The sequence below is a fragment of the Pseudomonas oplopanacis genome (assembly GCF_057128725.1).
On record NZ_JBSKHV010000014.1, the window covers coordinates 113,740 to 163,773 of the forward strand.

Annotated in this window: 48 protein-coding genes and 2 pseudogenes (1 of these 50 only partly in view); 30 read left to right on the top strand and 20 right to left on the bottom strand. The window is 59.7% G+C overall.

The features are described 5' to 3' along the window. Both ACWKV5_RS24000 and ACWKV5_RS24005 read right to left on the bottom strand, forming a co-directional pair. A protein-coding gene (locus ACWKV5_RS24000) for a sigma-54-dependent transcriptional regulator (protein WP_483843276.1) crosses the window boundary here: on the bottom strand, positions 1-498 show its 5' portion. Its footprint begins 1,011 nt before the window's first position; 498 of the gene's 1,509 nt are visible here — the first part of the coding sequence; its start codon is at positions 496-498; its stop codon lies beyond the left edge, outside the window. A gap of 79 nt (positions 499-577) precedes the next feature. Then, the gene (locus ACWKV5_RS24005; RefSeq protein ID WP_140669086.1) at positions 578-1,492 is read right to left on the bottom strand and encodes a LysR family transcriptional regulator; all 915 of its coding nucleotides are present in this window, start codon (positions 1,490-1,492) and stop codon (positions 578-580) included. 151 nt (positions 1,493-1,643) lie between these two features. On the opposite strand from ACWKV5_RS24005, the gene speB reads away from it, so the two are divergent. The 8 genes from speB (at position 1,644) to ACWKV5_RS24045 (ending at position 9,646) form a co-directional block, all read left to right on the top strand. Next, positions 1,644-2,648 carry an agmatinase gene (gene speB / locus ACWKV5_RS24010; RefSeq protein WP_027924755.1) on the top strand — a complete coding sequence of 335 codons (1,005 nt, stop codon included), beginning with the start codon at positions 1,644-1,646 and terminating at the stop codon, positions 2,646-2,648. Positions 2,649-2,676: 28 nt separating this feature from the next. Next, complete coding sequence (locus ACWKV5_RS24015) at positions 2,677-4,185, top strand: aldehyde dehydrogenase family protein (RefSeq protein WP_483843277.1); 1,509 nt, start codon at positions 2,677-2,679, stop codon at positions 4,183-4,185. Positions 4,186-4,285: 100 nt separating this feature from the next. Next, positions 4,286-5,854 (top strand): purine-cytosine permease family protein, encoded by a 1,569-nt coding sequence (locus ACWKV5_RS24020; protein ID WP_483843278.1) that lies wholly within the window; start codon positions 4,286-4,288, stop codon positions 5,852-5,854. A 2-nt stretch (positions 5,855-5,856) separates the two neighbouring features. After that, positions 5,857-7,545, top strand: a complete 1,689-nt coding sequence (gene betA / locus ACWKV5_RS24025) for a choline dehydrogenase (RefSeq protein ID WP_483843279.1) — start codon at positions 5,857-5,859, stop codon at positions 7,543-7,545. A 215-nt stretch (positions 7,546-7,760) separates the two neighbouring features. After that, on the top strand, positions 7,761-8,414 hold the full coding sequence (locus tag ACWKV5_RS24030; protein WP_483843280.1) for a peroxiredoxin: 654 nt from the start codon (positions 7,761-7,763) through the stop codon (positions 8,412-8,414). A 24-nt stretch (positions 8,415-8,438) separates the two neighbouring features. Then, entirely contained in the window at positions 8,439-8,900 is a 462-nt protein-coding gene (locus ACWKV5_RS24035) for a GNAT family N-acetyltransferase (protein WP_483843281.1), read from the top strand. Positions 8,901-9,195: 295 nt separating this feature from the next. Continuing rightward, positions 9,196-9,387 carry a type II toxin-antitoxin system RelB family antitoxin gene (gene relB, locus ACWKV5_RS24040; protein WP_483843282.1) on the top strand — a complete coding sequence of 64 codons (192 nt, stop codon included), beginning with the start codon at positions 9,196-9,198 and terminating at the stop codon, positions 9,385-9,387. Continuing rightward, positions 9,377-9,646, top strand: coding sequence for a type II toxin-antitoxin system RelE/ParE family toxin (locus ACWKV5_RS24045; RefSeq protein WP_483843283.1), 270 nt, complete (start codon positions 9,377-9,379; stop codon positions 9,644-9,646). The genes relB and ACWKV5_RS24045 overlap by 11 nt, the downstream gene beginning before the upstream one ends. Before the next feature lie 115 nt (positions 9,647-9,761). On the opposite strand, the gene ACWKV5_RS24050 is transcribed toward ACWKV5_RS24045, so the two are convergent. Further along, complete coding sequence (locus ACWKV5_RS24050) at positions 9,762-11,183, bottom strand: M15 family metallopeptidase (RefSeq protein ID WP_483843284.1); 1,422 nt, start codon at positions 11,181-11,183, stop codon at positions 9,762-9,764. Between the two features lie 145 nt (positions 11,184-11,328). Here ACWKV5_RS24050 and ACWKV5_RS24055 point away from each other — a divergent pair, with 145 nt between their 5' ends. The 4 genes from ACWKV5_RS24055 to ACWKV5_RS24070 are packed head-to-tail and all read left to right on the top strand — an operon-like array spanning position 11,329 to position 14,910. Then, a complete protein-coding gene (locus tag ACWKV5_RS24055; protein ID WP_483843285.1) occupies positions 11,329-12,321 on the top strand; it encodes an NAD-dependent epimerase in 993 nt (330 codons plus the stop codon). A gap of 28 nt (positions 12,322-12,349) precedes the next feature. Then, positions 12,350-13,090, top strand: coding sequence for a glycosyltransferase (locus tag ACWKV5_RS24060; RefSeq protein ID WP_483843286.1), 741 nt, complete (start codon positions 12,350-12,352; stop codon positions 13,088-13,090). Further along, positions 13,087-13,365, top strand: coding sequence for a lipid-A-disaccharide synthase N-terminal domain-containing protein (locus tag ACWKV5_RS24065; RefSeq protein ID WP_483843287.1), 279 nt, complete (start codon positions 13,087-13,089; stop codon positions 13,363-13,365). Before ACWKV5_RS24060 ends, ACWKV5_RS24065 begins: the two co-directional genes overlap by 4 nt. Before the next feature lie 3 nt (positions 13,366-13,368). Beyond that, positions 13,369-14,910: an ArnT family glycosyltransferase gene (locus tag ACWKV5_RS24070; protein ID WP_483843288.1), complete on the top strand. Its 1,542-nt coding sequence runs from the start codon at positions 13,369-13,371 to the stop codon at positions 14,908-14,910. On the opposite strand, the gene ACWKV5_RS24075 is transcribed toward ACWKV5_RS24070, so the two are convergent. The 3 genes and pseudogenes from ACWKV5_RS24075 to ACWKV5_RS24085 form a co-directional block, all read right to left on the bottom strand. Next, positions 14,882-15,499, bottom strand: coding sequence for an LOG family protein (locus tag ACWKV5_RS24075; protein WP_483843289.1), 618 nt, complete (start codon positions 15,497-15,499; stop codon positions 14,882-14,884). The genes ACWKV5_RS24070 and ACWKV5_RS24075 overlap by 29 nt on opposite strands. Before the next feature lie 104 nt (positions 15,500-15,603). Then, positions 15,604-17,023 (bottom strand): annotated as a pseudogene (pdxR, locus tag ACWKV5_RS24080) (MocR-like pyridoxine biosynthesis transcription factor PdxR). A 75-nt stretch (positions 17,024-17,098) separates the two neighbouring features. After that, positions 17,099-17,707, bottom strand: a complete 609-nt coding sequence (locus ACWKV5_RS24085; RefSeq protein ID WP_483843290.1) for an FMN-dependent NADH-azoreductase — start codon at positions 17,705-17,707, stop codon at positions 17,099-17,101. A gap of 202 nt (positions 17,708-17,909) precedes the next feature. Here ACWKV5_RS24085 and ACWKV5_RS24090 point away from each other — a divergent pair, with 202 nt between their 5' ends. The 3 genes from ACWKV5_RS24090 to ACWKV5_RS24100 all read left to right on the top strand — a co-directional run bounded on the left by ACWKV5_RS24090 (position 17,910) and on the right by ACWKV5_RS24100 (position 19,183). Beyond that, positions 17,910-18,362, top strand: coding sequence for a carboxymuconolactone decarboxylase family protein (locus ACWKV5_RS24090; RefSeq protein WP_483843291.1), 453 nt, complete (start codon positions 17,910-17,912; stop codon positions 18,360-18,362). 66 nt (positions 18,363-18,428) lie between these two features. Beyond that, a complete protein-coding gene (locus ACWKV5_RS24095) occupies positions 18,429-18,749 on the top strand; it encodes a DMT family transporter (RefSeq protein WP_483843292.1) in 321 nt (106 codons plus the stop codon). A gap of 104 nt (positions 18,750-18,853) precedes the next feature. Continuing rightward, the gene (locus tag ACWKV5_RS24100) at positions 18,854-19,183 is read left to right on the top strand and encodes a hypothetical protein (protein WP_483843320.1); all 330 of its coding nucleotides are present in this window, start codon (positions 18,854-18,856) and stop codon (positions 19,181-19,183) included. A 162-nt stretch (positions 19,184-19,345) separates the two neighbouring features. Here ACWKV5_RS24100 and ACWKV5_RS24105 read toward each other — a convergent pair whose 3' ends face one another. The 5 genes from ACWKV5_RS24105 to ACWKV5_RS24125 all read right to left on the bottom strand — a co-directional run bounded on the left by ACWKV5_RS24105 (position 19,346) and on the right by ACWKV5_RS24125 (position 24,058). Continuing rightward, positions 19,346-19,747 carry a heme-binding protein gene (locus ACWKV5_RS24105; RefSeq protein WP_483843293.1) on the bottom strand — a complete coding sequence of 134 codons (402 nt, stop codon included), beginning with the start codon at positions 19,745-19,747 and terminating at the stop codon, positions 19,346-19,348. 21 nt (positions 19,748-19,768) lie between these two features. Continuing rightward, complete coding sequence (glcF, locus tag ACWKV5_RS24110; protein ID WP_483843294.1) at positions 19,769-20,986, bottom strand: glycolate oxidase subunit GlcF; 1,218 nt, start codon at positions 20,984-20,986, stop codon at positions 19,769-19,771. Between the two features lie 3 nt (positions 20,987-20,989). Further along, positions 20,990-22,054, bottom strand: a complete 1,065-nt coding sequence (gene glcE / locus ACWKV5_RS24115; RefSeq protein ID WP_483843295.1) for a glycolate oxidase subunit GlcE — start codon at positions 22,052-22,054, stop codon at positions 20,990-20,992. Then, positions 22,054-23,553, bottom strand: coding sequence for a glycolate oxidase subunit GlcD (glcD, locus tag ACWKV5_RS24120; RefSeq protein ID WP_483843296.1), 1,500 nt, complete (start codon positions 23,551-23,553; stop codon positions 22,054-22,056). Before glcD ends, glcE begins: the two co-directional genes overlap by 1 nt. A gap of 175 nt (positions 23,554-23,728) precedes the next feature. Beyond that, positions 23,729-24,058, bottom strand: a complete 330-nt coding sequence (locus ACWKV5_RS24125) for a C40 family peptidase (protein WP_483843297.1) — start codon at positions 24,056-24,058, stop codon at positions 23,729-23,731. Between the two features lie 498 nt (positions 24,059-24,556). Here ACWKV5_RS24125 and ACWKV5_RS24130 point away from each other — a divergent pair, with 498 nt between their 5' ends. From ACWKV5_RS24130 to ACWKV5_RS24150, 5 genes are all read left to right on the top strand, one after another. Continuing rightward, positions 24,557-26,572: an aminotransferase class I/II-fold pyridoxal phosphate-dependent enzyme gene (locus ACWKV5_RS24130; protein WP_483843298.1), complete on the top strand. Its 2,016-nt coding sequence runs from the start codon at positions 24,557-24,559 to the stop codon at positions 26,570-26,572. Between the two features lie 28 nt (positions 26,573-26,600). After that, positions 26,601-27,383, top strand: coding sequence for a transporter substrate-binding domain-containing protein (locus ACWKV5_RS24135; protein ID WP_310265121.1), 783 nt, complete (start codon positions 26,601-26,603; stop codon positions 27,381-27,383). Between the two features lie 155 nt (positions 27,384-27,538). Further along, on the top strand, positions 27,539-28,252 hold the full coding sequence (locus tag ACWKV5_RS24140) for an ABC transporter permease (protein WP_483843299.1): 714 nt from the start codon (positions 27,539-27,541) through the stop codon (positions 28,250-28,252). Between the two features lie 5 nt (positions 28,253-28,257). After that, entirely contained in the window at positions 28,258-28,956 is a 699-nt protein-coding gene (locus tag ACWKV5_RS24145; protein WP_483843321.1) for an ABC transporter permease subunit, read from the top strand. Further along, the gene (locus tag ACWKV5_RS24150) at positions 28,956-29,963 is read left to right on the top strand and encodes a DMT family transporter (protein ID WP_483843300.1); all 1,008 of its coding nucleotides are present in this window, start codon (positions 28,956-28,958) and stop codon (positions 29,961-29,963) included. The genes ACWKV5_RS24145 and ACWKV5_RS24150 overlap by 1 nt, the downstream gene beginning before the upstream one ends. Here the strand turns inward: ACWKV5_RS24150 and ACWKV5_RS24155 are convergent. Continuing rightward, positions 29,919-30,404: pseudogene (locus ACWKV5_RS24155) on the bottom strand (TetR family transcriptional regulator C-terminal domain-containing protein); the annotation flags it as partial. The gene ACWKV5_RS24150 and the pseudogene ACWKV5_RS24155 overlap by 45 nt on opposite strands. 170 nt (positions 30,405-30,574) lie before the next feature. On the opposite strand from ACWKV5_RS24155, the gene ACWKV5_RS24160 reads away from it, so the two are divergent. Next, positions 30,575-31,591 (top strand): M14 family metallopeptidase, encoded by a 1,017-nt coding sequence (locus ACWKV5_RS24160; RefSeq protein WP_483843301.1) that lies wholly within the window; start codon positions 30,575-30,577, stop codon positions 31,589-31,591. Here the strand turns inward: ACWKV5_RS24160 and ACWKV5_RS24165 are convergent. Beyond that, entirely contained in the window at positions 31,536-31,922 is a 387-nt protein-coding gene (locus ACWKV5_RS24165; RefSeq protein ID WP_483843302.1) for a type 2 periplasmic-binding domain-containing protein, read from the bottom strand. The genes ACWKV5_RS24160 and ACWKV5_RS24165 overlap by 56 nt on opposite strands. 42 nt (positions 31,923-31,964) lie before the next feature. Between ACWKV5_RS24165 and ACWKV5_RS24170 the strand changes: the two genes are divergently transcribed. The 3 genes from ACWKV5_RS24170 (at position 31,965) to ACWKV5_RS24180 (ending at position 32,695) form a co-directional block, all read left to right on the top strand. After that, positions 31,965-32,096, top strand: coding sequence for a hypothetical protein (locus ACWKV5_RS24170; RefSeq protein WP_483843303.1), 132 nt, complete (start codon positions 31,965-31,967; stop codon positions 32,094-32,096). After that, positions 32,059-32,247 (top strand): carbonic anhydrase, encoded by a 189-nt coding sequence (locus ACWKV5_RS24175; RefSeq protein WP_483843304.1) that lies wholly within the window; start codon positions 32,059-32,061, stop codon positions 32,245-32,247. Before ACWKV5_RS24170 ends, ACWKV5_RS24175 begins: the two co-directional genes overlap by 38 nt. Before the next feature lie 67 nt (positions 32,248-32,314). Further along, positions 32,315-32,695: a RidA family protein gene (locus ACWKV5_RS24180; RefSeq protein WP_483843305.1), complete on the top strand. Its 381-nt coding sequence runs from the start codon at positions 32,315-32,317 to the stop codon at positions 32,693-32,695. Positions 32,696-32,743: 48 nt separating this feature from the next. Here ACWKV5_RS24180 and ACWKV5_RS24185 read toward each other — a convergent pair whose 3' ends face one another. Then, positions 32,744-34,456: an amidase gene (locus ACWKV5_RS24185; RefSeq protein ID WP_483843306.1), complete on the bottom strand. Its 1,713-nt coding sequence runs from the start codon at positions 34,454-34,456 to the stop codon at positions 32,744-32,746. Between the two features lie 303 nt (positions 34,457-34,759). Here ACWKV5_RS24185 and ACWKV5_RS24190 point away from each other — a divergent pair, with 303 nt between their 5' ends. Together ACWKV5_RS24190 and solA are read left to right on the top strand one after the other, a co-directional pair. Beyond that, positions 34,760-35,095: a hypothetical protein gene (locus ACWKV5_RS24190; protein ID WP_483843307.1), complete on the top strand. Its 336-nt coding sequence runs from the start codon at positions 34,760-34,762 to the stop codon at positions 35,093-35,095. A gap of 287 nt (positions 35,096-35,382) precedes the next feature. After that, complete coding sequence (solA, locus tag ACWKV5_RS24195; protein ID WP_483843308.1) at positions 35,383-36,561, top strand: N-methyl-L-tryptophan oxidase; 1,179 nt, start codon at positions 35,383-35,385, stop codon at positions 36,559-36,561. Between the two features lie 7 nt (positions 36,562-36,568). Here the strand turns inward: solA and ACWKV5_RS24200 are convergent, their stop codons facing one another. Further along, positions 36,569-36,865, bottom strand: a complete 297-nt coding sequence (locus ACWKV5_RS24200; protein ID WP_483843309.1) for a DUF7693 family protein — start codon at positions 36,863-36,865, stop codon at positions 36,569-36,571. Positions 36,866-36,958: 93 nt separating this feature from the next. Continuing rightward, positions 36,959-37,528 carry an acyl-CoA thioesterase gene (locus ACWKV5_RS24205; RefSeq protein WP_483843310.1) on the bottom strand — a complete coding sequence of 190 codons (570 nt, stop codon included), beginning with the start codon at positions 37,526-37,528 and terminating at the stop codon, positions 36,959-36,961. Positions 37,529-37,633: 105 nt separating this feature from the next. Here ACWKV5_RS24205 and ACWKV5_RS24210 point away from each other — a divergent pair, with 105 nt between their 5' ends. Together ACWKV5_RS24210 and ACWKV5_RS24215 are read left to right on the top strand one after the other, a co-directional pair. Further along, a complete protein-coding gene (locus ACWKV5_RS24210) occupies positions 37,634-38,599 on the top strand; it encodes a GlxA family transcriptional regulator (RefSeq protein WP_483843311.1) in 966 nt (321 codons plus the stop codon). A gap of 38 nt (positions 38,600-38,637) precedes the next feature. Further along, a complete protein-coding gene (locus tag ACWKV5_RS24215) occupies positions 38,638-39,027 on the top strand; it encodes a c-type cytochrome (RefSeq protein ID WP_483843312.1) in 390 nt (129 codons plus the stop codon). Positions 39,028-39,079: 52 nt separating this feature from the next. Here the strand turns inward: ACWKV5_RS24215 and ACWKV5_RS24220 are convergent, their stop codons facing one another. Beyond that, on the bottom strand, positions 39,080-40,282 hold the full coding sequence (locus tag ACWKV5_RS24220; RefSeq protein ID WP_483843313.1) for an FRG domain-containing protein: 1,203 nt from the start codon (positions 40,280-40,282) through the stop codon (positions 39,080-39,082). Between the two features lie 10 nt (positions 40,283-40,292). Next, complete coding sequence (locus ACWKV5_RS24225) at positions 40,293-41,096, bottom strand: hypothetical protein (protein WP_483843314.1); 804 nt, start codon at positions 41,094-41,096, stop codon at positions 40,293-40,295. Between the two features lie 428 nt (positions 41,097-41,524). Here ACWKV5_RS24225 and ACWKV5_RS24230 point away from each other — a divergent pair, with 428 nt between their 5' ends. Next, entirely contained in the window at positions 41,525-46,987 is a 5,463-nt protein-coding gene (locus tag ACWKV5_RS24230) for a DUF7379 domain-containing protein (RefSeq protein WP_483843315.1), read from the top strand. Between the two features lie 60 nt (positions 46,988-47,047). Here the strand turns inward: ACWKV5_RS24230 and ACWKV5_RS24235 are convergent, their stop codons facing one another. Next, positions 47,048-47,719 carry a class I SAM-dependent methyltransferase gene (locus tag ACWKV5_RS24235; RefSeq protein ID WP_483843316.1) on the bottom strand — a complete coding sequence of 224 codons (672 nt, stop codon included), beginning with the start codon at positions 47,717-47,719 and terminating at the stop codon, positions 47,048-47,050. A gap of 152 nt (positions 47,720-47,871) precedes the next feature. On the opposite strand from ACWKV5_RS24235, the gene ACWKV5_RS24240 reads away from it, so the two are divergent. Further along, complete coding sequence (locus tag ACWKV5_RS24240) at positions 47,872-48,693, top strand: glucose 1-dehydrogenase (RefSeq protein WP_483843317.1); 822 nt, start codon at positions 47,872-47,874, stop codon at positions 48,691-48,693. A 93-nt stretch (positions 48,694-48,786) separates the two neighbouring features. On the opposite strand, the gene ACWKV5_RS24245 is transcribed toward ACWKV5_RS24240, so the two are convergent. Beyond that, positions 48,787-49,416 carry a DUF3885 domain-containing protein gene (locus ACWKV5_RS24245; RefSeq protein ID WP_483843318.1) on the bottom strand — a complete coding sequence of 210 codons (630 nt, stop codon included), beginning with the start codon at positions 49,414-49,416 and terminating at the stop codon, positions 48,787-48,789. Positions 49,417-50,034 lie beyond the last annotated feature (618 nt).

Here is a 50,034-nt window from a genome sequence, read left to right on the forward strand (position 1 = left end):
CAGCGCGCCGGCGTCGGTGATTGGCATGGCATCGAGCAGCAACGTCTGGCCGCCGAGGCTGACCTCGTGCATCGGCAGGCGGAAATGGTGTTCGATCAGCGTGTGGTGCAAGGACGGATCATCAAACAACGTGGTCAGCGATTCACCGGCCGGTTCGCGCCCACACAACGCAATCAGCGCCGGGTTGGCCAGCAGCACGAAACCGCGTTTATCCACGGCCAAAACAGCGTCGGTGCTGGCGGCGAGCAAGGCATCGAGCTGCAAACTGCGGCGTTGCCCCGGGAGGATGTCGACCATCGTTACCGCTTGCACGCCCTGTACGCCGAGAAAGGCCTCGCGCAACTCTTCCAGCACCTCGGCACCGAGGGTCGGCGCATCGATGTAGACGTTCGGCGGCACCATCTCGACGGCGTCCAGATTGAACCGGCGCCCACCGAGCAGGGCCAGCACTTCCTGGGTGATGCCGACGCGATCGATGAAGGTGACGTGGATGCGCATAACGGGCCTGCAAGGGTGGTGAGCGGGGTGGTTACGTCAATGAGTATGCCGGGCGCTGCTCGGGTGTGGCGAGCGGAGATCAGCCATTGGCGGTTTTGCGCGCACTGGCCGCCAGATCCTCAAGGAAGGCCTGGAGGATCGGTGGCGGGGCCGTGCCGCGTCGGGTAATCACGTCAAACGGCGACACCAGTTGCAGGCTGTTCGGTGCCAGTTGGTGCATCTCCCCGGTCTTGATCCACTGGGCGGCGAAGTGCGCCGGCAGAAAGCCCAGGTAGGCCCCGGAGATCAGCAAAATGGCCAGCGCCTCGATGTTGTCCACGGTTGCGGCGGCTTTGCTGACACCCAAATGTTCGAGGTCGTATTGCTGCATGTAGCCACGCACGACAATCCGGCTCGCGGCGATTTCTTCGAGCAGTTCATCACCTTCGGCCTTGTTGCCATACAGCGGATGCCGGCGCCCGCAATACAAGCCCAATGCCTCTTGATACAGCGGTGTGTGCAGCAGCCCCGGCACATGGATCGGGAAGTGCCCGATGGCCAAGTGCAGTCGGCCGTCTAGCACCCGTTCTTCGAGTTCGGCGGGGGTGCCGACGTAGACGTTGAGGTGCACGTCATGTCCCCGGGACACGAAGCGCTGAGTGGTGCGCGGCAGCGGTGAATCGGGGTCGGTGATGGTGGTGTCGATGATCCCCAGGTTGAGCTTGCCGCTGATGTGCTGCTTGAGCACGTCGGCGTCCATGCAGAAATTTTCCACCGCCGACAGCAGGCGCTGCGTCGCTTCATGAATCGCCACACCTTGTTCGGTCAGGCGAAACCCGCTGCGCCCGCGCTGGCAGAGTTTGACCCCGAGCCGGGTTTCCAGATGAGTCATCTGTTCGCTGATCGTCGACTGGCCGGCGTTCAACGCCGCCTGTGCGGCGGAAAAGCCCCCGCACCGGACAATCGTCGCAAACACCCTGAGCAGTTTCAGATCGACATCGTGTAGCTGGATCACCTTGGACCTCCCCCACGTGGATGCATCGGTAATGCCGATATGAGTATCTGATGTTTAGCATTTTTTCCACGAAAACCTGCGCCCATAGTCATTCCAACGGCGGTCGCCTTGCAGTCCGCCCAGCCGATAACAAAAAGTGGAGAGGCTTGAAATGTCGAATAACGGTTATGAATCCGGTCGCCTGAACCTGCCATTCGTAGGTCATTGCACCTTTGGCAAATCCCCGGTGTGCACCGATTGGGACGCACTGGATGCCGACGTCGCGGTACTCGGCGTGCCCAACGACATGGGCACCCAGTGGCGCTCCGGCGCACGCTTCGGACCACGCGGGATTCGTGAGGCATCGACGCTGTTTTCCTTCGGCCACGCCGGCGCTTATGACCATGAAGACGACGTGATGTACCTGACCGCCGCCGACGTGCGCATGGTCGACGTCGGTGACGCCGACATCGTGCACACCGACATGGTCACCAGTAACGAAAACACCGAATACGCCGTGCGCAAGATCCTCGATGCCGGCGTCATGCCGGTGGTGCTCGGCGGCGACCACTCGGTACACGCACCCGTTATCAAGGCCTTCGAGGGCCGCGGTCCGATCCACATCATCCACTTCGATGCCCACCTCGATTTTGTCGACGAACGCCACGGTGTGCGCTACGGCCACGGCAACCCGCTGCGCCGCGCCTCGGAAATGAACCACATTGTCGGCATGACCCAGATGGGCATTCGCAACGTCTCGTCGTCCAACCGCGATGACTACGAAGCGGCCCACGCCGCCGGTTCGAAAATCCTTTCGGTGCGTGATGTTCGTCGCCTCGGCGTCGAGGGTGTATTGGCGCTGATCCCGCAGAACATCAACTACTACATCACCATCGACATCGACGGTTTCGACCCGTCCATCGCCCCTGGCACTGGCACCCCGAGCCACGGCGGTTTCCTCTATTACGAAGTGCTGGAAATCATCCAGGCCCTGGCCAAACGCAGCAAAGGCAACATCGTCGGCATGGACCTGGTGGAGGTTGCACCGGTGTATGACCCGAGCGGCATGACCTCGATTCTGGCGGCGCAACTGCTGCTTAACAGTATCGGTTTCATCTTCCATGAACGGGCTCAGGCGAAGCACGCCGTGAGCGCAACCACCACCGAATCGGCGTGAACTGACCGCCGCACAGAGGGCATGAAAAATGGACGCGAGTGTTAAGCAGTACCTGCAGAAATTTGGTGTTTCCGAAGCAACCCAGACCTTCCTCAGCAAGGTGCAGAAAATGTTCATCGGTGGCGCTTTTGTCGAGGCCAGCGATGGACAGACTTCCGACGTCATCGAGCCGTCGACCGAGGGCCTGATCACACGGATTCCGATGGGCACCACCGAGGATCTCGACCGCGCCGTGCAAGCCGCTCGCGCGCAGTTTGACGGCGGCGCCTGGAGCCAGGCCAAACCGGTGGAGCGCGAGCGCTTGATGCAACGCCTGGCGGACCTGATCGAGCAGAACGCCGCAGAACTGGCGGAAATCGAATCGATCGACATGGGCAAGTCGGTCGCGTTTGCCAAGGACGTCGATATCCAGGGCACCGTCGATACCCTGCGCTATTTCGCCGGGTGGGCGACCAAGCTGCACGGGCGCACCGTCGAGCCTTCGCTGCCGGGCAACTACCTGGCGTATACACGCAAGGAAGCGGTGGGGGTGGTCGGCGCGATCGTACCGTGGAACTTCCCGCTGCAAACCATGGCCTGGAAGCTCGGCGCTGCGCTGGCCACCGGTTGCACCGTGGTGGTCAAACCCGCTGAACTGACTTCGCTGTCAGCCCTGCGGTTTGCCGAACTGGTGCAAGAAGCCGGGATTCCCGACGGCGTGATCAACATCGTTTCGGGGCGCGGCAGCGTGGTCGGCGCGGCGATGGCCACGCACCCTGGTATCGACAAATTGACCTTTACCGGCTCGACCCCGGTCGGCCGTACCGTCGGGCGCGCGGCGCTGGACGAAATGAAGCGACTAACCCTGGAACTGGGAGGAAAATCACCGGTAATCGTGTTGGCCGATGCAGACATTCCAGCGGCGGCGCAAGCGGTCGCCAACGGTGTGTTTTTCAACTCGGGCCAGGTGTGCGACGCCGGTACACGCGCCTATATTCATCGCAGTGTCTACGACGAATTCCTGCGCGAACTGATCGCCTACACGCGCACGCTGAAGATTGCGCCGGGTCTGGATCCAGACTGCTTCATCGGCCCGCTGGTCTCGGCACTGCAAAAGCAGCGGGTCACCGAGTACATCGAAACCGGCAAGCAGGAAGGCGCCGAACTGGTTTACGGCGGCCAGCCTGTCGATGGGCCTGGCTTCTTCGTCGAGCCGACCATCTTCGCCCATTGCCGCAACGACATGCGCATTGTCCAGGAAGAGATTTTTGGCCCGGTGCTGGTCACCGCACCGTTCGACGATGAGGAAGAGGCGCTGGCCCTGGCCAATGACTCGGTGTACGGCCTGGCCGCCGCGCTGTATTCCAATGACCTGGGCAAGGTGCACAGCCTGATCCCACGGTTGAAGGCCGGTTCGGTCTACGTTAACGCCCACGGCACCCTCGACCCGTCGATGCCGTTCGGTGGCTACAAACAGTCCGGTTTCGGCAAGGACCTGGGCGCCGAGCAGCTCGATTACCTGCTCGAGACCAAAGCCGTCTGGATCACGTTGCCTTAAGCACGCAGCACCAGTAGTGAGGGAGCAAGCTCCCTCGCCACAAGGTGCTCATCGCAGGGAATGCAGTTCCGTCATGATCTTCCAACAATAAGAGTCCATCATGAACACTGACGCCAAAGCCGCTCCTAGCGTGTCGCTTCTCGACGACAAACCGATCGTCGAAAGCCATTCGATCGACTTCATCCCGGAACACGAACGCACCGACAAACTGTCGAGCCAAGGCCCGTTCTGGTTCCTCGGCAATTTCACTTTCTTCACCATGACCATCGGCTTCGTCGGCCCAAGCGTCGGCCTGACCGCGCTTTGGACCACACTCGCCGGCACGCTGGGCATCATGTTCGGCACGCTGTTCATGGCGTTCCATGGTTCACAGGGCCCGCACTTGGGCTTGCCGCAAATGATCCAGTCGCGGGCGCAGTTCGGCTATCGCGGTGTGATCCTCGTATTGCTGGCGACGCTGTTTGTGTTTGCCGGGTTCAACATCGTCAATCTGGTGTTGATGATGCAGGGGTTGCACACGCTATTCGGCTTCCATCCCTGGGCGATTGCGGTGGCGGTGACGATCCCGGCAGCGGTCCTGGCGATCCTCGGTCATGACTGGATGCACCGCAGCTTCAAATGGGCGTTGTACCTGTCGATTCCGCTGTATGGCCTGGTGACGCTGGCGGTGATGATGGGCTGGGTGCCGGATGCCGCGATGCCGGTACTGGCTGCCGGTGAAGTCGCGCCGGCGCCGTTGGGCTTCAACTGGACCGGTTTCATCGCCCAGTTTGCGGCGGCGGCGAGTTACAACATCGCCTACGCCCCGTACGTGTCCGATTATTCCCGTTACCTGCCGAAGAACACCTCCAGCGGCAAGCTGATTGCCGTGGTGTTTCTTGGCGCATCGTTGTCCGGCGCATGGATGATTTCGGTCGGTGGCTGGTTGGCTGATCACCTGCATTCCACGGACGTGCTGGTCGCCCTCGGACAGGTCGGCAACGTCGTCTCGCCACTGATCGGCACCGCGGTGGTGGTGATCACCATCCTCGCGTTCCTGCCGGTGATCGCGATGAACATCTACAGTGCGAAACTGACCACGCTGACCTGCGTCGACTCCATCAAGCACATCGAACCGACCCGCAAGGCACGCATCCTGGCGATCGGTTTTGTGATCCTGCTGCAACTCGGCGTGGCCCTGAGCATCCAGAGTTCGGGCAAAGGCTTGTCGGTGCTGGGGATCTACCTGGTGGTGATGCTGTACTTCCTGGTGCCCTGGACCTCGGTCAACCTGACGGACTACTTCTTCGTGCGCAAAGGCCGCTACGCCATCCCGCACTTCTTCATGCCCCACGGCAACATCTATGGCAGCTGGGGCCTGCGTGGCATCGCCGCGTACGCCATCGGTTTCGTGTCGATGATCCCGTTCTTCTACATCTACGACGGCGTCGAGCAGCGCGAAGTCTATGTCGGCCCGCTCGCCAAAGCGTTGGGCAGCATCGACATCGCCTGGCTGGTCGGGCTGATCGTCTCGGGCCTGGTGTACTACTGGTTCAGCCGCTCGATTGATCTCAAGCGCGAAGAAACCGTGATCCAGCACATCGAGAAAACCTCTCCGCAATACACCACTGGCGACTCGCTGACCTTTCGCTCGACGCCTGTTTTCAACGAATCGGAAGCCGGGAGATAACCATGGCGACGCAAAAATACGACTACATCATCATTGGCGCCGGCTCCGCAGGTTGTGTGTTGGCCAACCGCTTGAGCGAAGACCCGGCGACTTCGGTGTTGGTGCTGGAATTCGGTGGCAGTGACCGCAGCGTGGTAATCCAGATGCCGAGCGCCTTCTCGATCCCGATGAACACCAAGAAATACAACTGGCGCTACGAAACCGAGCCAGAGCCGTACCTCAACGGACGGCGCATCCATTGCCCACGAGGCAAGGTGCTGGGCGGTTCGTCGTCGATCAACGGCCTGGTCTACATCCGTGGCCACGCCTATGACTTCGACGAGTGGGAATCCCTCGGTGCGCAAGGCTGGGGCTACCGCAATTGCCTGCCGTATTTCAAACGGGCAGAGCATTACGAGGAGGGTGGCGACGGCTATCGCGGCGGCACCGGGCCGTTGCACACCACCAACGGCAACCACATGAAAAACCCGCTGTATGGGGCGTGGGTCGATGCCGGCGCCGAAGCCGGTTACATCAAGACCGAAGACTGCAACGGCTACATGCAGGAAGGGTTCGGTGCCATGCACATGACCGTGAAAAACGGCGTGCGCTGCTCCACGGCCAACGCCTATTTGCGCCCGGCCATGGGCCGTCCGAACTTGACGGTGATCACCCACGCGATGACCCGGCAGATCATCCTTGAAGGCAAACGCGCGGTCGGTGTCATGTATGACCACGATGGCCAGACCCACCAGGTTTACTGCAACCGCGAAGTGCTGATTTCCTCGGGCCCTATCGGTTCGCCGCACTTGCTGCAACGCTCCGGTATCGGCCCGGCCGACGTCCTGCGCAAAGCCGGGATCGGCGTGCGCCATGACCTGCCGGGGGTAGGGGAGAACCTGCAGGATCACGCCGAGGTGTACATCCAGTTCGGCTGCAAGGAACCGGTGACCCTCAACAGCAAAATGGACCCGCTGAGCAAACTGATGATCGGCCTGCGCTGGCTGCTGTTCAAGGACGGGCTCGGCGCCACCAACCATTTCGAGGCCGGTGGTTTCATTCGCTCGGACAAGGGCCTGCGCTGGCCGGACATCCAGTTCCACTTCCTGCCCGCCGCCATGCGTTACGACGGCAACAAACCGATCAAGGGTCACGGCTTCATGGTGCTCACCGGGCCGAACAAACCCAAGAGCCGCGGCTATGTGCGCGCGGTTTCGGCCGACCCGTACGAGCATCCGCAAATCCAGTTCAATTACCTGCAACGGGAAGAGGATCGCGAAGGCTTCCGCCGCTGCATCCGCCTGACCCGGGAGATCATCGGCCAAAAAGCCATGGACCGTTTCCGCGACGGCGAAATCGCCCCCGGCCCGCTGGTGAACACCGATGAAGAGCTCGACGCCTTCGTGCGTGACAACCTCGAAAGCACCTACCATCCGTGCGGCTCGTGCCGCATGGGCGAGGACGACATGGCGGTGGTGGATTCCGAATTGCGTGTGCATGGCATCGCCGGGTTGCGCGTGATCGACTCGTCAGTGTTCCCGACCGAGCCGAATGGCAACCTCAACGCGCCGACCATCATGCTCGCCGAGCGCGCCAGCGATCTGGTGCGCGGGCGCAACATGCTGCCGGCCTCGGATGCACCGGTCGGTCTGGTGCAGGATTGGGAAAACAGCCAGCGCTCGACGCTGCCGGGGCGCAACGTCCGGGTTTAATGACGTTGTTTTTTGCTCAACAACAGCCAGATCGACGCAGTGTCGATCTGGCTGTTTTGTGTTTTTGAGGCTGGTTTTAGCGGTAACGGCCTTGTCTCGCATCGTCTCCTATACTGTTGCGCGTTGGCAGGTTCAACACCGATCCTGAATGCCGTTGGAGACGCACCCAGTACTCCGACGGTTTTCCCTACGACCCCACAGTAAGGAGAACGAACATGGCAATCCGCATTGGCGACGAGGCACCGGACTTTACCGTCGAGAGCACCGAAGGCACGCTGCATTTCCACGAATGGATTGGCGACAAGTGGGCCATCCTGTTTTCGCACCCCAAGGACTTCACCCCGGTTTGCACCACCGAACTGGGCTATATGGCCGGGCTCAAGCCCGAGTTCGACAAGCGCAACACCAAGATCGTCGGCCTCAGCGTCGACCCGGTCAGCAACCATGCAAGCTGGGCCAAGGACATCGAAGAAACCCAGGGGCACGCGGTCAATTACCCGATGATCGGTGACGAAAACCTGGTGGTGGCGAAGCTCTACGACATGATCCACCCGAATGCCAGTGGCGGCACCCGCACTGCCGTCGACAACGCCACCGTGCGTTCGGTGTTCATCATCGGCCCGGACAAAAAGGTCAAGGCCATGCTCATCTACCCGATGAGTGCCGGGCGTAACTTCGATGAAGTACTGCGTCTGCTCGATTCCCTGCAATTGAACGCCAGGCACACCGTCGCCACACCGGTGAACTGGCGTCCGGGAGAAGACGTGATCATCCCTACCTCAGTGTCCGATGAAGACGCGCGGAAAAAATACCCGGACGGTTTCAAAACCATCAAGCCGTACTTGCGCACTGTGGCGCAGCCGAAGTAATCCAACTGTCGAGGGATCTCCAAAATGGTCGTACAAGCCCTGCGCGTCGACGCCAGTCATCTCGACAAGGTGGCGCGCCTTTTCGACGCCTACCGAGGTTTCTACGGCCAGCCTTCGAACCTGACCCAGTCCCGGGATTTCATCGCCGAACGCATTACCCGCGACGAATCGGCGATTTTTCTCGCCGAAGACGCCGCGGGCCACGCGTTGGGTTTCGTGCAGTTGTACCCGACGTTTTCCTCCATCGACGCCCACCGCACCTGGTTGCTCAGCGACCTGTTCACCACCCCCGAGGCCCGTGGGTCAGGGGTGGGGACGTTGCTGATGAACACCGCCCGTGAGTTTGCGGTGTTGAGCGGTGCCAAGGGCATGGTGCTGGAAACCGCCACGGACAATGTGGGTGCGCAGCGGTTGTATGAGGCGTTGGGGTATGTGCGTGATGGGGGGTATTACACGTATTGCCTTGATTTGAAGGGCAGACTATAGAGGCACAGGCCGGTGGATTCAGGCGATGTCGTAGGTAAAGGCCTAAGTCCTTGTAGCTGGCGGGAAGAATGTAATTAAACAAGCACCGTAAGACATGTGACGGTTTTCAGAAAATCCAAGAACCATCCCACAAGGTTTGAGGGTTGGCACTCGGAAGCGAGGCGGGTAGGGTGTTGGCTGCAACCCTGTAAAAGAGAGTCGACTGTCTGGGGGGTAGAGGTGCCCTTCATCTTGCCAGCAACGACAGCGAGCCACTTACCGATTAAACTGCTAAACATCGGACCCGGAGGTCACAATGAGCGCCGAACTTTCCCCTATCGTTTCAGAGTTTGAAACCGAAGAAAAAGCTGTCAGTTATGACCATTGGTTTCGTGCCAAAGTGCAAGCCTCGCTCGATGATCCACGCCCGAATGTCCCACACGATCAGGTGATGGCTGATATGCGAGCTTTGATCGAATCCAAGCGCAATAAACGCGATGCTGGTTGAGTGGCGGCCCGAAGCTCGGGCTGAACTCTGGCAAATCCTGGATTACATCGGCGACCGCCACTTTGTAGCAGCAAGTGAGTTGTACCAGGCCATTGAAGTTGCTACCTCAGCGCTTCCCCAACATCCCTACCTTTATCGATTTGGTCGTGTACCCGGTACGCGGGAAATTGTTGTACACCCCAATTACTTGGTGGTCTATCGAGTGACGGATCGAATTGAGATTGTGACCGTATTACATGCCAGACAGGAATACCCCTGACATTTGATCAGGTTGTTTTCTATGGCCGTTGCACTCAATAGTTCCGTTAATTTGGCTGCCCGCAAGTTGTAATAAAAGTGCTTCTCCAGTTGATTCAATCCAACCTCCACCAACATCACGGCAACGCCCACTCCTCACGAAACTGCTCGTACTGCACCTCCGGCATCTGCACCAGCAGCGGCGACTCGCGAGGGTCGAGCCACTTGAGCAACGCAGCAATATCCCCCTGATCCATGGCCGTACAGCCCGCCGTCGGCGAAGCGGGGCCGCGCCAGATGTGGAAGAAAATGCATGAGCCCGAACCCGCCGTGGCCGGGGTGTTGTGCTCGATGAAAATGCCTTGGCGATAACCCTCTTCGTTGCGCATGTGCTCCGAGCTGTTCCAGTCTGTAGCCATCGCTGCGCCGTCGACCAGTTTGTTGTACTGACTGGATTGGCTGTCATCCACGCATTCGAGGGTCGGTGTCAGCGCGAGGTAAGGCAGGTGGCTGTCGACAGTGGTGTCGAAACCAAACGCCGTCCCCAGTTTGAAGATCCCCGCCGGTGCTTTTCCATCGCCTTCGCGTTTGATCGGGCCTTCAACATCACCCAGCCTGCTCACGCCTTTGCCCCAGCCCATACCGTTTTTGCCGACGACGACGGGAAAGGCATCGCCGTACTTTCGAAAGGTTTTCCCCTCACGTTCATAGCGCTGCGCGGTGCCCTGAATGTCATCCCAGTTTTTGCTGGTCACCACAATCAACTGACCGCTGCTGCCGATAGTGTCGCTGGCGCTCATCGGTGTAATCGGGAAGTCCATCACATCCTTCGGCGCGCCCTCGCCAATTAACGTGAAGTGCCACCATTCCTTCGAATACCCGGCAAACCCTTCTTTCTCCATGGCGCTGCTCAAGCGTTGGCGGTTGTCCTTGGCGGTGGCGTTGATCGTCGGGTTGGCGGTATGTGCGCGCTCGTCGAAGCAATCGAAACCGGTGCCCATATCCAGGGCGCCGTCGTGCCAGCGCTGTTCATAGGGCGCGGTGCAATCAACTTGTGTCGCCGTCGCAGTCCAGATGTCGGCCGGCAGCGCATCGGGGCCGATCAGCGTCAGGTCCACGGTTGAGCCCTTGGAGTGTCCCGACACCCGCGCCACATAACCCAGGCGCCAGAAGTCCTGCTTGTCCACGCGTGGATAGAACTCGGCCTTGTGCGGGTCACCCGGTTCTGTCGCGAAGCGCCCCATGTCGGCGACGGCGCGGCTGGGTCGATAGCAGTCGAATACCTTCAAACCGTAGCCTTGCGTGCGCAGTTCCGCCTGGACCCGGGCGAGGGCCTTGGCGGTGTCCTCGGACAACAGGCATTCGGCAGCCTCGTAACCGTCGAGCCGGTGCCCGGTGAAATTGTGGGCGCTGGCGTAGCGCATGTCCTGCTCGATGCTTGGGTCGATGGTGCGCAAATACACCATGTTCGCAGGCCTTGGTTCGGCACTCGCCATGCCGCAAATGACAAGGCTTATCAGTGCCGCCAAGACGCGATTCCGTACGCTTGTCGCCTTCATACAATTTAAATAAATACGTAACAAGATTTCACCATTGGACAGGCAGGGTAACGGGGCGGCGTGTCAACGATGTCACGGGCCTCAAGGACTTATCAATGGCGCCGGGCATGAAGTTGAATCGGGCTTCGAATAATAATGAGGTGCTATGACTGTTCTGGTTACCGGCGCTGCCGGTTTTATTGGTTATCACACGGTTAAACGGCTGTGCCAGCAAGGTCTTGACGTCGTCGGTATCGATAACCTCAACGACTACTACAGCGTAGAGCTCAAACAGGCACGGCTCAAGGAGCTGGAGTTGTTGTCGGGTTTTCGTTTTCAGCGACTGGATATTGTTGATAAAGCGGCCCTGATGGGGCTCTTCCAAGAGCATCGATTCACCGAGGTCGTGCACCTGGCCGCTCAGGCCGGCGTTCGGTATTCGCTGGACAACCCCGATGTCTACGCGCAATCGAACCTGGTGGGCTTTGTGAATGTGCTGGAAGCCTGCCGGCACCATCGCCCCGAGCATTTGATCTATGCGTCGAGCAGCTCTGTGTATGGCACCAACAGCAAGATGCCGTTCAGTGTCGAAGACGCCGTCGAGCATCCGGTTTCGCTGTATGCCGCCAGCAAACGTGCGAATGAACTGCTCGCGCACAGCTACTGCCATCTCTACGGAATTCGCGCCAGTGGCCTGCGGTTTTTCACCGTTTACGGACCCTGGGGCCGGCCGGACATGGCGCTGTTCAAGTTCACCCGAGCGATGCTCAACGACGAACCCATCGACATCTATAACCACGGCGAAATGGCGCGGGATTTCACCTACATCGATGACATCGTCGAAAGCATCGTGCGCCTGCGGCCCAAACCGCCGACGGCGGACAGTGCCGGCGAGGGCGCCAACCGAATCTTCAACATCGGACGGGGCGAACCGATGCCGTTGCTGGCGTTCGTCGAGTGTCTGGAAAACGTGCTGGGCATCAAGGCACGGCGCAACTATTTGCCGCTGCAAGCGGGCGATGTGATCAAGACCTGGGCCGATGTATCGGCGTTGGCAGACTGGGTCGACTTCCGCCCGTGCGTGGCGGTCGAGACCGGTGTGGCGGAGTTTGTGAAGTGGTACCGGCACTTTTATCAGCGATCAAGCGTTCACCCTTGATACCAACCATTAGCGGGGGGAGAACCCTATGAGCCAAGACATCTTCGTATCGGTCCTGATTCCGGCGAAAAACGAAACCAACAACCTCAAGCCCTTGATTGAGGAAATCCGTGCGGCGTTGGCGGATGAAGCGTACGAAATTATCGTCGTCGACGATGGCAGCACCGATGCCACCCTGCACGAACTGCAGCAGATCAAAAACAGCGGTTTGAGCACGCTGCGCATTCTGTGCCATGAACGTTCGTTGGGCCAAAGCACCTCGCTTTACCATGCCGCACTTGCCGCGCGCGGGCAGTGGCTGGCGACGCTCGATGGTGACGGCCAGAACGACCCGGCGGACATCCCCGGCATGTTGCAACTGGTGCGTGGCGGTCACGGTCCGGTCGACGTTCAACTGGTGGCCGGTCACCGTGTTAATCGCCGCGACACCGCCAGTAAACGCTGGGCCTCGCGCTTCGCCAACGGACTGCGTCGGCGCATGCTCAACGACGCCACACCGGACACCGGTTGCGGGCTCAAGCTGATCGAGCGGGCGGCGTTTCTGCGCTTGCCGTACTTCGACCACATGCACCGGTTTTTGCCGGCGCTGATCCAGCGTCACAACGGCCGAATGATCGTCCACCCGGTCAACCATCGCCCGCGTACCGCCGGGGTGTCCAAGTACGGCAACCTCGACCGGGCGCTGGTGGGCATTCTTGATCTGGTCGGGGTCTGGTGGCTGATCAAACGCACGCGCCTGAACACCAAGGCGCAGGAGATCGAAGGATGAACCTCTCCCGCGAAACCCTGTGGCTGGCGGTCGGTTTCATTGGCCAGATCGCCTTCACCGGCCGCTTTGTCCTGCAATGGTTGTACAGCGAATACCAGAAGCGCAGCGTGATCCCGACGAGTTTCTGGTACTTGAGCATCGTCGGCAGCACGCTGCTGCTCGCGTATGCCATTTACCGCCAGGACCCGGTGTTCATTGCCGGTCAGGCATTTGGCTCGATTGTATACCTGCGCAATTTACAACTGATTGCCAAAAACACCCCGGCGAAGGAATGAGACATGCGTAGAACGCTATCACCCGGTGTCGAGTGCCTGGGCCTGATGTTGCTGGCCCTGCTGCTGATCGGCGCAGGGTTGGGGCTGCGTCAGCCGCAGAATGTCGACGAGGAACGGTTCCTCGGCGTCGCTCTGGAAATGTTGCACAACAACGCGTGGCTGATTCCGCACCGGGCGGCAGAGATCTACGGTGACAAGCCGCCGATTTTCATGTGGACCGTGGCGTTCTTCACTTGGCTGACCGGCAAACCTGCAATCGCCCTTTATATTCCTGGCCTGTTGTCCGGCGTGACTGTTACGGCGGTGGTCTACGATTTGGGCCGACGTCTGTGGAACCAGCGCATCGGCCGGATCGCGGCTCTGTTGTATCTCGCTACCTATCAGACCTACAGCATCTTGCAGACCGGCCAGATCGACAGCTTTTTGGTGCTGTTCACCTCGGTCGGCCTCTACGGTCTTGCGCGTCACTTGTTGCTCGGCCCGGCCTGGCGCTGGTTCTACATTGGATGCGCCGCCATGGGCGTGGGCGTGATCACCAAAGGCGTCGGGTTTGTCCCGGCGCTGATGTTGATTCCGTATGCCTATGCGGTGCGCAAAGACTGGCCCGGCGTGGTGGCGATGCCGGGCGAGGCGCGCAAGTGGTGGCTGGGATTGGCAGTGATGTTGGGCGCCACGGCGATCTGGTTGCTGCCCCTGGCGTTGTCCATCGTGCTCAATGGCGGCGCCGATGAAATCGCCTACGCCAAGGAAATTCTGTTGCGTCAGACTGCAGGGCGATATGCCGCGGCCTGGGACCACCGCGAACCGTTCTGGTACTTCTTCGTTTACGTGATCCCGCAATACTGGCTGCCGCTGGTGCTGGCGCTGCCGTGGCTGGTGCCCGCGTGGCGTCGGCAGTTACAAAAGCACGACGGCCGGGTGTTGGTGCTGCTGGGTTGGGTCCTGCTGGTGGTGCTGTTTTTCTGCATCAGCAGCGGCAAGCGCAAGTTGTACATCTACCCGGCGCTGCCAGGGTTGGTGTTGGTGGCGGCACCGTTGATTCCGTGGTTGCTCAAGCGTTGGTTCAGCCAGCGCCCGCGCGGTCGACAGGTGTTCCAGGCGGTGGCGGTGATCTGGTTTGCGCTGTGGTTCGCCCGTGGTTTCATCGAACCGGTCAGGGATGGGGCCAACCCGCATAACGCGATCATGGCGCAGGCTGCGACCCTGACCGGCGGCGCAGAACTGGTGCTGGTCGACTGGCGCGAGGGTCACTGGCTGTACGCCCGGCAACCGATTGTGCATTTCGGCATGGCCGGCTCCTCGATCGAGCAAGCGGCACAATGGCTGCGCGACCATCCCAAGACGTACGCGCTGGTCCCCGACGAGGAGCTGGAGAAGTGTTTCAACGCCCAGACCGCCCGTGAGTTGGGCGAAACCTCGCGTGCCCAATGGTCGGTTGTGGGGGCCGATGCGGATAACGGTAAATGTCATCCGTTGCCACCTGCCAACGTCTATCACTTCACCTGGAACGAGCGGGTCAATGAGTTGAAAGCGGCGCTGCGCTGACGGCGCCGATCCATTTGCTCACGGTGGGCGCCTGCCACTGCTCAAGCGCATCGATCAGCGCCGCCGGATCGGTGCTGAAGATCAGCATGTCGCGGTGTTCGGTTTTCATGAAACCTTCGTTCACCGCATGCTCGAGCAGGCTGCGCACCGGGTTGAAAAAATCACCAATGTTCAGGCAGGCGACACCTTTGTGGTGTTCGCCCAACTGAGTCAGCGTCGCGACTTCAAACAACTCCTCAAATGTCCCCAAGCCTCCCGGCAATGCGATGAACGCATCGGCGCATTCGCTCATGCGTGCCTTTCGGCTGCGCATGTCCTGGGTGACTTCATGCCGGGTCAGTCCTGGGTGCAGATGCCCGAGGTCGGACAGCAGGCGCGTGATGATGCCGACCACTTCACCACCGCCGGCGAGCACCGTGTCGGCCATCACGCCCATCAGGCCTTTGTCGGTGCCGCCGTAGACCAGGCGAATGCCGCGCCTGGCGATTTCCCGCCCCAAGGCTTGGGCGCCCTCGACGTACGCGGGATTGAAACCGGTGTTGGAACCGGAGAACACGGCAATGCTGCGAAGTGGGGGAGGTGTCGGCATCGGATTTTCCTGGGAGCTGGATCAGCGCACAGGGTGTCGTCTCATCGGTCCGGGTAAAAGAGCCAAGAATGACCTGTTGAAGCGGGCCATGTTTGTCGCGACGTCTACAGCAACTCCAAAATACGTTTGCCCAGTTGTTCCGCCACCGCTTGCGAATCGATGTTGGCGAACCCGAGCAGCAGCGCCGATTCGGTCGTTTCATGCAGACGAAAGTCGGACAAGGCTTCGGCGTAGATCCCCGCCTGTTGCAGACGCTCGACCAGTGCGCGGTCGGACGTTGGCGCGGTCAGACGCAGAATCAGGTGCATGCCGCCGGGCAGCGCATCGATGCGAATGCGATCGCCCAGGACTTTCTTCAGCCCGCGCGCCGTGGCCTCGCGGCGTTCACCGTAGAGTTTGCGCATGCGCTGGATATGGCGAGCGAAATGTCCCTCGGTCACAAACGTGGCGACGATGGCCTGGGTCAGTTCCGGGCAACCACCGAGGAAGACCTGACCGACCTGTTCGAAGCGTTCGACCTGCGCCTCCGGCACCACCAGGTACGCGAGGCGGATGCCGGGAAACAACACTTTGCTGAACGTGCCGCAATAGAGCACCCGACCGTCGCGATCCAGGCTCTTGAGTGCAGGAAGCGGACGGCTGATGTAACGGTACTCACCGTCGTAGTCGTCCTCGACAATCCATGCTTGCTGACGGGAGGCCCCACTCCAACAATTCCAGGCGACGTGGCAACGACAGCGAGACGCACAGCGGGCTTTGATGGGCCGGCGTGACGACAGCCGCGCGGGCGCCGGGTGTGCGCTGAATCCCTTGCGTGACCTGCATGCCGTCCGCATCCACGGGGACCGGCGCAACCTTGATTTGCAGGTACTCCAGCAATTGCCGGGTAGGCAGGTAGCCGGGGTCTTCGACGAGCACGCGGTCACCCGGTTTGAGCAGTGCATGAGTGATCAGCGACAGCGAGTTTCGGTAGCCAGAAGTGACAAACACCTGCGCGGGCGAGCAGGTGATGCCGCGCGCCACTTGCAGGTAAGTGGCAATCGCCGAGCGCAGCGAGTCCAGCCCGTACACCGACGGGTTGGCCATGTCCGCCATCTGCGTGGCGCGAACACAACGAGCGCCGATTTGCGCCCAGACTTTCCTCGGGAAGGCATCCAGCGCGGGCAGGGCCATCTGGAACGGCAGGATGGGCGCCTTGTGCCGGATGGACTGGCTGTTCGCCGGGCTGGCGGTTTGCGCCGCCCGCACAGACAGCGCCTTGACGTTGATGCCCTCCGCCACAACCGTGCCGGCCTGACCGCGAGACTGGAGGAACCCTTCGGCGGTAAGGAGTGAATACGCGGTATCGATGGTGCCCCGCGCCAGTCCCAGTTCCTTGGCCAACGCCCGTGCGGCGGGAATGCGTTCGCCCGGCAGGAGCAAACCGTCGGTAATGGCGCTGCGGAACCGCCAGTAAAGCTGGCGGTAGATCGGTTCGCTGGAGCCCGGGTCTAGGGGAGAGAAGCGTTTGATCTGCTGGTTCATGGCTTCATCCACCGCTCACGATCAGTTTGCTGCCTGTCAAAGTGCGCCCCTATTTTTGCCCGAGGAAGTTCAGGGTCATCGAAGCGCGGAAAAATGCGCTTCCACAGCTTGGTCTGTCTTGCTCCTGGCCAGCGCTACAGCCTGCGGACCCAAAGCGGTGCCTTCAACAGAGAAGAACGTTAGTGCATGCAGTCCGATCATGCCCAGAACCGCTTTGAGGTACGTCGTCAGGAAGTCTGGCTGACGCGGGTTTTCCCCTGAGAATCGTCCGCCCGATGACACGCCGATATAGACGGGACGGTCGCGTAGCACACTGGTTTTGCCCTGCGCGCCGACATTGAAGGTGCGGCGAACACGAGCGATATGGTCGATCCAGACTTTCAGCGCAGCGGGGACGGTGAAGTTATGCATCGGGGTGCCAATGACCACGATGTCGGCACTTTCCAGCTCATCGATCAGCATGTCCGATTGGGCCAAGGAACCTTCCCGGGACACATCGGCGGACGATTGTTGGGACAGTGCGTAATGCTCGTCGACTTGCGCTATGGCGTCGCCGCTCACCACCCGGTTGATCACGGTTGCGGTGGGATGGTTCTTCAGCAAATGAGCAATGATGTGGCTGGACAGGCGATAGCTTTCGGAAACCGCCCCGCGAGGGCTGCACGTTACGTGGAGGATGTTCATGGTTGGCCCCTTGATAAATGTACGTAGTCGAGGGGTCATTCTAGGCAGTGGATGACCCAGGCCAAAGGTCCAAGAAGTGAGTAATGGAATGGGCCATGAACGGATGGTTATGGCCCATGACGCAAGGCCGATCATGGACCTTATCAATTAGACCAAGACGCCGCACGATGGAGTCCCTTACAGCACACACGAAGGATTCATCATGAGCAACCGTCTCGACTACTCCAAGGCTGCACCCGATGGCTACAAGGCTTTTGGCGGGGTGTATGTCTACCTGCAAAACAGCGGTCTTTCCCACGAACTGATTGACCTGGTCTATCTGCGAGTGTCGCAAATCAATGGCTGCGCCTACTGCATCGACATGCATTCTCGCGATCTGCTCAAGCTCGGCGTCGCCGTCGAAAAACTGGTGTTGGTGCCGGTTTGGCGCGATGCCGGTGCGGTGTTCACAGCCCGTGAACGTATTGCACTGGGTTGGGCGGAAACGGTCACCCGTGTCGCTGAAACAGGCGTTCCCGATGCTGAGTATGAAGCGGCGGCGGCCGAGTTCAGTGATAAGGAATTGGCGGATCTGACGTACGCAATCGGGCTGATGAACGCCTTTAACCGATTCGGCGTGACGTTCCGTTCCACCCCCGCAGCGGCTCAACAGTAGAGCGCTCTCCCGGTTTCGCCAGGCGAACACGCCTGGCGATTCAACTTCTCTCACAGGACACTCAACATGGCATGGGCACTGCTCGGCATCGCTGGCATTCTGGAAATCGCATTCGCGTTCTACATGAAGGGCTCGGAAGGGTTCACACGGTTAGTCCCTGGACTATTGGCGGCCGCCACGGGCCTGTCGAGTGTCTTTCTGCTTTCACTCTCGCTACGGACATTGCCGGTGGGAACGGCTTACGCAGTCTGGACCGGTATCGGCGCGGCGGGCACCGCGATTCTGGGCATGGCGCTGCTGGGGGATGCCACCACGGCGCTGAGGATCGCGTGCATTGTGCTGATTCTGGCCGGTGTTATCGGGCTCAGGCTGGTTTCTGGAAGCTGAACCCGGTACCGGATTTTTTTCGCGGATAAGGCAAACTGCTGGCCCCGCTGGCGCAAAACAGTCGCCAAAATCACTTTATTTTCAGGTGGTTAGGCGGAATGCAATTGCGCAATGTAGCGATCACGATGATCTCGTTTACCCTGGCGAGCATGGCCGGCGCGGCCCAGGCCAGGGAGTTGGTGGCCAATGACCGATACATGTGCGACTGGGGCGCCGGGACGGCGGCCAGGGCCCAGGAACTGAAGTTGGCCGGGGTGTCGCTGTATGCCGCTCGCAAGAAGGTACAGACCTACAAGTTCAACAAACCGTGGATGCACATGATGGCCATGGGCATCACCGAGCAGACGTACGACAGCCCGTCGCGGTTCAAACCGGCGGCGGTGCGGCAGAGTTTTTATGAAGAGTGCATTCGGTACAAGTTGGCGCGCAAGTAAGCACTTCCGATGAGACGACGATCCTGTGCCGAGGGGGCTTGCCCCCGTTGGACAGCGCAGCTGTCCCATTTTTTGGGGCCGCTTCGCAGCCCAACGGGGGCAAGCCCCCTCGCCACAAAAGCCCCCTCGCCACAGGTTGATAGTGCCGAACCTTTTATGGCGTTACTTCAAGCACTGCGCCCCGGCCCTGGCCACTTGCGCATCCTGTTCGGACTTCACCCCGGACACGCCCACCGCGCCGATCACCTGGCCGTCGTGAACAATCGGCACGCCACCTTCAAGCGACGTCAGCAACGGCGCCGATAAAAAGGCGAACCTTCCCCCGTTGACCATCTCTTCATAACCCTTCGATTCCCGCCGGCCCAACGCCGAAGTACGCGCTTTTTCGGTGGCGATGTAGGCGCTGCTGGCCGCGCACCCGTCAAGGCGTTCGAGCGCCAGGGGATGGCCGCCGTCATCGACAATCACAATGGTCACGGCCCATTGATTGTTCTGTGCTTCAGCGCGGGCGGCGGCGAGGATCTGGCTGACTTCGGCCTGGCTCAGTACGGCTTTACTCTTCATGGCAATGGCTCCTAAAGGTGATCAGGGCAGGGCGGCTTCCACCAGTTCTATCCAGTGCCGGACCGGGGTTCGACCCGCGCCGTCGAGGTGGGACTGACAGCCGATGTTGGCGGTGACGATGACTTCGGGATGCCCGCTCTCCAGCGCATTGAGCTTGTTGTCGCGCAGTTGCCGGGACAGTTCCGGTTGAGTCAGCGAATAGGTGCCCGCCGAGCCGCAACACAAGTGGCCGTCGGGCACGGGTGTGAGGTTGAAACCCAGACGTGTCAGCAGCGCTTCCACCGCGCCACCGAGTTTTTGCGCGTGCTGCAAGGTGCAGGGGCAATGGAACGCCAGGCGCTGGTCGCTGTGGATGCCGAGGGTTTCCAGAGGTTCATCGCGCAGCACTTCGACCAGGTCCCTGGCCAGTGCGCTGACCTTTTTCGCCTTGTCGGCATAGGCCGGATCGCTACGGAGCAAGTGACCATAGTCCTTGATGAATGCACCGCAACCGCTGGCCGTTTGCACGATGGCTTCAGCACCGTTTTCAATCGCCGGCCACCACGCATCGATATTGTGCCGTGCACGATCGAGGCCGGCCGTCTGGGCGTCGAGGTGATAATCGACGGCGCCGCAGCACCCGGCCTCGCGGCTCGGTAGGACGCTGATGCCGAGGCGATCCAGCACCCGTGCAGTCGCAGCGTTGGTATTGGGTGATAACCCCGGTTGCACGCAACCTTCCAGTATCAACACCTGCCTGGCGTGGCGCACCGTCGGTCGCGGTTTGGCCGGGTACACGCGGCGAGGCAACTTCGCCTGCAAGGTGTTCGGCAACAAGGCACGGAACACCTGACCGCTGCTGACCAGTACTTTGAACAATCCCGGATTGGGCACCACGCGGCGCAACCCTTCGCGCAACAGGCGTTGCTCGAGCGGGCGCGGTACGGCGGCGTCCACCACTGCGCGACCAATGTCGAGCAAGTTGTGGTAATCGACGCCGGAGGGGCAGGTGGTTTCGCAGTTGCGGCACGACAGGCAACGGTCCAGATGCTGCTGGGTTTTTTGCGTGACTTCATTGCCTTCCAGCACCTGCTTGATCAGGTAGATGCGACCTCTCGGCCCATCCAGTTCATCGCCCAGCAACTGATAGGTCGGGCAGGTCGCATTGCAAAAACCGCAGTGCACGCAGGTGCGCAGAATGCTTTCGGCTTCTTCGGCGCGGGGCAGTTGGCGGGCCTGTTCGCTGAGTGTGGTTTGCATGGGTCAACACTCCGCGTACAGGCGACCGGGGTTGAAAATGCCCCGCGGGTCAAGTTGCTGTTTCAAGTTCTGGTGGTAGCGCATCAGTGCAGCAGGCAATGGCTGGAACGGGCTGTCGATCAGGCCGTGGCTGTAACAGGTCACATGCCCACCGACCTCGCTGACGATCTTGCGAATGAACGGCGCTTGCGCCTCGGACTTGAGCCAGCGTTGTGCGCCGCCCCAATCGATCAATTGAACGCCGGGCAGGGACAGTCGGGGCGTGTTATGGGGCAGGGACAAGCGCCAAAGGGGTTGGTCCTCATCAAAGAAGCTCAGTCGATGTTCGTTGAGGTCCGCCCAATAACTCGCGTCCAGTAACTCGCCGCCCAATCGGTCATGGGCCGCCGCCACCGAGCCTTCGCCGCCCTCAAGCCGCAGGTGCAGGCGTTGCCCGTCGTGGCACGCGGCGCTGACCGGCAAGGGCTGCTGGCCCCATTCCGCGAGGCGCAGCAAGGCGCGGTCGCTGTCCATGTCCAGGCTGATGCTCAGGCACTGACGCGGTTTGGGCAGCACCTTGAGCGACACTTCAGTCACCACCCCCAGCGCCCCGTAACTGCCGACCATCAAGCGCGACAGGTCGTAGCCGGCGACGTTCTTCATGACTTCGCCACCGAAGCGCAAATGCTTGCCGTGCCCGGTGATCACCCGCGTGCCGAGGACAAAGTCCCTGACCGATCCCGACCACGGGCGCCGAGGTCCCGACAAGCCGCAGGCAAGCATGCCGCCAACGGTGGCGCCTTCGCCGAAGGAGGGCGGTTCGCACGGCAGCATCTGTTGTGCGTCATCCAATACCTCAGCCAGCTCTGACAACGGTGTGCCGCAGCGGACGGTGATCACCAGTTCGGTCGGATCGTAGCTGACGATGCCTCGGTGGGTGCGCGTGTCGAGCACTTCGCCGGCAACGATGCGTCCAAGGAACGCCTTGCTGTTGGAGCCCTGAATGCGCAACGGCGTGGTGTTTTGCAGCGCCTGGTTGACCTGCTCCAGCAGCGCGGCACTGTCATCCATGTCGTATTCGCTACGCATCAGAAGCGCTCCAGATCAGGGAAGGGCAGTTGCCCCATATGCACGTGCATCGCGCCAAACTCGGCGCAGCGGTGCAGGGTCGGAATGTTCTTGCCGGGGTTGAGCAGGCCGCCCGGATCGAAGGCGGCTTTGACCGCATGGAACACGGTCAGCTCATCGCTGTTGAACTGCGCGCACATCTGATTGATCTTCTCGCGACCCACGCCGTGTTCACCGGTAATGCTGCCGCCGACCTTCACGCACAACTCGAGGATCTTGCCGCCCAGGGTTTCGGCGCGGTCGAGTTCGCCCGGTTGATTGGCGTCGAACAAAATCAGCGGGTGCATGTTGCCGTCGCCAGCGTGGAACACGTTGGCCACCCGCAGGCCATATTCATCCGAGAGTGACGCGATAGCGCGCAGTACACCGGGCAGTTCGCGGCGCGGGATCGTGCCGTCCATGCAGTAGTAGTCCGGCGACAGGCGTCCCACGGCCGGGAAGGCATTCTTGCGCCCGGCCCAGAACCGCACGCGCTCGGCTTCATCGCGGGCCTGGCGGACTTCGGTGGCGCCGGCCTGTTCCAGCACCAGGCGCACGCGGTCGCAATCATCGTGGACGTCGGCTTCAACGCCATCGAGTTCACAGAGCAAAATGGCTTCGGCGTCGACGGGGTAGCCCGCGTGGATAAAGTCCTCGGCGGCGCGAATCGCCAGGTTATCCATCATCTCCAGGCCGCCGGGGATGATGCCGGCAGCAATGATGTCACCCACCGCGCGCCCGGCCTTTTCCACGGAATCGAAGGCGGCCAGCAGCACTTTGGCGGTTTGCGGTTTGGGCAGTAGTTTGACCGTGACCTCGGTGATTACCCCGAGCATGCCTTCGGAGCCGGTGAACAAGGCCAGCAGGTCAAGGCCGGGCGAGTCGAGCGCGTCGGAGCCCAGCGTCAGGTGTTCGCCCTCGACGGTCAGGATGTCGACCTTGAGCAGGTTGTGCACGGTCAAGCCGTACTTGAGGCAATGCACACCACCGGCGTTTTCGGCAACGTTGCCGCCAATGGAGCAGGCAATCTGCGAGGACGGGTCCGGCGCGTAGTACAAGCCAAACGGTGCAGAGGCCTGGGAAATGGCCAGGTTGCGTACCCCCGGCTGAACCCGCGCAGTGCGGGCAGCGGGGTCGATGTGCAGGATGTTGTTGAAACGCGCCATCACCAGCAGCACGCCTTTTTCCAGCGGTAATGCACCGCCGGACAACCCGGTGCCGGCGCCACGGGCAACCACCGGGACGTGCCGTTCATGGCAGACGCGAAGGATGCCCTGGACTTCGTCGAGGTGGCGCGGCAACACCACCAGCAGTGGCGTCGTGCGGTACGCGGAGAGCCCGTCGCATTCATACGGTTTGAGTTCTTCTTGCTGATGCAGGATGTCCAGATCCGGCAAGCGCGCTCGTAGCGCCTGGAGCAGGGCGGCTTTGTCGACGTCGGGCAAAACGCCGTCGACGCGTTCATCGTAAAGAATGTTCATAGCCTGATCGCGACCCTCGGTTGTTTTTATTAGAGGTCAGGTTTCGATGATAAGTCCCTCGCCAACGTTAGCTCAGTTGCGCACCAGAGCCGATTTGATTTTGATCCACCCCAAAAGAAAACGGGCGCCTTCAAGACGCCCGGTTCAATGTTCAATGTTGGACACCGTGAGAAACTCAAGCTTCGTTAGTGGATAAATCCTTGGCCCTGTCCATGACAACGATGGCGTCACCTCCGCCCAAGGACCTTGCCCCATGGGGCCAACGTGCTTTGACGAATCGATCTTTGCCCACCCAGGTCAGGCATACCTTGTCCGTTTGATTGCCACCGAGAATTCGATACGCACCACTGTCCTCACCCGTGTAGAACCCGACGTGCCCCTTGCCGCTGCTTTTCAATTCGCGCCAGAACACCATCACTGCACCCAGTCGCGGCTCCGTGGCGTCGCCAAATTTCTCCCATTGCCGTGCACCCAGAGGATTTGAAGGCAGCACTTCATCGGGCAAGGTCGAACCGATGCAATGCGCGACAAATCGTTTTTAATGGGGTTGGGGTTGCCGGCTCGAGTGCTGTGGCTAGTGGTGCGGGCCGCATATCTCGGTGCTTGTGGGCGGTAGAGGAGAGGGCGCCTGAACGGTAGGTCAGGTTGTTGTTCAGCAGTGTTTTGAGGTTATTTTTGTTGAGTTTTGCAAGTGTCTTGTTGACGTTACAAGTGCGTGATGATGTGTTTCAAGTTTGAACTGTTTTAGTTTGGGTTGCCTCGAACTTGTTCCCGTCGGGATAAACTTTTCTGTGATTGTTAATCGCTGTCTGGATTCAATTCCCGACCTTATCGTGCGACGTGCTGAAAACGCCTCGACTGTCGTGAAAACGACCTGTTTACGCTGATCGCGAAGCATCGCTACTTTTCTGTTGAACGACTGTTCAGCTTCGACTATGTTGATGTCCACCTCCCCGGCTGGTAGCGCGGGCTTGCGTTTCTTCAATTCGAACGAGGCACTGGCATGCGGTTTTCACCTTTTGTTGAGCGGATTTCAGGCGACGGTGTGGCCGCCTGGGATATTCACAATGCAGCCTTTGAAGCCCAGCGCCGTGGCGAGGATGTGATCATTCTCAGTGTCGGTGATCCGGATTTCCCCACGCCCGATTTCATCACCGATGCCGCCATAGAAGCATTGCGCGAGGGCGACACCCACTACACCGAGATCGCCGGTCGCCAGGCCTTGCGCGAAGCCATCGCCAACCGTTACAGCCCATTGTTCGGCCGTGAGGTGCAAGCGTCGAACGTGATCGTTGCGGCCGGGGCGCAGAACGCGCTGTTCATCACCTCGATGTGCCTGCTCAACACGGGCGATGAAGTGATTGCGCTGGACCCGATGTACGTGACGTACGAGGCCACGCTCAAGGCCTCCGGTGCAACGCTGGTGCGGGTGCCCTGCTCGGCGGACTCCGGGTTCAGGCTCGATGCCGCCGTGCTGGCCAAGGCCATTACCCCGCGCACCCGGGCGATTTTCTTCTCCAACCCGAACAACCCCACCGGCGTAGTGCTCAACCGCGAAGAGCTGCAAGCCATCGCCGACCTCTCCATCCAACATGACCTGTGGGTGGTGGTCGACGAAGTCTACGAAAGCCTCGCCTTCGAACGCGAACACCTCAGCCTCGCGGCGTTGCCGGGCATGGCAGAGCGCTGTGTGGTGGTCGGCAGCCTGTCGAAATCCCATGCCATGACCGGCTGGCGGATCGGCTGGATCGTCGCCGCGCCAGCCCTTATCGCCCACGCGGAAACCTTGGTGCTGAGCATGCTCTATGGCTTGCCGGGGTTTGTCATGGAAGCTGCACTCAAAGCGGTGCAGGCCCACGAAGACGTGACTCACGGCATGCGCGACATCTATCGCCGTCGGCGTGATCTGGTGGTCACGAGCCTGTCGAACTGCCCGGGCATTTCAGTGCTCAACCCTGATGCCGGCATGTTCGTATTGATGGATGTGCGTGACACCGGGCTGACCTCGCTGGAGTTCGCCTGGCGCCTGTTGCGCGAGGCGCGCGTGTCGGTCCTCGATGCAGCCGCGTTTGGCGAGCCGGCGCAGGGTTTTGTGCGGCTCTCGTTCACCCTCGGTGAAGAGCGACTGGCCCAGGCCTGTCAGCGGATTCGCGATTTTGTCCTGGTGCTGAAAGGTGAAGCGCCTCGCCCCGTAATCAGCCCCGTGACCAGCCGTGTTACCTGCGAGGCCACCGTTGCGCCGGTCACCACCAAGACCATGATTGAAGTCGATGGCCTGCACAAACGCTTCGGCAATATCGAAGTGCTCAAGGGCGTCTCGCTGACGGCCCGCGAAGGCGATGTGATCTCGCTGATCGGCGCCAGCGGCTCGGGCAAAAGTACCTTGCTGCGCTGCATCAACATGCTCGAAGTGCCGGACCAGGGACGCATTCTGGTGGACGGCGAAAGCATCAAGCTCAACCACGACCGTCCCGGCGCGCCGCTGGTGTCCGACGCCAAGCAACTGGTGCGGATCCGTTCGAGCCTGGGCATGGTGTTTCAGAATTTCAACCTCTGGCCCCATCGCACGGTGCTGGAAAACCTCATCGAAGCGCCGACCCAGGTCCTGCGTGAAAGCCGAGCCGAAGCCACTGAACGGGCTGAAGCTTTGCTGGAGCGCGTCGGGCTTGCGGCCAAGCGCAACGAGTACCCGGCGTTTCTCTCCGGGGGACAGCAACAACGGGTGGCCATCGCCCGGGCCCTGGCCATGCGGCCCAAGGTCATGCTGTTCGATGAACCCACCTCGGCACTCGACCCGGAACTGGTCGGCGAAGTGCTGCGGGTGATCCGCTCCCTCGCGGAAGAAGGCCGGACCATGATCCTGGTGACCCATGAAATGGCCTTTGCCCGCGATGTTTCGTCCAAAGTCGCCTACTTGCACCAAGGGCTGATCGAGGAAACCGGTTCGCCGGATGAAGTGTTCGTACACCCACGCAGTGAACGTTGCCGACAGTTCGTCAACGCACATCAGACTCGCTAAAAACATCATAAAAAGACGGGGAAAAATCATGGGAAATCGACGTTTGGCAAACTGGTTTACCGGCGCGGCCTGCTTGTTGCTGGCTGGCATGAGCGCGGCGCAAGCCCAACCGATCAGGTTCGCAGTCGCAGCCGAACCCTATCCGCCGTACACCGAGAAGCAGGCCAACGGTGAGTGGAAAGGCTTCGAAGTCGACCTGATCCACAAGCTGTGCAGCGAGATGAAAGCCGAGTGCGAGATCAAGGAAGTGGCGTGGGACGGCATCATCCCTTCATTGCTGGCGAAGAAGATCGACGTGATTTTTTCCTCGATGTCGGTCACCGAAGAGCGCGAAAAACAGATCGCTTTCAGCAAGGCTTACTACGACTCGGTGATCGCGATTGTCGGGCCCAAGGACGCGTCTGTTAAGAAGTACCCGGATGACCTCAAGGGCAAGACCATTGGCGTGCAGAACTCCACGGTGAGCGCCAGCTACCTGAAGACGTACTACTCAAACATTGCCGACGTGAAGTATTACGACACCCAGGACTCGGCAAACGCTGACCTGATTGCCGGTCGCATCGACCTGATGATGGCGGACGGCACGGCCATGGCGGCGTTCGTCCAGACCCCGGATGCCAAGGACCTGGCCTACCTCGGCGCAGTGCCTTACGACCCGATCTTCGGCAAGGGCGTGGGCGCCGGTCTGCGCAAGGACGACACCGAACTCAAAGCCAAACTCGACACGGCCATCAAGACTTTGCTGGCGAGCAAGGACTATGACGACCTGTCCCAACACTACTTCGGCACCAGCGTGAAACCGGCGTTCTGACCTGAATAAAGATCCTGTGGCAGATGCAAAAACCTGTGGGAGTGAGCCTGCTCGCGAAAGCGGTATGACATTCACTAATGATGTCGACTGACACATCGCCTTCGCGAGCAGGCTCGCTCCCACTAGGTCCGGTGGTGCTTTAACTGGAGAGTGAAATGCCGGCAATGTTCGATTTGATCAATTTCAGCGAACAAGGATGGGGCAGTGCGCTGTTGAAAGGGCTCTGGATGACCCTGCAGATTTCCGCCGGGGCGTTTGTGCTTGGGCTCCTGATCGGGCTGGTGGTGGCCTGCCTCAAGCTGGGCGCACCCAAACCGATCGCGGCACTGATGCGCGGCTACACCACATTATTCCGCGCAGTGCCGGAGTTGTTGCTGATCCTGCTGCTGTACTACGTCGGTTCGATGCTGCTCAATTCGCTGATGGCGCAAATGGGCTACGACAGCGTGAATGTCAGCGGTCCGCTGGCGGCGATTGTGGTGCTGGGGCTGGTGCAGGGCGCGTACGCCTCGGAGATTTTCCGGGCGGCGATCCAGGCCATTCCGTTCGGTCAGATCGAGGCGGCCAAGGCGTTCGGCTTGAGCGGCTTCGGCCTGTTCCGGCGGGTCACGCTGCCGATCATGGCGCCTTACGCCATGGCCGGGATGGCCAACCTGTGGATCAACCTGATCAAGGACAGCGCCTTGATCAGCGTGGTCGGCACCAACGAGCTGCTGTACACCGCCAAGCAAGGCGCGGGCTCGACGCGTCACTACCTGTTGTTCTACCTCACCGCCGCGGCGCTCTATTACGCGGTGACACTGGTGTCCAACTACCTGTCTGGACGGCTTGAGCGACGGATCCGTCGCTGGATGCCTTTGGCTGAGTGAATAAAATGATTCCAGCGTGGATAGTTGAATACGCGGCGCTGTTGGGCCGGGGGCTGCAAACGACCATCACCATTTTGTTGATTTCCAGCGTGTTCGGTTATGCGCTCGCGGTGCTGGTGGCGCTGGCGCGGATCTCGAAGAACCGGGTGATCGCCAAGGTCAGCCTGTTCTACACCAGCGTGACCCGCGGCACGCCGTTGCTGATCCAGATCTACATCTTCTACTACGGCCTCGGCAGCCTGTTTGCGCAGTTCCCATTGATTCGCGGCAGCTTCCTCTGGCCGTACCTGCGCGACGGTTACTGGTACATCGTGTTTGCCTTGGTGGTGTCGGTGGGCGCCTATGTCGGCGAAGTGATTCGCGGCGGGCTGCTGGCGGTGCCCAAAGGTGAGATGGAAGCCGCGTCGGCGTTTGGCATGACCCCGCGCCAGTCGTTGCTGCGGGTGCGTTTGCCCAGGGCGTTGCGTCTGCTGTTGCCGACGCTGGCCGGGGAGACGGTGATGCTGCTGAAGTCCACCGCACTGGCCTCGACCATTGCGATTGTCGATCTGTTGGGCGCCGCCAACGTGGTGCGGGCGCAAACGCTGCAAGTGTATCAACCGTTGCTGTTGGTGGCCGGCGTGTATGTTTGCCTGACGTTCATGATCGAAGCGTTGTTTGCCTTTGCCGAACGGCGCGGCACGCCCGTGCGCAGGTCGGTGTAATGAGTACGCCACGGATTGTCGACCGGTCGTTGCAAGGCATTGGCCTGTGCACCTTGGGTTATACGTTCCTGGCCCTGCAGGACGCCGCCATCAAGTGGCTGGTGGCGGATTATTCGGTGGTCAGCATTCTGTTCTGGCGCGCCCTTGTGGTGGTGCTGGCCTGTCTGTTGGCGGGGCGCTTGCGTCTGGTCCAGCGCGCCTGGCACTCGCCGAGCCGACGCTTGCTGGTGGTGCGCGGATTGTTGTCGATTGTTGCCTGGGTGCTGTATTACACGGCGGCCCGGGACCTGACCCTGGCGGAGATGACCACGCTGTATTTCTCGGCACCGATCATGGTCACGGTGCTGGCGGCGGTGATTCTCAAGGAGCGCGCGAGCGGCTGGCAGTGGTTCAGCCTGATCATCGGTTTTGTCGGCGTGATCATCGCCTGCCGACCGAGCAACCTGGTCGATCCGGTGCCGGTGGTGCTGACGTTGTTGGCGGCGATGTGCTGGGCGTTCACCTACATCCAGTTGCGCCAGGTGGATGAGCAGACGTCCGTGCTGGAGCAGATGTTGATCACCAACGTGGTGTTCGTCATTTGCATGGCGGTGGCGTTGCCCTGGACCTACACCCCGGCCCCGACCCCGGCCTGGCTAGGGATGCTCGGCGCCGGTCTGGTTGGCGGCATGGGCCAGTTTCTGCTGTTCGCCAGTTTTCAGCGGGCTACCGCTACCTTGCTTGCGCCGTTCGAATACACCGGCCTGATCTGGGCGTTCCTGTTGTCGAGCCTGATCTGGGGCACGCTGATGGACGTGTCGCTGATGGTCGGTGCCGGGCTGATCGCCGTCAGCGGCACCCTGGCGATGATCTTCGGCCGTCATCCCTCACAAGACGTCGTCGGTGCTGAATGCTCCGTGTCGCAGCCCCTTTATCCAGCAGCGACAGATGTGGAGGCCGTTGGCGGGGCTGAAAGTTTCGGGGTTCAGGCACCACTCGATCCAGAGTCCGTCGAGCATCGCCGATAAACCGATGGCGGCCAGGCGCGTGTCGTGGATCACGAAGCCTTCGCTGGCGGCCATGTCGTCCAGCAGTTGGCGGAGCAGATCGAGGTAAGCGCGGTAGCTTTTTTCGTGGGACTGGCTGACATGTTCGGAGTGCCGGATCAGGCTCCAGAACACCACCCAGACCCCGAGCAATTGCGGGTCCATGACTCGAGGCGAGAACGAGCCGGTGAGGAACGCGTCCATCTTCTGCGCGGGTGTGCCGGCCCGCTGGATTTCCTGGAGCAGGGCAGTGGTCAGTTCGCTGGCGATCTTTTGGTAGGTGTCGGCAATCAACGCATCAATGCTGCCGAAATGGTGATTGAGCAACCCCACGGACACGCCGGCCTCGGTGGCGATGCGGCGCACGGAAATCCCGGCGTGACCGTCGCGCACCAGGCAGCGCAGGGTGGCGGCCACCAGCATTTCGCGACGCTCGTCCGGTTCGGCGCGGCGGTTTTTTGTGGAGGGGATTGTCAAAAGGAATCCTTGGGTGCGTTGCCTGGTGGCGAGCTTAGTTGAACGTGCGTTCAATCTCCAGTTCGACCTGGGCAATGTGTCGGTTTTTAACGTTCGTGACGCAGGAGGACAAGCAGATGGCGCAGGATGTTTCGTTCAGTGTGCGCAACAACAACGGTGACGCGGTGCAGGTCAGCGCGTGGCGCTACGGCGGCAATGGCAGCGGTCCGACCGTGCACCTCCAGGCCGGAGTACATGCCGATGAAATCGCCGGGATGCTGGTGTTGCATCTGCTGATGCACAAGCTTGAGGTCGCCCGGGCCCAGGGTCGTCTCAACGGCAGCGTGACAGTGGTGCCGCAAGCCAATCCGCTGGGCATCGGGCAGTTTCGCCAGGGTCGTATTCTCGGCCGTTTTCACGACGCTACCGGGCATAACTTCAACCGCGGGTTCGACCAATCGGCCGCCATGGCCCAACCCTCGACCAACGTCCAGGAATGGCAAAAGAAACTTGTTGAACTCGCGGCCCCGGCAGACGTGATGCTCGACCTGCACACCGATGACGAAGCATTGCCCTACCTCTACGTTCACCGGCGTTTCTGGCCCCGTGGCCGCGAACTGGCCGCTGCGATGAAGATGGACGTGGCGATCATCTGGGATGACGGCGGCGATGGCTCTTTCGAAGAGACCATCATTGCGCCGTGGCTGCGCGACGGCGGCACCGAGCAGCGCATGGCGGCGACGCTGGAGTTGCGCGGGCAGGGTGACGTCAGCGACCGCTTTGCCGAGCAGGACGCCGAAGGGTTGTACGTTTGGCTATGCGGCTGCGGGGTCATCGATGAGGCGCAGGCTCCCGCTGACTGGCCCGTCGAGGCCATGGAAATGGGCCACATGGAAACCATTCTGGCGCCGCAGCCCGGCGTGTTGATCTTTGAAAAAGAACTGGGGGATTTCGTCGAAGAAGGGCAGCGCTTTGCGCGGATACTGCGGCGACCGGGCGATCCATCGTCCGAGGTGGTTTTGGTGGCCGAACAAGCGGGGCGCATGGTCACCCGCTATCGCGATCGGCTGGTGTCGCAAGGCATGGTGGTGGCGAAATTCACCGGCAGCCGGGTCTCGCGCAACTGGAGCGGCGGGTTGCTCGATCCGAACTAGGCATCGCCGCGGAGCGTGGTGGCGAGAAAGTCGGCGAACGCACGCGCCGCCATGCGCCGCCATGCGCCGCCATGCGCGTCGTGCGTCCCAGTGGAAAGTAGGCGTGTACGGGCAAGTCTGCCATTTTCCATTCCGGCAGCAATTGCACCAGATCACCGCTGGCCAGTTCCAGGGCGCTGGCCCAGGACGTCGTTGACACGATGCCGAGGCTGCCGGCGGCCGCAGCCAAGGCGCCTGCGGTGTCATTCGTTGAAAACTGTGGCGTGAGATCGACGGAGGCAACGTTACCGTCACGTTCAGTAAATGCCGCCAGCCTCGGAATGATTCGCACCAGACGCTGATCCTCGGTTGTGTCGACCCCCGCGTCGACCCGATGGATGTGCTCCAGCTTGAGCCCGGTGAGGCCGCGGTGATCCGTAACGTCGGTGGCCGCGTGAACCCGGCGCTGTTTGAGACGATGGCCATTCTTGGCACCGTTTCGCGCGTTGGCGGCGCTGGAAATTGATGATCCCTATAAGGCAGTAGCCATCGATGTGGCGGCACTGAAAGCCAATCCGAACCTGCCGGGTGGTTTCACGGTGACGGGGTTGGTGTACGACGTGACGACCGGGCTGATCGAAACGGTGGTTCCTTCAGGGTTGCTGCGCCCCGAGTAATGGAGATGGATGTAAACTGCGCGCCTGATACGCAACAGCCCCTTTTCACCTCAAGCGCGAGAACCCCATGGCTAACCAAGACATCACGTTCATCCCTGATCCAGACCAGGATTCCATCTCCTCCGACGTTGCCGGTTTTGGTGGGCTGTTGGTCTCCACTCAGATCCCAACCCGCGCTGACGGCAGTCTGGAACTGGGCGGCATCGTCGAGCAGAGCGAATGCACGCTGCAAGCGCTCAAGTCAGCACTGGAAGGTGCCGGCAGTTCGATGGATCGGGTGTTGCACCTGACCATCTACCTCACCGACATGGCCGACCGCGCCGCGTTCAACGAAGTCTACAAGCGTTTCTTCGCCAAGCCTTGGCCGGTTCGCGCCGCTGTGGGCGTGGCCGCTTTGGCGGTCGAAGGCATGCGTGTGGAAGTCACCGCGATGGCGGCGAAGGCCTGAATGATTGAGCGGGATTGAAGGCTGTAGCTTTCCAATCCCGCTCAATATTTACGGCTGGGTTGGCAGCGGCGGGGTGCGCGGCGGGATCATGCGTTTCGACCCGGTGGCTTCAAACGCCGACGCCAGGCGCAGCAGCGACGAATCGTCATAAGCACGACCGGCGAACGTCAGCCCGACGGGCATGCCGATGTCCGGCATCACGCCCATCGGCACGGTGACCGTCGGAACGCCGAGGTGGCGGATGGCGAGGTTGCCGTTGGCGACCCAGATGCCATTGCTCCAGGCAATGTCCGCAGATGCCGGATCGACATCGGCATTCGCCGGGCCAACGTCAGCAACCGTCGGGAACAGCACCGCGTCCAGCCCCAAGCGATCCATCCATTCCTCAAGATCGATACGCCGCGTGTGTTCCAGCCCGCGCAGGCCATCAGGCACCGTGGTGATCTCGTTCCACGGCGTAATCCCGCGCTCGGCCATCCGCACATATTCGTCCATGCCGGCCGCCAGGTCGCCCTCACGGTTGGGCAGCGTGCCGGGGTCGTGCGGGAAAATCAGCGGTCCGTCGACGTCGACCAGGCGGTTCAGTTTCGGGTCGCCATTGGCCTGAAGGAAATCATCGAACGCCCAGGCCGTCAGGTCCCACAACTCATGGTGCAGGAACTCCTTGGAGACGATGCCGCGATTGAACACGGTCGGCGCACCCGGACGATCGCCTTCGCAATTGGAGACCAGCGGGAAGTCGACTTCGACGACTTCGGCGCCGGCCGCTTCGAGGGCCTTGCGAGCTGCTTCCCAAAGACCGATCACCGAGTCGCGGGTGTTGATGCGCTGCCCGGTCGGCCCGCCGATACCCGGTGCCTTACTGGTGCCCGCTTCGAGATCTTTGTTGATGTACATGCGCGGCACGCCAAAACGCTTGCCGGCCAGTGCCTTGGGTTGCGCGGCCAGTTCATGGTAGGAGGCAGGACGCACCGAAGTGACACTCGGAATCGGCACCCAGGGTTGCATCCGCCACAGATCGCCGCGGGTGTCCGGGTCTTCTGCCACGACCACGTCGAGCACCTCAAGCAGGTCCGCCATGGTCCGGGCAAACGGCACGACCACGTCCATGGTCGGCGTCAGCGGCCAGTTGCCGCGCACCGAAATCACCCCGCGCGAGGGCGTATAGGCGCACAACCCATTGTTCGACGCCGGGCCGCGCCCACTCGACCAGGTTTCTTCCGCAAGGCCAAATGCTGCGAAGCTGGCGGCGGTTGCAGTGCCGGCACCGTTCGACGAGCCCGAGGCGAACGGCGCGGTGAGGTAGTCCGCGTTGTACGGGCTCTCGGCACGGCCATAGACCCCGCGCTGCATGCCGCCATTGGCCATGGGCGGCATGTTGGTCTTGCCCAGGCAGATGGCGCCGGCACCGCGCAGGCGTTCGATGGTGAACGCATCGCGATAGGCAATCAGGTTGGCGAAGGCCGGACTTCCGGACGCGGCGGTCAGCCCCTTCACCAGATAACTGTCCTTGGCTGTGTAGGGGATGCCATCGAGCGGGCCCAGTGTCTCGCCTTTTGCCCGGCGGGCGTCGGACGCTTGCGCTTCCTGGAGCGCGTCGGGGTTGCGCACCACCACCGCGTTGAGAGCGGTGGATGTGTCGGCGCCGTCATAGGCATCGATCCGGGCGAGATAAGCCTGCACCAACTCGACTGCCGTGGTCTGGCCGGATTCAAGCGCAGCACGCAGTTGCGCAATGGAAACCTCAGTGACTTCAATCATGCTGTGACCGCCGGCGGCTGATGGGAGACGTGGAATTCAGGGGCATCACTTATCTGAAAACGGGTGTTCATATTCGATTCTCATTGCACTGCATGACGCGGGGCGGGGGCTGGACGGGTGACCTGAGCGTTGCATTTTGGCATTAAGCCGGTGGCAGAGGAAACGCCGTCTCGGGCAAGTGAAACTAAATCGGGATAACACCGGCGCAAGTTTTTTGTAGGTGGTACCAATTGGCCATCATCTCCATTAGAGTGTGCGCCGCCCGAGAGACGGATCCCGGGCACATTCTCATGGAGTTTTTCAGTGAAGTACCTCAGTAAAGTTGTTGCCGTTGCTCTGTTCGGTCTGGTTTTGGCGGGTTGCACCGGTGCCCCGATGAAAACCCAGCACTATGAAGCCAGCCAATACACTGTCATCGGCCACAGTGAAGCAACTGCCACCGGCCTGTTGCTGTTCGGCGTCATCCCGATCCAGCAGAACAGCCGTTTTGTTCGCGCGCAAGACGCAGCGATCAAAGCCAAGGGCGGCGACGCGATGATCAACACTCAAGTGCAGGAAAACTGGTTCTGGGCCTGGGTCCTGACCGGTTACACCACCAAGATCTCCGGTGATGTGGTCAAGCTGAAAAACGTTCAGTAAGCGCAGAACCCTGCCGATTGGCGGGGAGGCATTGACGTGAAAAAGCCCGGTTTGGCCGCAATACTGTTCACTCAAGAAAATCTTGAGACAAACGCAAACGTGTGGCGAGGGAGCAAGCTCCCTCGCCACAGATTCGGTGCGTGAACAGCATCACGGTTTATCCGGGCTTTTTCGTGGGTGGCGTTTGGCAGCAGATGCGCGACTGAATAACAGGTTGAACGCAACTTTGGTCCCATGGCCTATGCTGACGGTTTTTCGACAAGCCGTTAACGGACCAGGGGGCATGGATGGAACATCGGTGTGAAGTGGCGGTACTTGGCTTGGGCGCGATGGGGGCTGCCACGCTGTACCAGTTGGCAAAAGCCGGGATCAAGGTGACTGGCGTCGACCGCCACCATCCGCCTCACACCCAGGGTTCGAGCCATGGCGATACGCGGATCACCCGCCTTTCGGTTGGCGAGGGCGCCGAGTATTTGCCCATCGTGCGCAATTCTCACCGGATCTGGCGGGAACTCGAAGCGCTGTCCGGCGAGTCGTTGTTCGAACAGTGTGGCGTACTGGTCATGACCTCCAGCCCCGACTATGACGCAGACGATCAACACGACTTCACCCACCGCACCCTTCGTCTGGCGAAAACCCATGGCATCGAGCATGAAGTGTTGTCGGCCGAGCAGATTCGCCAACGCTTCCCGCAGTTTTCTCCCGTGCTGGACACGGCTGTCGGCTACTTCGAACCGAGCGGCGGGTTTGTCCGGCCTGAGCGTTGTATCGCGGTGCAACTCAAGCTTGCCGAGGAACGTGGCGCGACGCTGTTCAAGGGTGAAACCGTTCTGCAGATCACCTCGGATGAGCGCGGCGTCACCGTCATCACCGACCAGCGTACGATCCTCGCCGACAAAGTGGTGATCAGCGCGGGCATGTGGTCGGCAGGTTTGCTCGGCAAGCCGTTCGACCGGTTACTGAGGGTGTGTCGCCAGAAGCTGTTCTGGTTTGAGTTGGAGGAGGGCGCCCGGTTTGCACCGGTGTCACCGACCTTTATCTGTTATCACGGTGCCGGCGATGAAGCCTCGAACTACGGCTTTCCACCGTTACCCGGCGAGGGCAGTCTGAAGGTGGCAACGGAGCAATATCGCGAAGAATCCTCACCCGATACGCTGGACAGAACCATCAGCGACGCCGACGCGCGAGCCATGTTCGACACCCACGTGCGCGGCAAGATTGCGGGTGTCAGCTCACGGCTGGTCAAGTCGGCGGTATGTACCTATACCGTCACCCCGGACAGCCATTTCATCATCGATGAACATCCGACACTGAAAAACACGCTGGTGGTTTCTGCCTGCTCGGGCCATGGCTTCAAGCACTCCGCGGCATTGGGAGAGGCGTTTGCGCAGTGGTGCATTCGGGGCCACAGTGATCTGGATTTATCGGCGTTTTCGTTGAAGCGGTTTGAGAAGGCTATGGGTTGAGACTGCCTCAGCTCCCGGTCAGTAGCCGCTCGATCTGAGCCAGTTCCCACGCGCTGAGAAAACTGACCGGGTCGGTGCCGAAACGTTGCCAACTGTCGAGATCACCCTCGCGGCCATCGGGACTGTGGCAACGTTGGCACCGGCGCAAATGGACGCCGTCGACGTCGAGGGTCAGGCGCCAGCCTTCGATGTCGATCTGCACCTGGCCGGGCCCGGAAGGTTCATCGAGGCGCCGCAAAGGGTGGATGCCCAAGGCGGCATCGCGCAATGTCTGGTAAACCTCGCGGGCGGTGAGAGGGGGCACAGGTGTCTCCAGTGAGCTATGGGGCAGGCGCAGATGTGTTCGGCACAGGATAAAGACTGCGCCGGAGGTTGTCAGCGGATACCCCGCAGTTTCCTAGGCGACGGTGTGCGGGTGCCGCGTCGATTGACCCTCTTCCTCCCGGAGCTGAGCGCTCATGTCGTTGCAGCTTTGTGACCAGTCTGTCAGCCATGCCGGCATCGGTGGCGACTGCTCCGCCAATCCCAGCTCCCGGGCAAATTCACCCGGTGCAACCGTGCTTTTGCCCGCGCGAAACAGACCGCGCATCACCACCACGCCGACCACCCGTCCTTTGCTCACGAAACGGTGCTCCATAAAGCTCCACTTATCGTCCCAGCCCAGCATCCGCGTGTGGATCTGGAACGCTTCGAACAGCCGCAACTCACGACGGAATTTGCCCCAGGTGTCGCCAACGATCGGCACCGCCTTGTGACGCAACGCCACACGAAATGCCCCGCTGCGCAGCACATAATCCATGCGCCCGATATCGGCCAGGGTGAAATAGCGTCCATTGGTGACATGACGGTTGAGGTCGAGATCGAGCGGCCAGACGCGCATCTGCACAACGGTGGTGGTCATCGCGTCGACCGGCTTGCGCCACGGACGACGAAACAACATGAGGAACAGTCGAAACCAGAGATTCATAAGTACGCCGATGATTGAGTGACCGGTGCACTGTAGGCAGCAGAGATCGAGTAAGGTAGGTGCACAAATGACTTTTTTCATGCGATATGCGCATTCGGATCATTTATGCACGTCACGCTTTTACTGGCCGATCAATGCTCTGCCGCCAGCGCTACGATGGCGCTGGAAGTGCTCAGCGCCGCCAACCTGTTTGCGGACACTGCCGAGGCGCCGTTTCAAGTGGTCATTGCCTCGCTGGACGGTGAAGAGGTTGCCGCGTGGGGAGGACAATCGCTGCGCGTGGACCGGTCCATCGACCAGATTGCGCGAACCGATCTGGTGCTGATCCCCGGTTTCCTCTTCACCCTGAAGGACGCCTTGCCGGCCTTTTGTGCCTATGGTCCATGGCTGCGTCAACAACACGCCCGGGGCGCGGTGGTCGCGTCGATGTGTACGGCAGCGTTCATGCTGGCCGAAGCGGGCATGCTCCACGGCACTCGGGCAACCACACATTGGGCCTTTGCAGACTTGTTTCGTCGTCGCTATGCCGACGTCTGCCTGGAGGACACGCAGATTATCTGTGAGGACAATCGCGTGGTCACAAGCGGCGGAGCGAGTGCCGCCATGGATTTGTTGCTGCACCTGGTGCGCCGGTTCGCTTCACTGGAGCTGGCGCAGAAATGCGGCAAGTACTTGCTGGTCGACAGTGTGCGCAGTGAGCAGTCGGTGTATGTGATGTGGTCATTGCCGAAGAACCACGGCGACGTCGACATCCTGCAGGTTCAAAACTGGCTGGAACAACACTTCGACCAGCCACTGCTGATCGATGAAGTCGCCCGGCAGTTCGGGTTTGGCGTCAGAAACTTCAAGCGGCGTTTCAAGGACGCCACGGGATACACGCCCATCACTTACCTGCAAACGCTGAGGCTGGAGAAGGCAAAACAGTTGCTGGAGACCACCCGAATGACCCAGGACAGCATCACGTACGCCGTGGGCTACGAGGATGGCAATTCTTTCCGTAGACTTTTCCGCCAGCGAGTCGGTTTGCTGCCGGCGGCCTACCGGAAGAAATTTCAGCCGGGTGCGCATTGATTCTCTCGCGCCGGGCCATAAAAGATTAGGAACAGAAGATGAAGAAAGCCGCCGTACTCATTTTTACCTTGCTGCTCACGACAGGGCTGCCCAGTGTCCAGGCACACGCGGCCGGCGATGCTGAAGCGGGTGCGACACTGTTCAAACGAATTTGCGGGGGCTGTCATCAGGTCGGGGAGTCGGCGCGAGGTTCATTTGGTCCGCAACTCAACGGCATTTTTGGCCGGCACTCCGGTAGCACCACGGATTACCAGTATTCCGACGCGATGAAATCCGCCGGCATCGTCTGGACCCGCGAAACACTGACCGCGTACCTCGAAGCGCCGAAAAAAGTGGTCCCCGGCACTCGCATGATTTTCTGGGGGCTCAGCGATCCGGAGAAGATCGAAAATTTGCTGGCTTACTTGCAAACTTTTCAGCCGCAGTGACGCATTCCGGCTTTTATTGCGCAACCTGTTGAGGCAACTATCGATTGTGGAATCAACCGTCGTCCGGAAGGTCATGCGCTAATTCAAGCATCTTTTCCCACATTTCTATTTGTTCTGTTTTCTCTTCATGTCTGTAAAAGTAGATTAATTTTTTTATGACTTCTTTGTTGTGTCTTGCGATGTTGAGAGCTATGTGCAAGAGGATGCTGTCATGCTCCTCTCCCGTGTTGTCTTTGTAGATTCTCATGGCGAACCAATACAGGTGTTCGGCGAATTCTATTACCCACTGCACCCCATGCAGCCCCGGTATTTCGGTTGCGAACTGGGGATAGAGTATTTTTTCAAATGTTTGTGTGCGGAGGTTTTTCAGTATTTCCGTGGAGGTTTCCTGAGTGAGTTCCTGGTTTTTTATCAGGTTGTTGATTTCCTCGTTGAGTTTTTCAAACCAGGCGGTTGCAGGAATGATATCCGCAGGGGTTGCGTTTCTTATTAACTTGAAGTCTGGGTCGTGAGGGAATTCGATTTTCACACGCCATTGTTGAAACCGTTCAAAATCATAAGGGTTCGTGTGTAAAAAACCCCCTCGTTGCAAATATAGACGGTTGACGAAAGGTGGGGGCATCACGATAGATGCACCATCTCTTATAAACTCTTCGAGATCAAACATGAATACGGCCGACAGGGTGGGTCTGAGGGCTGGTGTAGAGGTACTGGCGAAATGGATGGCCACAGCAGGATCGCCGGTAATATCGACAAAGTCTGTCAAGGAGGCCTGGAAATGCTGTGCCGTGGCTTTTATGTCATATTTCGAAAGCGGTATGCCAATTGAGTTTTCTATTTCCGGACACTTCATCAGGAGCGTGAAGAACTCGAGTTTCTTTTTCTCAAGTTTCTGATTGGTAGTGGCTCTGTATAATGAGGGGGTTACATCGTAGGATGAATTTGCCTGGCCTCGAAATACGGGTGTGGGAGGGAATAATGGTGGGTCGTGACGATGCTTGGTGATTTCAATGCCTAGCTGTTGCCATTGATGAAGGGCGACCCATGCATGCCATGGTGAGTCCATTTTGATAGTTAATTTTTCTTGCGCCAAAAAGTTAACAAATAGCTTGTTGATATTGTTTTTATGTTTGTTGAGGAGGTTTTGAAATTTTTTGTCTACGGTTTTTGGGACATGCACCATCGGGCCCAGTTGTTCCAGGTTGAGGTTGTGATAGTCAACATAAAAATCTTTTGCCCAGTTTCCACTGTTCATGATCAATCCCTCACCCCCGCGGATCTCCTGGCAAATAATGCCCCGTTACCTTGAAATACGCTGCGGATGTCCTGTCTCCCGGCGCACCGTCTACCTTGACAAATATTCCCGGGAACGAGTTGAGCCAGCGCTGCAGTTTTTCTGCCTTGGCCTCGGCCTCAGGGTTGCCCGGCCTGGTGGCCGAATATTCAACGATGATTGGGCCGTCCTGCGGAGCAGGAGAGGGCTGGTCCGGGAAATCGATATAGCCATTCTCAGCCATGCGCCGTAGCAACACCGCTGCACCGCATTGCGCCGACTTTGCGGTCTCCGACCAAGTACCGTCACCCACATACTTGCCGCCTTGGTAGTGGTTGCTGAAGCTCCACAGGTAGGGCGTCAGCACATGGGGGTGATACAGCCGATAACCGATGCCGTTATACAACTCCAGTTGATAGAGCGTACCGGGCAGCGTCCAGTCGGTCCTCGCGTTCTGCTTGCGTAGGGTCAAGGCATCAACGGCACTGGTTTCCCACGTGAAAGGCGGTGGGCCAAGAGGCCTGCCTGCGGGCACGTGGACCGTGCGTGCTTTCAACGGGTCGCCATTATGCAAGTGCTTTTGGAAGTTTTGGCTGGACTCCATGTTGTGTACGACTGCGATAAAACCCCACGGAATGTCCATGCTTTCGGCCACACCCTGATACTGTTCGCGGTGTTCGTAAAGACTGTTTACCAGTGCATTGACGTCATTAAAACGTGTCGGGTTTATCAGGCAGCTATTAAACAGCTGCTCATATTCCAGTTTTAGCGCAGGGGTAAGGCTGAGTTTGGCCATGGTCTATACCTGCTTCACTTCATGGTTTTGAATGGTATGAGTCCAACCCGGAGGATAGCGAGTTCCTGGAATATAGACGGTACTGAAGAGAAGTAGCTATTTAGCCCTCGGTCGGCTTGGCTAGCATAGCGTGTACTTCATCAAGTTCCAGTCGGGTTATCTGTTTTGTTTGTTATCGGTTTTATCTGTGTCAGGACGTTTACACTTAAGCGTGTTTTTCATCGGATTCAAACTTTCGGCTCTAACGTATTTAGCGAAAAAGTATAAATGTGCCTGCGTGCTCGCCTATTGTGGATGAACACTATTACGAATAGCTCGCGCCAGGGATATAAAAAATGAGCATTACGTTTGTTGTTTCGGGCCATGGGAATAATGCCTCCAACAGCGTTGCAATGTTGCAACTGCCTGCCGGATTAACTGAGGGTACGGTGAGGTACTCAGTTCAGGTTGCGGTGCGTCGTGGTACCGGCAGCGAAGTATCCCTCAACGTCGATCCGGAAAAAGACGTAATGGCTGTGCATATCGCCAACGGCCCCGTGCTGATATTGAATCCGGAGACCGCGCGCGAATTGTTTCTTTCACAGCAGAGCTCTGCATCTCGCGGCGCTCAGGGCACTGATAGTGTGCGCATACCCGTGCAACTGGCATGGGATGGCCAGGACGAAATCCAGGGGCAGACCCGCGGCCCCTCGCGGGGGCCGCTCGGCAAAGTGCTGGTGAAGCTGATTCAGATCATCACCGGTGTTGGCAAGGACTCCGTCGCGAATGCTGCCGCCACACTGGCGGCGGACAGGGTCGACAAGCAGGTTGACCCAGGTCTCTACCGGCTCAATGCCAAGGTGCTTGACTCACTCAAGGGCAGCGCGCCGGCCACCGGGATCGTCATCGACGATAAACCGCTGTTGGTACTGTTGCATGGCACCTTCTCCAATACACAGGGCACCTTCGGCAAACTCTGGACCGGCCATCCGTCGAAGGTCGCGCGAATCTTCGGCGCCTACAGCGGTGTCTATGCACTGGACCATCCAACCTTGACCGCCAGTCCCATTCAGAACGCGATGGAATTGGCCAACGCGTTGCCCAAAGGCGCGGTTCTGCATTTGCTTTCGCACTCGCGGGGAGGGTTGATCGGCGAGGTACTGGCCAAAGTCTGCAGTGGCGGTGCGGATCTACTGCAAAGCTTCGAGGACCTGGCCAAGGGCGATGAGTACAAGGCTCAACGCGAAGACCTGCAACTGTTGATCAGTCTGGTCAGCGACAAACGGATCAAAGTCTCGCGTTTCGTGCGGGTAGCCTGCCCTGCACGCGGTACGCTGCTGGCGTCGAACAGGTTGGATGCCTACCTTTCGGTGCTCAAATGGAGCATGGAACTGAGCGGCGTGCCTGTGGTGCCCGAACTCATCGATTTATTGGCTGAAGTGGCCCGCCGTCGCTCCGATCCATTGCTCATGCCCGGGTTGGCCGCACAGATGCCCGACAGCCCGCTCGTTCAGTGGCTGCACCTGATTCGTGCGCCGGTCGACAGTGAGTTGCGAGTCATTGCCGGTGACATGGAAGGGGACTCGGTAGTCAGTTGGCTCAAGACCTTACTCTCTGACACGTTTTTCTGGACCGATAACGACCTGGTGGTGCAGACCAGTTCCATGTACGGCGGTGCGCCCAGGGCCAGGTCGGCGAGTTTCCTGCTCAACCAGGGCGGCACCGTTTCGCACTTCTCCTATTTCAGTAACGAGCGCACCGCGTCAGCCATTGTCGAGGGCCTGACGCTGGACGAACCAAGGGATTTCACGCCCATCGGACCGCTGTCCTGGCAAGGCCGGGATGCCAGTGGACGGCGCGGTGGAGGCAGCGACATACCTGCGGCGCAGAAGCCGGCGGTATTCGTGTTACCGGGCATTCTGGGCAGTAATCTCAAAGCAGGCGACCGACGTATCTGGCTGGGGCCGTGGTTAATCAATGGCCTCGATGAACTGAGCTACAAGCAAGGCATGGAGGACGATGTAGAACCCGATGGCGCAGTGGGCATGGTCTACGAGGACTTGATTAAATTCCTTGAGGCAACACACCAGGTGATTGTGTTTGCTTACGATTGGCGCGTACCGATGGAGCGGGAGGCCAAACGACTCGGGGATGCCGTGGAAAACGCGCTCGACGCCAGGTCCGCTACGCGGCAACCGGTAAGGATGCTGGCGCACTCGATGGGAGGCTTGCTGGCACGGACGATGTTGCTCAAGTGCCCGCAAGTCTGGGCGCGAATGATGGCCGATCCACAAGCTCGGCTGTTGATGCTTGGCACACCCAATGGTGGTTCCTGGGCACCGATGCAGGTGCTGTCGGGGGACGATACCTTCGGCAACAGCCTGGCGTTCGCCGGGGCGCCGTTTACACCGCAGAAGTCCCGGGCACTCATGGCAACCTTTCCCGGATTTATTCAATTGCAGGCCAATCTGCTCGACCCGGTGCTCAACCTGACCGATGCCGAGGTCTGGGCCGATCTGTCCAGCAAGGACCAGCAGTGGCTGAAGGCGCACAGCTTTTGGCACAAGCTGCGCATCCAGCAGGATTATTACAACTGGGGCGTGCCAAGCAGTGATGTTCTGAAGGTCGCGGCAGCGTTGCGCAAGGCATTGGATGATCAGGATCTAAGCGCTTGGAAGGACAAGCTGTCGATGGTTGTGGGCGAAGCGAAATTTACCCCCGATGGGTATACCGTCAGTGCCGAAAAGGGCTTCGGTTATCAAGATGCGGAGGACGGCGGCGATGGCCGGGTAACGTTGCACAGCGCTCTGTTACCCGGGGTGCAAGCCTATCGATTGGCCTGTGCTCACGGTGACTTGCCAAAGCAGAGTGCGGCATTTCCGGCATTTCTTTCCTTGCTGCAAACCGGTCGTACCACCGAACTCACGGTGTTGGATCAGGCAGTCAGCCGAGGTGGCGTCCCTCAGCGGTCGTTGCCCTACGTGACGAGCAGGCCGGTGCGCGGTGACCGGATCACTCTGCCGGTCAGCGTCGAGGATGTCTTCACATTGTACAGCCCGACGATCACCCCGACCGCGCGCGAAGAACTGCCGCCGCTGCCCGTGACGGTGATCAACTGCAACCTGAAGTTCACCCGCGATCCGCTGATCGTCGGTCACTACGCCAGCGCCGGCCTTACTGGCAGCGAACGGGTAGTCGATGAAATGGTTGGCGGCTTGCTTGGCGATGCCTTGAAAATGAGCCTCTACCCCTCGGCTCCGTGCAGCAATCAGGTGTTCATGAATATCGCCGCGAATGGCGAAAATCCACTGCAACTGCCGCGTCCGGAAGCGGTTGTCGTGGTGGGCCTGGGACAAGAGGGCAAATTGAGTTCCAACAACCTGCTGGAGACGGTTCGCCAGGGTGTTCTGGCCTGGGCCCAGCGCCTGGCCGAACAGCACCGCGGTGCACCGGTGCAGTTCGAAATCGCCGCTGCGTTGATTGGCAGCGGCGGGGCCGGTATGTCCCCGGGGCAGTCAGCGGGGTTAATTGCCCAAGGGGTACGCGACGCTAATAACCGACTCAAGCAGAAGGGCTGGCCGACTGTCAGTCACCTGCACCTGACCGAACTTTACCTGGATCGCGCCACCGACGCCTGGCGCGCCGTGCAGGTGCTGGGTGTGTCACGGCCAAAAGATTTCCTGGTGACGCCGACCATCAAGTCCGGCACCGGATGGCTGCGTCGGCCGCTGGAGGGCGGCTACCGAAGCACTCGCTACGACTTCATTTCCGCCGTCACGCAGTACGATGAAAATCAGCTGCCGATGATTGCCTATACCCTGGACACTCGGCGCGCCCGCGCCGAAGTGCGGGCGCAGTCGATGCAAGTGGCGTTGCTGCATGAGTTGGTCGGCGCCTCGTCCAACCAGCCCTCCGCCGGCGGCGCTATCGGTCAGACCCTGTTCAAATTGCTGGTGCCACTGGAGATGGACGCTTACCTCGGTGGCACCACGGAAATGCAAATCGAGTTGGACAGTTCCACGGCGGCCATCCCCTGGGAGTTGCTCAATACCGAGCGTGATCCGGATCGATCCACCTCAGAAGAACAGGTCCCCTGGGCGATCCGCAGCAAACTGCTGCGCAAGCTACGGACCGAGAGCTATCGTGAACAGGTGCTGGACGCCACAACCGACGCCTACGTTTTGATCATTGGCGAGCCGGTCACCGATATCACGCGCTATCCGAGACTGCCTGGTGCGCGTGCCGAAGCCCACGCCATCACGGCCCTGATGGAAAACTCCCTGCCGACTGGCAAAGTGCATTCGTTGATCGCCGAGGACACCGAACCCAGCGTCACAGTCGATGCCTTGGCAGTGACCAGTGCCTTGCTGGCTCACGACTGGCGAATCGTGCATATCGCGGGCCACGGAGAGCCGCCCAAGTTCCAGGCGTTGCCCTTGTCGGACATTGATGCGCCGGCCCAGGCAGGGGAAACCCAGCCCAAGATGCTGGATCCGCGGGGGATCGTATTGTCCAACAACATTTTCCTCGGCCCGCGAGAGATGAAAAGCATGCGCGTGGTGCCCGAGCTGGTATTCATCAACTGCTGTTATTTGGGGGCGATCGACCCGACCCAGTTGTTGAAGACGGCGCACCTGAGTTACGACCGTACTCGTTTCGCCGCTACGGTGGCCGAGGAGCTGATCGCGATGGGCGTGCGTTGCGTTGTCGTCGCGGGCTGGGCGGTGGATGACCGGGCGGCCAGTCTGTTTGCAACCCAGTTTTATAGCCAGTTGCTCAACGGCATCAGATTCATCGATGCCGTGGCATCGGCGCGCAAGGAGGCTTGGCGGGCGGCCCCGGAAAGTAATACCTGGGCAGCTTTCCAGTGTTACGGCGACCCGGACTGGGTGTTCGCACGCGTACAGGAAGATGCCAATCAACCTGCTGCTGCACCCGACCAAGGCTTCGACAGCATCGCCTCACCACAGGCCTTGGTACTGGCATTGGAAATCGCCATCGATGACAGCCGCTACAAGAAGGTACCCAAGGTGCAGGTCATCAACATGATCGAAATCCTGGAAAGCCGTTTCGGCCACCTATGGAACGAGATGGGCGCAGTGTGTGAGGCGTTCGCTCAGGCCTGGGCCGAAGCCGGGGAAACCGAACGGGCGATCGACTGGTTCGAGCGCGCCATCGGTGCCAACGACGGCGGTGCCAGCTTCAAGGCCAGCGAGCAGCTGGGCGATTTGCGGGCACGTCGAGCCTGGTTGCAAGTGAATGCCGCGGCGAAAAAATCTCCCCAGGAGTTGAGTTCGGCGCTGAACTCGGCGCGCAAGCAGACGGGTGGTGCGATCAATCTGCTGACCCGCGTGTGCAAGTTGCAACCGACCTTGGGGCGTATCAGCCTTTGCGGTACGGCGTACAAGCGACTGGCCTGGATCGAGGTGCTGTCCAACGACCCGCAGGCAGAGAAAACGGCCTTGCAAAAGATGGAGGAATATTTTGCCGAGGCTGAGCAGCGTGCCACTGTCAGTGACCCGAGCCGCGCCTATGAGCCGGCCTTGGAACGCGTCGCTGCACATCTGTTTATCGCTGCGCCAGCGTCAGTCGAAGCTGACATCCTGCGAGTCCAGGCGCAACTCAAGCCCTGGGTGGAAAGCAGTCCGGATTTCCAGAATGTGGCCGCGTTGATCCTCTCCGGTCTTTACCTGGCCTTGGCAAACGGCAAGCTGAAGATCAATAGCGCCCGGCTGCTCAATGAGTTTGCTGATTTGAAGCGCAGAGTGCCGGCCGTGCTGAAGTGGCGAGAGGTGCAGATGCAGGTCGATTTCGTTTTGGACCGCTACACGTCCAAGGCCGGTAAAGCGGAAAAATCGGCAGTGACGGCGTTCAAGGAAAAGATGATGGATTGGGTGATCGCGCAGGATTGAAGTGCTCGATCGCCTCGAACGTGAATCCGGCGCTCACGCGCCCCGGCTCATTGACGGCTATCACTTCGGCCGCTCGGCCACCAACAGCAACGACTGCGGTACCGGGCTTTGCGGGTGCTGCGGCTCCTGCAAGGCAACCAGCCGAAAACCGGCCATGTCCAGCGCGTTGAGCCAACTGGACAAGGTGCGAAAGTACCAGGGCATGGGTTGCCACTGCCCCTCGAACCCGGCGAAGGTCTCTTCCCGCCAACCATCCTGATAATCGCCGGCCGCTGCGGTCCACGGATGCAGCGTCTGGATCACCAGCGTACCGCCAGGGACGAGCAGGGCGTTCATGGCCGCGAGCAGCGGGATAATGTCCCGGTGCAGCAGTGCGAAGTTGGCGCAGATCAGGTCGTAGTCGCTGCCGACGTCGACCTTCGCCTCCGCCAATTCTTCATAACTCGCCACATGGACTGGCGAAGATCCCGCCGCCCGCGCCGCCTCGACCAGTGTTGAATCACCGTCCACGCCGACCGCCTCGATGCCCCGGTCCGCCAGCGCACGCAACAACCAGCCCTCGCCACAACCCAGGTCGAGCACGCGCTCAGGCTGACGGCCCATCACCGCCAACAGAATGGCCTGGTCGGTAACCTGCTGGCGGCTTTCGATGGCGCCGGTCCGTATGGCCTCGATCCAGGATCGGGCGTTGTGGTGCCAGCTTTGGAGGAGGGTGGATTCGGGGGCGGGCATGTTGATGTCCGGAGCTGTGGATTGGATGAGAGGATAGAACATGTGCTTTACGTTAGGGATGCTAGTGTCTGCTGTCGGGTGTGGGCTCGATCGGTCGTTCGGGTTCGTTAACGCTTTGCATGCATCAAACCAAGGGAGCCTCAGGATCATTTATGGACAATAAACTCACCTCAAAGACAGCGATCATCACAGGGGCAGCCCAAGGAATCGGCGCCGCGATTGCACGACTCTTCGTGCAGGAGGGCTGCTTTGTTTACGTCACGGATATAAACGACGAACTCGGCAGAACGCTTGCAGACACTCTCGGTGATCGTGCCAGTTATCTGCGTCTTGATGTGCGGCGGGAAGATGATTGGCAGCGAGTGACCGCGCACATTTTGAAGGAGCGCGGCAGGCTGGACGTCCTGGTGAACAACGCCGGGATTACCGGGTTTGAAAAAGGTGCCGTGCGGCACGACCCGGAACATGCGCGACTGGAAGACTGGCACGCCGTGCATCAGACCAATCTCGACGGTGTATTCCTCGGTTGCAAGTACGCCATCCGTTCAATGCGAAATACAGGATCAGGCTCCATTATCAATATCTCCTCTCGCTCAGGCCTGGTCGGCATTCCGGGCGCTGCAGCGTACGCATCGTCCAAGGGCGCGGTTCGCAATCATACAAAAACGGTGGCGCTCTACTGCGCCGAGCAAGGCCTCACAGTTCGGTGCAACTCGATTCATCCGGCGGCGATCCTCACGCCAATGTGGGAGCCCATGTTAGGCACCGACGAAGGTCGTGAAGAACGAATGGCCGCACTGGTCCGGGATACTCCGCTTAGACGGTTTGGCATGCCCGAAGAGGTGGCAGCCATGGCGTTGTTGCTCGCCTCGGATGAAGCGACGTACATCACTGGCAGTGAGTTCAATATTGACGGCGGGCTATTGGCAGGTTCGGCGGTGACGCCAACTCAAGTGGATGACGGCGGAGAATAGCTCGGTGCGAGAAGGGCAGATATCGACCCAAAGGAGACGGTGGTGGCCATGTGGGCTGTGGACACGGTCTCAGCTCTAATGTAAGCAATGAGGCTAGCGCGCAGGCCCTGCAAATGTGGTGTCCATCGTGTGTCGGTCGTAATCCAGCAGGTATGTATGATGCAGACGATACAGCTGTGAAAGCAGATCTTTGTTGGGGCCGACCACATCCATACCTCTGTCGTCGTAGGGAAAAACCATGACGTGCTTCTTCAAATTGAAGAGATATAAAACACAGTTGGGTTTAGGCTGAATTTCGGCAAAGTCTCTAGCCAAAGCACACCAAAGAAATGCTTGAAGCAGAGTCGCAGGCGCTTCAAATGCGATGTTGATCCAATACTCCGGCTCACTTTCGCAAAACCATTCCTCCGGATCTATCTCCTCACTCCAGACTGAGCATTCCGCGGGTATGTCAATGCCGGCAGATCGAAGAGCGTGAATCAGAGGCCGATGAGCAAATCGGTTGCTGCCAGAATGAATGCGCAGACAAGCAACAAGCGTCGCGTCATCAAGAAAGATATCACTGCAGATCTTTGTTGATTTTCGTATTGCTGTTAGAAATTGCTCAATCACTCCACCAGTCTCGGAGAGCTCAAAACGCAGACCTCCTGGATAAGAATAGAAAAGTGGCCTGGCAAATGCTTTACCCCCAAAGATCCTCTCAATTTCAAGTTGTAGATTCACTTGATCCCTTCATGGCAGGTTTCAGTCAGCCCTATCAGATTGCTCAAGCCCTTGCACCAGTGTCGTAAAAATGTTGGACGCAATATGCTCGCCCTTTGAGTACGTTTAGCTTGCAGCCCTTAGCTATACAAAAAGACGCATCTAATCCGCCGTGATTCTCAACCATACGCTCTATTATCAAGGATTTTATATCGACCGACTCCCAGCCCTTTGGCGAACTCAACTTCAACGCATATAGAGTTTGGTATTTGTCCCATTCATCCGTTCGCCAAAACTGACCACAATCAAGGCACTGCAATAGTTTGATCCATTGGCCTATCTCAAGGCAGCGTAAACCAGCGACAAACTCCGCATAGTTATGACCAATCTCTACGAGGTCGCCCCGACTGCCACAACTGCATTGCATTGCTTCACTCCTAATACTGAGCTTTTTACTAGACTCGATCGTCCGTGCCTAGCCGATCTCTGCCTATTTTTTAAAGCTACAGCCAGAGCCGTCGACACTTACATGCTTGCCACTTTAGATTTGGCTACTCGCCCCTGGCTCCAGGCATCAGATAAGATCAATTGCAGAACGCTATCATTCAGGCGTAATCCGCTTCTATCCATTTAGCTCAG

Excerpts from the sequence above, each read along its gene's own strand:
- speB (WP_027924755.1), top strand. The coding sequence starts at position 1,644 with ATGTCGAATAACGGTTATGAATCCGGTCGCCTGAACCTGCCATTCGTA.
- ACWKV5_RS24015 (WP_483843277.1), top strand. The coding sequence starts at position 2,677 with ATGGACGCGAGTGTTAAGCAGTACCTGCAGAAATTTGGTGTTTCCGAA.
- ACWKV5_RS24020 (WP_483843278.1), top strand. The coding sequence starts at position 4,286 with ATGAACACTGACGCCAAAGCCGCTCCTAGCGTGTCGCTTCTCGACGAC.
- betA (WP_483843279.1), top strand. The coding sequence starts at position 5,857 with ATGGCGACGCAAAAATACGACTACATCATCATTGGCGCCGGCTCCGCA.
- ACWKV5_RS24030 (WP_483843280.1), top strand. The coding sequence starts at position 7,761 with ATGGCAATCCGCATTGGCGACGAGGCACCGGACTTTACCGTCGAGAGC.
- ACWKV5_RS24035 (WP_483843281.1), top strand. The coding sequence starts at position 8,439 with ATGGTCGTACAAGCCCTGCGCGTCGACGCCAGTCATCTCGACAAGGTG.
- relB (WP_483843282.1), top strand. The coding sequence starts at position 9,196 with ATGAGCGCCGAACTTTCCCCTATCGTTTCAGAGTTTGAAACCGAAGAA.
- ACWKV5_RS24045 (WP_483843283.1), top strand. The coding sequence starts at position 9,377 with ATGCTGGTTGAGTGGCGGCCCGAAGCTCGGGCTGAACTCTGGCAAATC.
- ACWKV5_RS24050 (WP_483843284.1), bottom strand. The coding sequence starts at position 11,183 with ATGAAGGCGACAAGCGTACGGAATCGCGTCTTGGCGGCACTGATAAGC.
- ACWKV5_RS24055 (WP_483843285.1), top strand. The coding sequence starts at position 11,329 with ATGACTGTTCTGGTTACCGGCGCTGCCGGTTTTATTGGTTATCACACG.
- ACWKV5_RS24060 (WP_483843286.1), top strand. The coding sequence starts at position 12,350 with ATGAGCCAAGACATCTTCGTATCGGTCCTGATTCCGGCGAAAAACGAA.
- ACWKV5_RS24065 (WP_483843287.1), top strand. The coding sequence starts at position 13,087 with ATGAACCTCTCCCGCGAAACCCTGTGGCTGGCGGTCGGTTTCATTGGC.
- ACWKV5_RS24070 (WP_483843288.1), top strand. The coding sequence starts at position 13,369 with ATGCGTAGAACGCTATCACCCGGTGTCGAGTGCCTGGGCCTGATGTTG.
- ACWKV5_RS24075 (WP_483843289.1), bottom strand. The coding sequence starts at position 15,499 with ATGCCGACACCTCCCCCACTTCGCAGCATTGCCGTGTTCTCCGGTTCC.
- ACWKV5_RS24085 (WP_483843290.1), bottom strand. The coding sequence starts at position 17,707 with ATGAACATCCTCCACGTAACGTGCAGCCCTCGCGGGGCGGTTTCCGAA.
- ACWKV5_RS24090 (WP_483843291.1), top strand. The coding sequence starts at position 17,910 with ATGAGCAACCGTCTCGACTACTCCAAGGCTGCACCCGATGGCTACAAG.
- ACWKV5_RS24095 (WP_483843292.1), top strand. The coding sequence starts at position 18,429 with ATGGCATGGGCACTGCTCGGCATCGCTGGCATTCTGGAAATCGCATTC.
- ACWKV5_RS24105 (WP_483843293.1), bottom strand. The coding sequence starts at position 19,747 with ATGAAGAGTAAAGCCGTACTGAGCCAGGCCGAAGTCAGCCAGATCCTC.
- glcF (WP_483843294.1), bottom strand. The coding sequence starts at position 20,986 with ATGCAAACCACACTCAGCGAACAGGCCCGCCAACTGCCCCGCGCCGAA.
- glcE (WP_483843295.1), bottom strand. The coding sequence starts at position 22,054 with ATGCGTAGCGAATACGACATGGATGACAGTGCCGCGCTGCTGGAGCAG.
- glcD (WP_483843296.1), bottom strand. The coding sequence starts at position 23,553 with ATGAACATTCTTTACGATGAACGCGTCGACGGCGTTTTGCCCGACGTC.
- ACWKV5_RS24130 (WP_483843298.1), top strand. The coding sequence starts at position 24,557 with ATGCGGTTTTCACCTTTTGTTGAGCGGATTTCAGGCGACGGTGTGGCC.
- ACWKV5_RS24135 (WP_310265121.1), top strand. The coding sequence starts at position 26,601 with ATGGGAAATCGACGTTTGGCAAACTGGTTTACCGGCGCGGCCTGCTTG.
- ACWKV5_RS24140 (WP_483843299.1), top strand. The coding sequence starts at position 27,539 with ATGCCGGCAATGTTCGATTTGATCAATTTCAGCGAACAAGGATGGGGC.
- ACWKV5_RS24145 (WP_483843321.1), top strand. The coding sequence starts at position 28,258 with ATGATTCCAGCGTGGATAGTTGAATACGCGGCGCTGTTGGGCCGGGGG.
- ACWKV5_RS24150 (WP_483843300.1), top strand. The coding sequence starts at position 28,956 with ATGAGTACGCCACGGATTGTCGACCGGTCGTTGCAAGGCATTGGCCTG.
- ACWKV5_RS24160 (WP_483843301.1), top strand. The coding sequence starts at position 30,575 with ATGGCGCAGGATGTTTCGTTCAGTGTGCGCAACAACAACGGTGACGCG.
- ACWKV5_RS24170 (WP_483843303.1), top strand. The coding sequence starts at position 31,965 with ATGGATGTGCTCCAGCTTGAGCCCGGTGAGGCCGCGGTGATCCGTAAC.
- ACWKV5_RS24180 (WP_483843305.1), top strand. The coding sequence starts at position 32,315 with ATGGCTAACCAAGACATCACGTTCATCCCTGATCCAGACCAGGATTCC.
- ACWKV5_RS24185 (WP_483843306.1), bottom strand. The coding sequence starts at position 34,456 with ATGATTGAAGTCACTGAGGTTTCCATTGCGCAACTGCGTGCTGCGCTT.
- solA (WP_483843308.1), top strand. The coding sequence starts at position 35,383 with ATGGAACATCGGTGTGAAGTGGCGGTACTTGGCTTGGGCGCGATGGGG.
- ACWKV5_RS24205 (WP_483843310.1), bottom strand. The coding sequence starts at position 37,528 with ATGAATCTCTGGTTTCGACTGTTCCTCATGTTGTTTCGTCGTCCGTGG.
- ACWKV5_RS24210 (WP_483843311.1), top strand. The coding sequence starts at position 37,634 with ATGCACGTCACGCTTTTACTGGCCGATCAATGCTCTGCCGCCAGCGCT.
- ACWKV5_RS24215 (WP_483843312.1), top strand. The coding sequence starts at position 38,638 with ATGAAGAAAGCCGCCGTACTCATTTTTACCTTGCTGCTCACGACAGGG.
- ACWKV5_RS24220 (WP_483843313.1), bottom strand. The coding sequence starts at position 40,282 with ATGAACAGTGGAAACTGGGCAAAAGATTTTTATGTTGACTATCACAAC.
- ACWKV5_RS24225 (WP_483843314.1), bottom strand. The coding sequence starts at position 41,096 with ATGGCCAAACTCAGCCTTACCCCTGCGCTAAAACTGGAATATGAGCAG.
- ACWKV5_RS24235 (WP_483843316.1), bottom strand. The coding sequence starts at position 47,719 with ATGCCCGCCCCCGAATCCACCCTCCTCCAAAGCTGGCACCACAACGCC.
- ACWKV5_RS24240 (WP_483843317.1), top strand. The coding sequence starts at position 47,872 with ATGGACAATAAACTCACCTCAAAGACAGCGATCATCACAGGGGCAGCC.